At 68.0% G+C, this 55,639-nt stretch carries 51 protein-coding genes (1 of these 51 cut by a window edge); 27 read left to right on the forward strand and 24 right to left on the reverse strand.

The annotated features are described in order from the left end of the window. From IHD13_RS04545 to IHD13_RS04560, 4 genes are all read left to right on the forward strand, one after another. On the forward strand, positions 1–1,233 hold a 1,233-nt coding region (locus tag IHD13_RS04545; protein ID WP_195859852.1), incomplete at its 5' end, for a type VI secretion system Vgr family protein. Then, on the forward strand, positions 1,230–2,096 hold the full coding sequence (locus IHD13_RS04550; RefSeq protein WP_195859853.1) for a DUF4123 domain-containing protein: 867 nt from the start codon (positions 1,230–1,232) through the stop codon (positions 2,094–2,096). The genes IHD13_RS04545 and IHD13_RS04550, both read left to right, overlap by 4 nt. Next, complete coding sequence (locus IHD13_RS04555; protein WP_195859854.1) at positions 2,093–5,713, forward strand: toxin VasX; 3,621 nt, start codon at positions 2,093–2,095, stop codon at positions 5,711–5,713. Before IHD13_RS04550 ends, IHD13_RS04555 begins: the two co-directional genes overlap by 4 nt. Beyond that, the gene (locus tag IHD13_RS04560) at positions 5,706–6,722 is read left to right on the forward strand and encodes a hypothetical protein (RefSeq protein ID WP_195859855.1); all 1,017 of its coding nucleotides are present in this window, start codon (positions 5,706–5,708) and stop codon (positions 6,720–6,722) included. Before IHD13_RS04555 ends, IHD13_RS04560 begins: the two co-directional genes overlap by 8 nt. Positions 6,723–6,872: 150 nt before the next feature. On the opposite strand, the gene malT is transcribed toward IHD13_RS04560, so the two are convergent. From malT to tdh, 3 genes are all read right to left on the reverse strand, one after another. Then, positions 6,873–9,569 (reverse strand): HTH-type transcriptional regulator MalT, encoded by a 2,697-nt coding sequence (gene malT / locus IHD13_RS04565; RefSeq protein WP_195859856.1) that lies wholly within the window; start codon positions 9,567–9,569, stop codon positions 6,873–6,875. Positions 9,570–9,738: 169 nt separating this feature from the next. Then, positions 9,739–10,929 (reverse strand): glycine C-acetyltransferase, encoded by a 1,191-nt coding sequence (gene kbl, locus IHD13_RS04570; protein ID WP_195859857.1) that lies wholly within the window; start codon positions 10,927–10,929, stop codon positions 9,739–9,741. An 11-nt stretch (positions 10,930–10,940) separates the two neighbouring features. Further along, a complete protein-coding gene (tdh, locus tag IHD13_RS04575; protein ID WP_195859858.1) occupies positions 10,941–11,966 on the reverse strand; it encodes an L-threonine 3-dehydrogenase in 1,026 nt (341 codons plus the stop codon). A 145-nt stretch (positions 11,967–12,111) separates the two neighbouring features. On the opposite strand from tdh, the gene IHD13_RS04580 reads away from it, so the two are divergent. From IHD13_RS04580 to IHD13_RS04595, 4 genes are all read left to right on the forward strand, one after another. Beyond that, entirely contained in the window at positions 12,112–12,714 is a 603-nt protein-coding gene (locus IHD13_RS04580) for a helix-turn-helix domain-containing protein (protein ID WP_326838313.1), read from the forward strand. A gap of 27 nt (positions 12,715–12,741) precedes the next feature. Continuing rightward, positions 12,742–13,479: a trimeric intracellular cation channel family protein gene (locus IHD13_RS04585; protein ID WP_195859859.1), complete on the forward strand. Its 738-nt coding sequence runs from the start codon at positions 12,742–12,744 to the stop codon at positions 13,477–13,479. 199 nt (positions 13,480–13,678) lie between these two features. Continuing rightward, complete coding sequence (locus IHD13_RS04590; RefSeq protein WP_195859860.1) at positions 13,679–14,392, forward strand: DUF3581 domain-containing protein; 714 nt, start codon at positions 13,679–13,681, stop codon at positions 14,390–14,392. A 139-nt stretch (positions 14,393–14,531) separates the two neighbouring features. After that, on the forward strand, positions 14,532–16,244 hold the full coding sequence (locus tag IHD13_RS04595) for a formate--tetrahydrofolate ligase (RefSeq protein WP_195859861.1): 1,713 nt from the start codon (positions 14,532–14,534) through the stop codon (positions 16,242–16,244). Here IHD13_RS04595 and IHD13_RS04600 read toward each other — a convergent pair. From IHD13_RS04600 to IHD13_RS04615, 4 genes are all read right to left on the reverse strand, one after another. After that, entirely contained in the window at positions 16,241–17,155 is a 915-nt protein-coding gene (locus IHD13_RS04600; RefSeq protein ID WP_195859862.1) for a universal stress protein, read from the reverse strand. The two genes, IHD13_RS04595 and IHD13_RS04600, sit on opposite strands and share 4 nt — an antisense overlap. A 136-nt stretch (positions 17,156–17,291) precedes the next feature. Next, on the reverse strand, positions 17,292–18,473 hold the full coding sequence (gene chrA, locus IHD13_RS04605) for a chromate efflux transporter (RefSeq protein WP_195859863.1): 1,182 nt from the start codon (positions 18,471–18,473) through the stop codon (positions 17,292–17,294). Positions 18,474–18,589: 116 nt separating this feature from the next. Beyond that, complete coding sequence (locus IHD13_RS04610) at positions 18,590–20,026, reverse strand: aspartate ammonia-lyase (protein WP_195859864.1); 1,437 nt, start codon at positions 20,024–20,026, stop codon at positions 18,590–18,592. Between the two features lie 134 nt (positions 20,027–20,160). Further along, positions 20,161–21,330, reverse strand: a complete 1,170-nt coding sequence (locus IHD13_RS04615; RefSeq protein ID WP_195859865.1) for an MFS transporter — start codon at positions 21,328–21,330, stop codon at positions 20,161–20,163. Between the two features lie 154 nt (positions 21,331–21,484). Between IHD13_RS04615 and IHD13_RS04620 the strand changes: the two genes are divergently transcribed. Beyond that, positions 21,485–22,456: a magnesium transporter CorA family protein gene (locus IHD13_RS04620; RefSeq protein ID WP_195859866.1), complete on the forward strand. Its 972-nt coding sequence runs from the start codon at positions 21,485–21,487 to the stop codon at positions 22,454–22,456. A 65-nt stretch (positions 22,457–22,521) separates the two neighbouring features. Then, the gene (locus IHD13_RS04625; protein ID WP_195859867.1) at positions 22,522–22,965 is read left to right on the forward strand and encodes a hypothetical protein; all 444 of its coding nucleotides are present in this window, start codon (positions 22,522–22,524) and stop codon (positions 22,963–22,965) included. Between the two features lie 50 nt (positions 22,966–23,015). Here the strand turns inward: IHD13_RS04625 and IHD13_RS04630 are convergent, their stop codons facing one another. Then, positions 23,016–23,447, reverse strand: coding sequence for a YybH family protein (locus IHD13_RS04630; RefSeq protein ID WP_195859868.1), 432 nt, complete (start codon positions 23,445–23,447; stop codon positions 23,016–23,018). A gap of 245 nt (positions 23,448–23,692) precedes the next feature. On the opposite strand from IHD13_RS04630, the gene IHD13_RS04635 reads away from it, so the two are divergent. Beyond that, entirely contained in the window at positions 23,693–24,277 is a 585-nt protein-coding gene (locus IHD13_RS04635) for an NnrU family protein (protein ID WP_195859869.1), read from the forward strand. Here IHD13_RS04635 and IHD13_RS04640 read toward each other — a convergent pair. The 5 genes from IHD13_RS04640 to IHD13_RS04660 form a co-directional block, all read right to left on the reverse strand. Next, positions 24,274–24,462: a DUF1289 domain-containing protein gene (locus tag IHD13_RS04640; RefSeq protein WP_195859870.1), complete on the reverse strand. Its 189-nt coding sequence runs from the start codon at positions 24,460–24,462 to the stop codon at positions 24,274–24,276. The genes IHD13_RS04635 and IHD13_RS04640 overlap by 4 nt on opposite strands. Then, positions 24,459–24,872 (reverse strand): alternative ribosome rescue aminoacyl-tRNA hydrolase ArfB, encoded by a 414-nt coding sequence (arfB, locus tag IHD13_RS04645; protein ID WP_195859871.1) that lies wholly within the window; start codon positions 24,870–24,872, stop codon positions 24,459–24,461. The genes IHD13_RS04640 and arfB overlap by 4 nt, the downstream gene beginning before the upstream one ends. Positions 24,873–24,879: 7 nt before the next feature. Beyond that, positions 24,880–25,095, reverse strand: coding sequence for a DUF3820 family protein (locus IHD13_RS04650; protein ID WP_146801484.1), 216 nt, complete (start codon positions 25,093–25,095; stop codon positions 24,880–24,882). Between the two features lie 77 nt (positions 25,096–25,172). Further along, positions 25,173–25,940 carry a DUF1499 domain-containing protein gene (locus IHD13_RS04655; RefSeq protein ID WP_195859872.1) on the reverse strand — a complete coding sequence of 256 codons (768 nt, stop codon included), beginning with the start codon at positions 25,938–25,940 and terminating at the stop codon, positions 25,173–25,175. Between the two features lie 189 nt (positions 25,941–26,129). Beyond that, positions 26,130–26,933, reverse strand: a complete 804-nt coding sequence (locus IHD13_RS04660; RefSeq protein WP_195859873.1) for an EAL domain-containing protein — start codon at positions 26,931–26,933, stop codon at positions 26,130–26,132. Positions 26,934–27,153: 220 nt separating this feature from the next. Here IHD13_RS04660 and IHD13_RS04665 point away from each other — a divergent pair, with 220 nt between their 5' ends. The 4 genes from IHD13_RS04665 to IHD13_RS04680 all read left to right on the forward strand — a co-directional run bounded on the left by IHD13_RS04665 (position 27,154) and on the right by IHD13_RS04680 (position 29,137). Continuing rightward, the gene (locus IHD13_RS04665) at positions 27,154–27,492 is read left to right on the forward strand and encodes a hypothetical protein (RefSeq protein WP_195859874.1); all 339 of its coding nucleotides are present in this window, start codon (positions 27,154–27,156) and stop codon (positions 27,490–27,492) included. 101 nt (positions 27,493–27,593) lie between these two features. Beyond that, positions 27,594–28,325, forward strand: coding sequence for an oxygen-insensitive NADPH nitroreductase (gene nfsA, locus IHD13_RS04670; RefSeq protein ID WP_195859875.1), 732 nt, complete (start codon positions 27,594–27,596; stop codon positions 28,323–28,325). Positions 28,326–28,490: 165 nt separating this feature from the next. Beyond that, on the forward strand, positions 28,491–28,781 hold the full coding sequence (locus IHD13_RS04675) for a nucleotidyltransferase family protein (RefSeq protein ID WP_195859876.1): 291 nt from the start codon (positions 28,491–28,493) through the stop codon (positions 28,779–28,781). A gap of 62 nt (positions 28,782–28,843) precedes the next feature. Continuing rightward, positions 28,844–29,137 carry a HepT-like ribonuclease domain-containing protein gene (locus IHD13_RS04680; protein WP_326838314.1) on the forward strand — a complete coding sequence of 98 codons (294 nt, stop codon included), beginning with the start codon at positions 28,844–28,846 and terminating at the stop codon, positions 29,135–29,137. Between the two features lie 4 nt (positions 29,138–29,141). Here the strand turns inward: IHD13_RS04680 and IHD13_RS04685 are convergent, their stop codons facing one another. After that, positions 29,142–29,663: a YgjV family protein gene (locus IHD13_RS04685; protein WP_195859877.1), complete on the reverse strand. Its 522-nt coding sequence runs from the start codon at positions 29,661–29,663 to the stop codon at positions 29,142–29,144. 152 nt (positions 29,664–29,815) lie between these two features. On the opposite strand from IHD13_RS04685, the gene IHD13_RS04690 reads away from it, so the two are divergent. The 5 genes from IHD13_RS04690 to IHD13_RS04710 all read left to right on the forward strand — a co-directional run bounded on the left by IHD13_RS04690 (position 29,816) and on the right by IHD13_RS04710 (position 34,346). Further along, a complete protein-coding gene (locus tag IHD13_RS04690; protein WP_195859878.1) occupies positions 29,816–30,382 on the forward strand; it encodes a nucleoside deaminase in 567 nt (188 codons plus the stop codon). Positions 30,383–30,607: 225 nt separating this feature from the next. Continuing rightward, entirely contained in the window at positions 30,608–31,819 is a 1,212-nt protein-coding gene (locus IHD13_RS04695) for a DUF1835 domain-containing protein (protein WP_195859879.1), read from the forward strand. Positions 31,820–31,962: 143 nt separating this feature from the next. Then, entirely contained in the window at positions 31,963–32,796 is an 834-nt protein-coding gene (locus IHD13_RS04700) for an AraC family transcriptional regulator (protein ID WP_195859880.1), read from the forward strand. Between the two features lie 15 nt (positions 32,797–32,811). Then, complete coding sequence (locus tag IHD13_RS04705) at positions 32,812–33,426, forward strand: LysE family translocator (RefSeq protein WP_195859881.1); 615 nt, start codon at positions 32,812–32,814, stop codon at positions 33,424–33,426. Between the two features lie 287 nt (positions 33,427–33,713). Beyond that, positions 33,714–34,346, forward strand: a complete 633-nt coding sequence (locus IHD13_RS04710; protein ID WP_195859882.1) for an SDR family oxidoreductase — start codon at positions 33,714–33,716, stop codon at positions 34,344–34,346. Positions 34,347–34,367: 21 nt separating this feature from the next. Here IHD13_RS04710 and IHD13_RS04715 read toward each other — a convergent pair whose 3' ends face one another. The 3 genes from IHD13_RS04715 to IHD13_RS04725 all read right to left on the reverse strand — a co-directional run bounded on the left by IHD13_RS04715 (position 34,368) and on the right by IHD13_RS04725 (position 36,951). Beyond that, positions 34,368–34,985 (reverse strand): hypothetical protein, encoded by a 618-nt coding sequence (locus IHD13_RS04715; protein WP_195859883.1) that lies wholly within the window; start codon positions 34,983–34,985, stop codon positions 34,368–34,370. 203 nt (positions 34,986–35,188) lie between these two features. Beyond that, entirely contained in the window at positions 35,189–36,388 is a 1,200-nt protein-coding gene (locus IHD13_RS04720) for an MFS transporter (RefSeq protein WP_195859884.1), read from the reverse strand. Next, positions 36,385–36,951 (reverse strand): TetR/AcrR family transcriptional regulator, encoded by a 567-nt coding sequence (locus tag IHD13_RS04725; RefSeq protein WP_195859885.1) that lies wholly within the window; start codon positions 36,949–36,951, stop codon positions 36,385–36,387. Before IHD13_RS04725 ends, IHD13_RS04720 begins: the two co-directional genes overlap by 4 nt. A gap of 274 nt (positions 36,952–37,225) precedes the next feature. Between IHD13_RS04725 and IHD13_RS04730 the strand changes: the two genes are divergently transcribed. Next, positions 37,226–38,509 carry an MFS transporter gene (locus IHD13_RS04730; protein WP_195859886.1) on the forward strand — a complete coding sequence of 428 codons (1,284 nt, stop codon included), beginning with the start codon at positions 37,226–37,228 and terminating at the stop codon, positions 38,507–38,509. A gap of 68 nt (positions 38,510–38,577) precedes the next feature. Here IHD13_RS04730 and IHD13_RS04735 read toward each other — a convergent pair whose 3' ends face one another. Next, positions 38,578–38,790: a hypothetical protein gene (locus tag IHD13_RS04735; protein ID WP_195859887.1), complete on the reverse strand. Its 213-nt coding sequence runs from the start codon at positions 38,788–38,790 to the stop codon at positions 38,578–38,580. A gap of 308 nt (positions 38,791–39,098) precedes the next feature. On the opposite strand from IHD13_RS04735, the gene IHD13_RS04740 reads away from it, so the two are divergent. The 4 genes from IHD13_RS04740 (at position 39,099) to IHD13_RS04755 (ending at position 41,595) form a co-directional block, all read left to right on the forward strand. Next, on the forward strand, positions 39,099–39,431 hold the full coding sequence (locus IHD13_RS04740) for a DUF427 domain-containing protein (protein WP_230086143.1): 333 nt from the start codon (positions 39,099–39,101) through the stop codon (positions 39,429–39,431). Positions 39,432–39,665: 234 nt separating this feature from the next. Continuing rightward, a complete protein-coding gene (locus tag IHD13_RS04745; protein ID WP_195859888.1) occupies positions 39,666–40,544 on the forward strand; it encodes a hypothetical protein in 879 nt (292 codons plus the stop codon). Positions 40,545–40,797: 253 nt separating this feature from the next. Then, positions 40,798–41,115 carry an antibiotic biosynthesis monooxygenase family protein gene (locus IHD13_RS04750; protein ID WP_195859889.1) on the forward strand — a complete coding sequence of 106 codons (318 nt, stop codon included), beginning with the start codon at positions 40,798–40,800 and terminating at the stop codon, positions 41,113–41,115. A 33-nt stretch (positions 41,116–41,148) separates the two neighbouring features. Continuing rightward, complete coding sequence (locus IHD13_RS04755) at positions 41,149–41,595, forward strand: hypothetical protein (protein WP_195859890.1); 447 nt, start codon at positions 41,149–41,151, stop codon at positions 41,593–41,595. A 139-nt stretch (positions 41,596–41,734) separates the two neighbouring features. On the opposite strand, the gene recD is transcribed toward IHD13_RS04755, so the two are convergent. From recD to IHD13_RS04785, 6 genes are all read right to left on the reverse strand, one after another. Then, positions 41,735–44,080, reverse strand: coding sequence for an exodeoxyribonuclease V subunit alpha (gene recD, locus IHD13_RS04760; protein ID WP_195859891.1), 2,346 nt, complete (start codon positions 44,078–44,080; stop codon positions 41,735–41,737). Then, positions 44,077–47,877: an exodeoxyribonuclease V subunit beta gene (recB, locus tag IHD13_RS04765; protein WP_195859892.1), complete on the reverse strand. Its 3,801-nt coding sequence runs from the start codon at positions 47,875–47,877 to the stop codon at positions 44,077–44,079. The genes recD and recB overlap by 4 nt, the downstream gene beginning before the upstream one ends. Next, positions 47,874–51,509, reverse strand: coding sequence for an exodeoxyribonuclease V subunit gamma (gene recC, locus IHD13_RS04770; RefSeq protein WP_195859893.1), 3,636 nt, complete (start codon positions 51,507–51,509; stop codon positions 47,874–47,876). Before recC ends, recB begins: the two co-directional genes overlap by 4 nt. Before the next feature lie 83 nt (positions 51,510–51,592). After that, complete coding sequence (locus IHD13_RS04775; RefSeq protein ID WP_195859894.1) at positions 51,593–52,540, reverse strand: D-2-hydroxyacid dehydrogenase family protein; 948 nt, start codon at positions 52,538–52,540, stop codon at positions 51,593–51,595. A gap of 75 nt (positions 52,541–52,615) precedes the next feature. After that, on the reverse strand, positions 52,616–53,122 hold the full coding sequence (locus IHD13_RS04780; RefSeq protein ID WP_195859895.1) for a methylated-DNA--[protein]-cysteine S-methyltransferase: 507 nt from the start codon (positions 53,120–53,122) through the stop codon (positions 52,616–52,618). Next, the gene (locus IHD13_RS04785; protein WP_195859896.1) at positions 53,112–54,497 is read right to left on the reverse strand and encodes a DNA-3-methyladenine glycosylase 2 family protein; all 1,386 of its coding nucleotides are present in this window, start codon (positions 54,495–54,497) and stop codon (positions 53,112–53,114) included. The genes IHD13_RS04780 and IHD13_RS04785 overlap by 11 nt, the downstream gene beginning before the upstream one ends. A gap of 146 nt (positions 54,498–54,643) precedes the next feature. Between IHD13_RS04785 and IHD13_RS04790 the strand changes: the two genes are divergently transcribed. Then, complete coding sequence (locus IHD13_RS04790; RefSeq protein WP_195859897.1) at positions 54,644–55,627, forward strand: TRAP transporter substrate-binding protein; 984 nt, start codon at positions 54,644–54,646, stop codon at positions 55,625–55,627. 9 nt (positions 55,628–55,636) lie between these two features. Continuing rightward, positions 55,637–55,639: the beginning of a TRAP transporter small permease gene (locus IHD13_RS04795; RefSeq protein ID WP_195859898.1), read on the forward strand. The gene runs 528 nt beyond the window's last position; 3 of the gene's 531 nt are visible here — the first part of the coding sequence; its start codon is at positions 55,637–55,639; the stop codon falls past the right edge of the window.

Genomic DNA, 55,639 nt, shown 5'->3' on the forward strand with positions numbered 1-55,639 from the left:
GCCGAGGCCGAGAGCGACCTGCCGGAGCTGGCCCCCGGCACCCGCTTCACCCTCGAGGGCCACGACCTCGAGGAGACCAACCGCGACTGGCAGGTGGTGGCGGCGGTTCACAGCGGCACCCAGCCCCAGGCCCTGGAGGAGGAGGCCGCCCAGGCCGATGGCCTGACCACCCTCGCCAACACCCTGGTGCTGGCCCCCGCCGACCGCGCCTGGCGTCCCGAACCGCCCGTCCGGCCCCGGGTCGACGGCCCCCAGGTGGCCTTCGTGGTCGGCCCCGAGGGCGAGGAGATCCACTGCGACGAACACGGCCGGGTCAAGGTGCAGTTCCCCTGGGACCGCTATGCGGCCCCGGACGACACCGCCAGTTGCTGGCTGCGCGTGGCCCAGGGCTGGGCCGGCGGCGGCTACGGCGCCATGGCCATCCCGCGCATCGGCCACGAGGTGATCGTCTCCTTCCTGGAGGGGGATCCCGACCAGCCGCTGATCACCGGGCGCACCTACCACGCGGTCAACACCCCGCCCTACGCGCTGCCCGAGCACAAGACCCGCACCGTGCTGCGCACCCAGAGCCACCAGGGCGAGGGCTTCAACGAGCTGCGCTTCGAGGACCAGGCCGACCAGGAGCAGATCTGGCTGCACGCCCAGAAGGACCTGGAGCTACTCACCAATAACGACCGCACCGAGGCGATCGGCCACGACAGCTTCCTGCGGGTCGCGAACGACCGACTCGCCGAAATCGATAACGACGAGCACCACCGTGTCCACGGCAACCGCCATGAGCAGAGCGACGGCAACCAGCACCTGATCGTCCAGGGCAGCCTGCACGTCCGGGCCGGCCAGGCCTGGCTCAGCGAGTGTGGCCGCGAGCTGCATATCAAGGCCGGCCATCAGGTCGTACTGGAGGCCGGCAGCGAGCTGACCCTGAACGCCGGCGGCAGCTTCCTCAAGCTCGACGGCGGCGGCGTGACCCTCGCCGGCCCCAGCGTCAAGATCAATGCCGGCGGCAGCCCCGGCTCGGGCAGCGGCCAGGCCGCCGAGGCCCCGCTGCTGCCGGGCCATGCCGTGGCGGAGAGCCATGAGGATATGACCCTGGGGCCGATCTTCGGCCATCGTCTGGAACAGGCCATGATCGCCCACGCCCCCCTGGTGGAACCTTGCCAGAAGCCCGCCGATGGAGGCCCTTGTCCGCTGGGTGAGGACTGCCCCTGTGACGAGAGAGGCCAGGCGGTATGAGCCATCTCGTCAGTGCTGCGCAGATCGCGGAGCTGCTGCCCGATGAGCGGGGGAGCTGGCTGGTCCTCGAACGCCATCCGCAAACCTTCGAGCGGCTCTACGCGCTGGAGTCGGCGCCCGACATCGCGTGGTTGTTCCATGACACGCGTTATGCGGCGCTGGCCGATCAGAGCCCGCTGGTCGTGCGTGTCTCACCCGGCAGTGCGTTGCTGGAGGCATTCGCCACCGGCCATGGCGCCCCGTCGCTGGAGGGTATCCTGGTAAACAGCACGGCCACACCGGCCCGGGTACTGGCCCAGCTGCGCAAGCGCCTGGACATACGCTTCTATGGCAAGCGGCAGGCCTTGTTGCGTTATTACGACCCTTGGGTCGCGGCCGCATTCTTCAGTGCGGATGAGGCGCTGGACACCTGGCTTGGGCCGCTCGAGCGCGTGATCTGGTTCGGCGGGACCTTCGCGCAACGCGCCCAACGGGGGGCTTGCTGGTACGCCTGCAGCGCCACCTCCGAGGCGACGGCAGTCGTCGAGTCCGACGATGTGCCGGAGCTGACGCACGCCCAGGAGGGCGAGCTGGAGGACTTGCTCGACCACTACCCGCTATGGCGCCACTTGGTCGAGCGAGCCGCGCTCGATGAGGCCAGCGCAGAGCACGCCAAGCGCTTCCTATCGGCACTGGGCGACGCCGCACGCCTATCGATTCCCCAGCAGGACCTGGCCGACTTTCTGGTCCTGCGCATCGCGCATCACCAGGCAGCGCTGCCCGAGACATGGGTGGCACAGCCAGCCGATAAGCGGTTGGCGATGCTGAAGCAGCATTTCGACACCCAGGAAGACAAGACGACCACCGGGAGAGACTGGGCATGAGCAGAGGCAATCTGGGTAATCTCGCCTGCGAGAGCGAGAAGCTCTTTATCCAGGTCATGGGCAAGGATCACCCCGCCGGACACGAGATCGTGATCGTCGACGCTCACTCGGGGGAGCGCCTCGAGGCCTTCGGCGAGGCTGACACCGAAGCACTGCCCAACCCGGTCAGCGTATTGCACCAGTGGTGCTGGCAAGGTTACCAGCGTGTCGATGCCCAGTTGCATATTGCCAGCGAAAACGGCGATCCCATTCGGTTGCCACTGCTGGAGAGGCTCTTCAAGAGCCCCCGCAAGCCTCGCCTGCAGGACAACGTTATCCAGCCCGTGCTGCCGATGGCGCTCTGGCAAGGGCTGGAGCGGAACGCACGGCATGCGCTGCCGCTGCGCCCCGGCTATGTGTATGTCTTTTACGGCGACAAGCTGTGGCGGGAGATCGAGGCCTCCGCCAATGCCGAATCGGGGCAGATGGAATTTCGCGATATTGATCTGGCCGCCCATCGCGATGGAGATGAGCGCTATCGGGACGATCGCCGACCTGCCGTCGGGGTCGCGCTCGAAGAGGTCTGGCTGCCCTGCCGAGCCAATGAACGCCATATCGATGGCGGCGTGCGTCTCGCCTATTCCGAGGTGCAGTGGTCGGCCGCCCGGATCAACTATCTACTGGCGGACAGCCACGCCCAGCGCACACGCTGCCATGCCGTCAACCTGTCGAGCACCAACGACTTCGCTTTGCCCGGTCAGTTGTACTCGCTCTCCAATGACGAGCCTCAGCGCCTGCGCATCGGCTTGGCAGAGCAGCATACCGCCACGCCGAATGCCTTGACCCAAGACCTGATCGGCGACTACCTGTCACGGTTGCGTGACCAGGCCACGGAGGAGCTCACTCGCTTCGATGCAGGGGACTCGGCCCGTGCCGCCGCCGATGAAGGCATGCGTTCCGGTAATGGCTATGGCGAGCCGGCGGGGCCCCTCTATCTGCAGGCCTCCGCCCGTTGTCAGGTGCTGAAAGCGCGCATGGCCCAGGACGGCGACGATTCGGATGCCGTCAATGCCATCTGGGATGGGCTGGGCGAAGCCCAGGATTGTCTCGTTGACGCGCGGGAGCGTGAAATTCCCGGGCTGGTACTGGTGGATACCCTGTTCGAGCTACGCCACAGCCTGCATGGCTGTCGAGCCGCCCTCGAGTATCTGCAGCAGATTCCTGCATTGGCCGCCCAGGACGAGTTCTACGAGTGCGCCGCGCTGGTCAACCAGACCATTCTCAAACGCCACGACAAGGCCGGCCAGGCGAATGCGCTGCGCCGCTTTGCCGACAAGGCCGACCTGAGCGACTCCGGTGAGCTCCAGCGCATCCTGCGCCATGCCCAGAGAGAGCTGGCTCGCGGCCAGCTCGAAGTCTATCAGGCGCGGCTGCATGGCCTACTGCTCAGCCGCGAGGGCAATGCGCTACTGGCCGACCTGTTCAGCCTGGAGGGTCACGACTACCTTGGTGCCTATGCGCTGGTAGCCGACCTGCTGGAAGCGTTGCGTGATTCGCCGGGCGATGCCGATCCCCTGAATGACGACCCGCCCACGTCACCGACTCGGCCACAGCGTTTCCTGGTCGATGTGTTGCGAGACGGCAGCCGCTACACCTTGCATGCCATGCTATTCCCCAGCAATGAGGAGACGCCACTCGAGGTACCGCTGGTGCTGCCCGAGGAGGAGGAGAACCCGGGCGACGGCCGCGTGCGCCTCAAGGCACTAGCACAACAGGCGGAGCAGGAATTTCCCACCGCGGAGGATGATCTTCAGCTCCAGGAGACGGCGTATCTTGCGGCAATAAGCCGTGCCGAGGGCTTCACCCCCAGTGCCGAGCTAAAGCGCTGGGGCGGTGCGGTGGATCTCGTGTTCGGCCGCCTCGCCGAGCATGCCAACGTGCTGTTCGACGAGAGCGCACGGCAGGCCATCGCCCTGCCGGCCGCACGCCTGGCGAGGGTGGGTTTCTCGGAGCTGTTCGGGTCGATTACCGGTACCGCGCGTGGCAACGTGCGTGAGGATCTGGTTATCCTCGGTGTTCGCGACTCACGCGGCCAACTCTACAACGGCCTCACCGAGCAGGAGCGCAGCGCCAGCCGCCAGGGCGCCCAGGGCCAGGCACGCCAGAGTTTCGAGGGGGCGGTGCGCCAGGCCTCGGGAAGGACCCTGACGCCCAGCCAGGCGAGAAGCATGGCGGCCCTGTCCGCGACGGCCAACGAGCCGCATCTGATCGTACTGGTGGCCGAGGCCGACTCCGAAGCGGCCCGGCTGTCGCGCCGGGCGCGAATGCAGGTAGGCGTCGCGGGCGTCACCGATAGGGTACGATTGCCATATATTATTACGGTATTTGAATTATTTAACCTGCGACAAGAGTGGCAGAGGCTCATGAGCCGCCTTTCAGGGAGAAATTTCGCTGGAATTTCAAGTGCAGCCTTCGATGTGACTATCGCTTCCTTAAAAGCTCTTGAGTTTTATGGCAAGCGACACGATAGCCTTAACCAGCTTCGCTCCAGTGTTATTAGCCGGCATCTCCCCTTGGGAAATGCCTTGATGCGTTCACAATCTACCTTGTTAATAAGGGTTGGAAGTCGACTCAAGGGAACGATTACCGTCGTCAACCTAGCGGGCTCGCTAGCCGGCGTGGTTAGCGCCGCCTTGCTGGCTTGGGATGCCTGGACACGTTTCCAGCATGGCAATATCGGGGCGGGTATCGCGCTTAGTATCGCCTCGGTCAGCACCCTGGTGGTGGCCGGCTCGGGGCTGGTCAAGACCAGCCCGCTCTGGCTCGGCCTGGGGCCGGTGGGCTGGATCGCCCTCGGCCTGTCCATCGCCGCGGTCGCGTTATCGATCTGGCTGACCGACAACGAGATCGAGGAGTGGCTGCGCCTCGGGCCCTTCGGCAGCAACGAACGCTATGCATGGCGTAACGATCCCGCCGAGGCCTTCGATCGTCTGGTCAGCCTGTTTGCCAATATCCGTATTCGTATCGAGCCGATCGGTCGGGCCACCGCCGAGTCCGTCGTCGAGGATTCCGAACGGCGCCCCGCCATTGGCCTGCTTAGCCCCAGCCACCCCATGGCCTATACGGATCGCCTGATGGCCCAGCAGGCGCTGGTCCAATCCTCGGGCCCTTCCGCCAATACCCGGGTGGTGATCAACAGCAACCTGCCCGGGCTGGCGCCGAGTTGGGAGCAGGTCGCCCTGTTTCGCTGCCGTGTCGTCACCGAGCGCAAGCACGAGTTTCGCAAGGACGGCTACTCCCGGTGGCTCGAGGAGCAAAGCGAGGTGGGCGAGCCGATCACTCCACTCTTCGAGCGCGCCACCACCGATGGCAGGGAGCATTATCTCTGGGTGCCGGAACCGGAAACGCAGCCGGGCAATCTCTGGCGCCCGGAACGCCGCACGACCCATCAGCTAAGGGTAAGGGCTCAATGGCGCAAGGAGCCCGCCAACAGCGTTATGCTGCCGCGTGTCTTGCCGGCACCGGCACCGACCAAGACGGGAAATGGTAACCCGCTCGTTCCCGACTTCGAGCGCACCGACCAGCCCTACTGGGCCGACGAAACGACGCATCAAGATAACGAGGACACCGATGGCTGATATGACGCCCATCACCTATGGCACCGATGCCCATACCGCGGAGCGCATGGATACCCCGCGACAAGACGAGAGTGAGCACTCGAGGCGCTTTCGTCTATCCGCCGCCAGCGGCCAGCGCCTGCCCCATCGTTGCCCGACGGTGGATCTGTTTCCGATGCGTGAACTACAAGATATGAAACCGGCAAAACTGCGCGAGATCGAGCAGATGCCGGGGCATACGCCACGCCCCACAGATCGTCCCGAACATCCCTTACGCTGGGACGAAGAGTGCCTGCGCTATACCAGCCAGACCAAGCGCAATTTTATCATTGGGGTGATACGTGCCCTAGGTATGGTTGGTTTTTTTTTCGCACTCTTTATTTTTCCTGTAAGTACAATATTGACATATTTTGCCTCGATATCTCAGCAAAGCACTTTCTATTTTAGCGAGGCGCTTCCGACGATTATTAAATTTTATTCTTTGCTGTTTTCAGTTTTATTGTCCATGTGGGGGGGGGCGAATTTGCTTTACCGGCTATTCCCAAACTTTGCCGCCGGCTATCAGCCTGGCCCCATGTGGGAGCTTAATCGGCGTACCGGCATGGTCACGGTCTTCGCCAACCCGGCGAAAAAGAGTACCGCCTGGCAGGTGGCCCATCGACTCCCCTTCCATGAGTTCGACTGCTACCTGCAGAGCACGCCCAGCCACCAGGGGTTGCCGCAGTTCAACCTGAGCCTGGTCCACTACCGCCAGGAAGCCTATGTGGCCCTGGTCGGCATGTTCGGTGCCTCCAGCACCCATGAAGAGCAGCGCGCCGCCTGGGACATGGTGCAGCGTTATATGGACACCTCCCAGCCGCTGCCCGATACGCCTCTATGGGAGGAGTTCCGTCCGCTCGACCCCACGACACGGGAACACGACCGGCGCACCGGCCGCCCGCCCCGCTACTGGCGCGATATGGACGACGAGACCTACCAGCAGCAGGTCCGCGCGCATCAGGAAAAGCTCGATGCATTCTATCGACGCTAAGGAGGGCTTGGACACCGATGGCTGAGGTAACGCTGGCAAGCCCCCGTCGTCAGTAGCGGAAGACGCGCGGGCCTGGGCGGTGGCGACTGGCCTGAAGGTGGATGAGGGGACCTGTCGGCTCCCGAACTTCTTCGACCTAGCGCATTGGTCCTACTCCCCCTGGATCCGCGCCAGGAGGTCGCCGGCCAGGGCGATGGCCTCCTCGCGGCGGCGGATGTCCTGCTTCTGGTAGAGGCTGCGGATATGGGTCTTGACGGTGGTGGGGGCCACGCCGAGCTGTTCGGCGATCTGCTCGTTGGAGAGACCGGCATGGATCAGGCCGAGGATCTGCCACTCGCGGCGGGTCAGCGGCGAGGTGCGGATCAGCTCCGGCACATCGGGGCGCGAGACGATGTCCTCGATCACGGCGTCGTCGAGCATCAGGCGTACTGCCTGGCCGAAGTCGCGCTGGCGTCCGGCCAGGCTCAGCAGCCGCTCGGCGCGCTCCCGGTCGAGGCGTTCCAGCCCACCCTCGGCCAGCAACGCCTGGAGCATCTCCGGTAGCGTTCGGCCCAGGCGCAGGAAGCTGCCGGTGAGGCCGGTGCGACCGGCCAGGGTCAGGGCCTGGCGCAGGTGCTCCAGGGCCGCTTCCTGGCATCCCCGCTGCCAGTCCAGGGCCGCCAGGCAGAGGCGGTTGCGGTTGGCGTCGGTGACCAGGCCGAGGCGGGCGGTGTGCTCCTCCAGGGCCTCGAGCAGCGCCTCGGCCTCGTCGAAGCGTTCCAGCAGGGTCAGGGCCCGGGCATGGTTGCGCACATTGCACTGCACGAAGTGGTTGCTGGCCACCGCCGGCTGGGGCGGCGGCGCCTCCTGCAGCCAGCGCGCCACGGCGTCGCGATCATCGTTGGCCTGCCACCAGCCGAGCAGGGTGGCGTGGGCATTGGCCAGCCAGTCGATATGGTAGTCGCCCTCGGCGAGGACCTTGCGCAGGCGGCGGATCTGGTCGGCGGCCTGGGCCTGGTCGCCCCGGGAGAGGGCCACCTTGGCCAGGCCGATATGGCACTGCAGCCCCCAGCGCTCGCCCTGGTTGTCGAGCACGGCGATGCCCTGCAGCGCGGCCTGCTCCGACTCCTCCAGGCGGTGCCACTCCCACAGCAGCTGGCTGCGGATGCGGTAGAGGAATTCGCTGATCGGCAGCCGCTCCAGGCCGCTGCGCTCCACCAGGGCCAGGGCCCGCTCCTGGACGTCGTAGGCGGCCTGCAGGCGGCCCTGGGCCACCAGGGTCTCGGAGTGGTGGCAGTGGGCCCACAGCAGCAACTGGTCGTCATGGATGCGGGCGGCTTCGCGCTCCACCTCCTGGATGCGACGCAGCGATTCCTCCAGGTGGCCCAGCACGAAGCGCGACTCGGCGAGGATCGCCGCCGCCGAGACCGGGGTGGCGGCCAGGTAGCGGGCCGGCAGGGCCAGGGCCGACTCGGCCAGGGGGGCGGCCCGCTCGGCATCGCCCTGGTTGATGGCCAACTGGGCGCGCAGGGTGGCGAACTCGGCGGCCAGGGCCTGCCACTCCGGGGCCTCCAGCTGCGCCTCGATCCAGTCGATGGCCTGGCGGGTGCGGCCGAACTGGTACTGGGCATGGCTGACCCAGCCGTGAATCAGGGTCAGTCGCGGCGAGGTGACCAGCCGGGTATCGCCCAGGGTGTCCAGGCCCCGGGCCAGCAGGGCGAAGTGGCCGTTGGCCAGCAGCGTCGGGCCCTGGGTCTCGATCAGCTCGGCCAGGGGGGCCGGCTCCTCCGCCTCGATGGCCTGGGCCAGGGCCAGGGCGGGGTCGCCGAGGGCCAGCCAGGCCTGGCTGGCGCGGCGGTGCAGCTGGCGCTGGGTCTCGAGGCTCAGCTCGTGGCGGCGATGGTGCAGGTAGCCGGCGAACAGCGGATGGAAGCGACACCACTGCTCATGGGGCGCCAGGCGCTGGATAAACAGACCGGCGCGAATCAGGTCGTCGAGGCGCTGGGAGAGGCGATGCCCCTCCAGCAGGCGTGCTACCAGTGGCGGCGAGAAGCGCTCCAGGACCCCGAGCTGTAGTAGCAGCCGGCGATCCGCCTCGTCGAGAGCCTCGCCCAGCAGGTCGTCGAACCAGGCCACGAAGTCCGGGTGGCTGCCCTGCAGGCGATCCACCAGGGCGTCGAAGCCGGCCCGGGTGGTGGTGCGCTCCACCAGCCAGTTGAGGGCCATGGCCCAGCCCTCGGTGCGGCGCAGGGCGCGTTCCAGGCTGACCCGGGTGGGCGGGAAGCTGAGCTGTTCGGCGCACAGGGTCTGGGCCTCCTCCAGGTCGAAGGCCAGGGCGGTGGCATCCACCTCCTCCAGCTCGCCACGCAGGCGCAGGGCGGCCAGGCCCAGGGGTGGGACGGTGCGGCCGATCAGGCTCAGGGTCAGCCAGGGGGGCTGATGGCGCAGCCACAGGCCGAGGCCCTCGAGGAGCTCGGGGTCGCGGATATGCTCGAACTCGTCCAGCACCAAGCGGCAGGGCGAGTGACTGGCCGGCAGGGCCGCCAGCCAGGCGGCCACGCTGTCGCCGAAGGCGGCCTGGGGCTCGGCCAGCTCGGCCTCGGGCAGCAGGCCGGCCAGGGCGGCGCGGAAGTAGGCGGCGAAGCGTGCCGGGGTATCGTCCTGGGCATCCAGGCGCAGCCAGGCCGCCTCCTGTTCCAGGGCCGGCAGGCGCTCGGCCAGCAGGGTGCTCTTGCCGTAGCCCGCCGGGGCCTGCACCACCTGCAGGCGCACCCGCTCGTCGAGCACGAAGTGGGCATTGAGACGTTCCCGGGCCACCACCCAGGGCGGCAGCGGCGGCGGCGAGAGCTTGCTGGGGATCAGGGACATGGCGGCATCGGGGAGCTGAATCGTTATAGTTTGCCCAGTATGCCTGCCGGGAGGGCGGGAGTGGGGCGACTACGACCAAGGTGGTAGTCGCCCGTGCTTCTAGCGTCGCCGTCGTGTGGCCTTGCCCTGGCCGCATAGTCGTCGCCTGGGCGGCCGTGCCGCTGATTGGCTAGAGTCCCAGCCGTTCTTTGACTCGGCCGAAGGCCGCCAGGGCGAACTCCAGGTCGTCCCGGGAGAGGGCGGCGGAGACCTGGGTGCGGATGCGCGCCTTGCCCTGGGGCACCACCGGGTAGGAGAAGGCCACCACATAGATGCCCTCTTCGAGCATCGCCTCGGCGAAGCGCGCCGCCAGGGCGGCGTCGTGGAGCATCACCGGCACGATGGGGTGCTCGCCGGGCAGCAGCTCGAAGCCGAGGGCCTCGAGGCCGGCGCGGAAGAGGTGGGTGTTCTCCGCCAGGCGATCCCGCAGCTCGCTGGACTCGCTGACCAGCGCCAGGGCCTCGAGGGCCCCGGCCACCACCGGCGGCGCCACGGTATTGGAGAAGAGGTAGGGACGCGAGCGCTGGCGCAGCAGTTCCACCACCTCCCGGCGGCCGCTGGTGTAGCCGCCGCTGGCGCCGCCCAGGGCCTTGCCCAGGGTGCCGGTGATGATGTCGACCCGATCCATGCAGCCCCGGTACTCGTGGGTGCCGCGGCCGCCGGCGCCGAGGAAGCCGGTGGCGTGACAGTCGTCGAAGTGGACCAGGGCGCCGTAGCGTTCGGCCAGGTCGCAGATCTCGTCGAGGCGGGCGATATAGCCGTCCATGGAGAAGACGCCGTCGGTGGTGATCAGCTTGAAGCGGGCGCCGCGGCGGTCGGCCTCCTGAAGCTGGGCCTCCAGGTCGGCCATGTCGTTGTTGCGGTAGCGGTAGCGGCTCGCCTTGCACAGGCGGATGCCGTCGATGATGCTGGCGTGATTGAGCTCATCGGAGATCACCGCGTCCTCGGGGCCCAGCAGGGTCTCGAAGAGGCCGCCGTTGGCGTCGAAGCAGGAGGGGTAGAGGATGGTGTCCTCGGTGCCCAGGAAGTCGCTGAGCTTCTGCTCCAGCCGCTTGTGCAGGCTCTGGGTGCCGCAGATAAAACGCACCGAGGCGAGGCCATAGCCCCAGGTATCGAGGCCGGCCCGGGCGGCGGCGGTGACCGCCGGGTGCTGGGCCAGGCCCAGGTAGTTGTTGGCGCAGAGGTTGAGCACCTCGCGACCCGAGTCGAGGCCCACGTGGGCGCCCTGAGGGGTGGTGATCAGGCGTTCGTGCTTGGTCAGGCCGGCGGCCTCGATGGCCTCGAGCTCCTGGCGCAGGTGCTGGCGGAAATCGCCGTACATCGCTTTTCTCCCTATTCCCAGTTCAGTACCACCTTGCCCGCGGAGCCGTCGAGCATGGCGTCGAAGCCCTGCTGGAACTCCCGGTAGGGCAGGCGATGGGTGATCACCGGGGAGATATCCAGCCCCGACTCGATCATCACCGACATCTTGTACCAGGTCTCGTACATCTCCCGGCCATAGATGCCCTTGATGGTCAGCATATTGAAGATCACGGTGTTCCAGTCGATGGCGGTCTCCTCGCTGGGGATGCCCAGCATGGCCACCTTGCCGCCATGACAGAGGTTGGCCAGCAGGTCGCGGAAGGCCTCGGGGCTGCCGCTCATCTCCAGGCCCACGTCGAAGCCCTCGGCCATGCCCAGGTCGCGCTGCACCTCGGCGAGGGTCTCGTGGCGCACGTCCACGGTGCGGGTGGCACCGAGCCGCCGGGCCAGGGCCAGGCGCTCCGGGTTGAGGTCGGTGACCACCACATGGCGGGCCCCTGCGTGGCGACACACCGCCGCGGCCATGGCGCCGATGGGCCCGGCCCCGGTGATCAGCACGTCCTCGCCCAGCAGCTCGAACTGCAGGGCGGTATGCACGGCGTTGCCGAAGGGGTCGAAGAGCGCCGCCACGTCCAGGTCGATGCCCGGGCGATGCTCCCAGACATTGGACATGGGCAGGGCCAGGTACTCGGCGAAGGCGCCGGGGCGATTGACGCCGATGCCGCTGGTATGGGCGCACAGGTGGCGGCGCCCGGCCAGGCAGTTGCGGCAGCGCCCGCACACCACATGGCCCTCGCCGGAGACCAGCTGGCCCGGCTTGAAGTCGTTGACGTTGGAGCCCACCTCGACGATCTCGCCGACGAACTCATGGCCCACCACCATGGGGGTGGGAATGGTCTGCTGGGCCCAGGCGTCCCAGTTGTAGATATGCATGTCGGTGCCGCAGATGGCGGTGCGCTTGACGCGGATCAGCACGTCATTGATGCCCACCTGGGGCTCGGGAACCTCTTCCAGCCAGAGGCCGGGTGCGGCCTCACGCTTGACCAATGCCTTCATGGTGTCTCCTTGGGCAGGTGATTTCCCTGGCATTCCCGATCAGGGGGTTTAAGATACGGGAATAAATTCCAGTATCGCAGACAAGTTCCATGATGCAAGAAATTATTCCTGTATTTTGGAAAATGCACTCCATGGAGGAAGTCCCGTGACGGCAACGTCGCCCCCCACCCCCATCCCGGGCGAGCGCACCGGCGACCTGGGCAGCCAGGTGCTCTCGGGCCGGGTAATCGAGCTGCGCAAGAAGCGCGGCCTGACCCTGGACCAACTGGCGGCGGCCTCCGGGGTCAGCCGCTCCATGCTCAGCCAGATCGAGCGCGGCCGCGCCAACCCCACCCTGGCGGTGACCCTGCGCATCGCCCAGGCCTTCGGCCTGAGCATCGGCGAGCTGGTCGACCAGCCCTGGACCGCCTCGCGCATCGAGGTGGTGCGCAGCGACGATGCCAACCAGCTGTTCCGCGACGACCGGGAATGCCGCATCCGCACCCTCTCGCCGCTGCACATGGAGAAGTCGGTGGAGTTCTACGAGATCCGCCTCTCGCCGGGGGCCCGGCTGCCCAGTGCGCCCCACTTCGAGGGCACCCGGGAACTGCTCACCGTGACCCAGGGGCGGGCGCGGATCCAGGCCGGCGACAACGTCAGCCTGCTGGGCCCCGGCGACTCGGCCCACTATCACGCCGACCTCGACCACACTATCGAGAATAGCGGAGACCAGGAGCTGGTGTGCTTCCTGGTGGTGACCTATCAGTAGGCGTCGCACGCATGGGAGGAGGGCAGGGTGACCGGTTGGATCTATTGGCTGGACATGGCCGGGGTGATCGTCTTCGCCCTGACCGGGGTGATCATTGCCTGTCGCTCGCGGATGGACCCCTTCGGCATGCTGGTGCTGGCGGCGGTGACCGGCATCGGCGGCGGCACCCTGCGCGACCTGGTGCTGGGAGTGCGGCCGGTGTTCTGGGTGGAGGATCCCACCTACCTGTGGGTGATTCTCGCCACGGTGGCCCTGTCGATCCTCGGCTTTCGCTATATCCACCGCCTGACCCGCACCTTCCTGCCGGTCACCGACGCCTTCGGCCTGGCGCTGTTCACGGTGCTGGGGGCCCACAAGGCGCTGATCCTGGAAGCGCCGGGCATCGTGGCGGTGCTGATGGGGATGATGACCGGGGTGGCCGGGGGAATGATCCGCGACGTCCTGGCGCGGCGGGTGCCCATGGTGCTGCGCCAGGAGATCTATGCCACCGCGGCGATCCTCGGCGGCAGCGCCTATGTGCTGCTCCACGGCCTGGGGGTGGCCCAGTGGCTCGGCGTGAGCCTGGCCATCGCCCTGACCCTGGGGCTGCGTCTGGCGGCCATCTACTGGCGGCTGTCGCTGCCGACCTTCGCCTGGGTGGTCACCGAGCCCAATCCGCCACCTTCCGACGAGACCCTGCCCCCCGGCGAGGCGCCGCCGCGCAAGCGCGCCAAGGCCCGGGTCAAGCTGATCCGGCCCGAGCAGTCGCGGCGCGGTCGCCGCTGACCCCGCTTCTCCAACGGGCCGGGGCCAAGCTGGCTTAACCGGTTCGGCCCGGAGCAGTCGCGACGCGGGCGTCGCTGAGCGAACGCGACGGCATCGGGAGGTCGCGTCTGGTCGATGCAGGCCGCGTCGGGGTATGGTAAAAGGGCACGCTTGGGGCGCGCCATGGCGCCACCGATTCACCGCGCAGGGCAGGACAGCGATGTTTCTCGATGATTACCACTCGGCCAGGGATGGCCGGATCTGCATTTCCGCCGACCAGGCGAGCCACTTCGCCAAGGGCGTGGCCGGGGACTACAACCCGATTCACAACCCGGACGCGCGGCGTTTCTGCGTGCCGGGCGACCTGCTCTTCGCCCTGGTGCTGATGCGCTTCGGCCTCTCCCAGCGGATGGTTTTCCATTTCCGCAGCATGGTGGGCGCCGAGGTGCCCCTGGCCCTGCACCTCGACGAGGATGGCCTGATCCGCGTCACCGACGAGGCGGGCAAGCTCTACCTGGAGGTGGAGCGCAGTGGCGAGATCACCCATGACGAGGCGGTGATCGAGGCCTTTACCCGCCGCTACGTGGCCTTCTCCGGCAAGAACTTCCCCCACTACCTGAAGCCGCTGATGGAGGCCCAGGGAGTGATGTTCAATCCCCAGCGGCCGCTGGTGATCTACGACAGCATGGGCTTCGAGCTGGAGCGCCTGGACGTGCGCGAGCCGGCCCTCGAGCTCTCCGACTCGGCCCTGGAAGTCAGCGGCAAGCGCGGCGACGTGCGCCTGGAGTTCGCCCTGAGCGGTGCCGGTGCGCCCCTGGGCAAGGGCTCCAAGAAACTGGTGGTCAGCGGCCTGCGCGACTACGACGCCGAGGCCATGGAGGCCATCGTGGCGGAGTTCTACCGCCTGAAGGGCGCCTATGAAGGGGTGGCCTGACCCCATTTCCCCCTCCGACGTCGCCCTCGGATAGTTCGCTGTCGTGACGGTGCAGGCGCCGCGTCGCTGGCTGACACAGGCTTAGGGAAATGCCCGCGATGGGCATGGCGCCCATCGCCCGGAATCAGGAGTGGCGATGATGAATACCTCCCTCGGGCTGGCTTCCTCGGCGGCCCCGGACAGCAGCGACCTGGCCATCGCCCGGGCCGCGCCCCTGCGGCCCATCCTGCCCCTGGCCGAGCAGCGCCTGGGGCTCGCCGCCGAGGCCCTGATTCCCTATGGCCATCAGATCGCCAAGTTGACCCATGCCACCCTGGCGAGCCTTGCCGAGCGTCCTCGTGGGCGCCTGGTGCTGGTCAGTGCCATGAGCCCCACCCCCGCCGGCGAGGGCAAGACCACCACCAGCGTGGGCCTATGCGATGCCCTCAATCGGCGTGGCGTCGAGGCCTCGGTCTGCCTGCGCGAGCCCTCCCAGGGGCCCTGCTTCGGCCTCAAGGGGGGCGCCGCCGGCGGCGGGCACGCCCAGGTGGGCCCCATGGAGGCGATCAACCTGCACTTCACCGGCGATTTCCACGCCATTACCGCCGCCCACAACCTCCTCGCCGCCCTGCTCGACAACCACCTCTATTGGGGCAATGCCCTGGCCATCGACCCCGAACGGGTGGTGTGGAAGCGCGTACTGGACACCAATGACCGCGCCCTGCGCCAGATCGAGATCGGCCGCGGCGAGGATCCCCGAGCGGTGCCCCGGGAGAGCGGTTTCGAGATCACCGCCGCCTCGGAGGTGATGGCGATCCTCTGCCTGGCGGAGGACCTCGACGACCTGGAGCGGCGCCTGGGGCGCATCGTGGTGGCCTGGCGAAGCGACGACACCCCGATCACCGCCGCCGATCTGGAGGCCCAGGGGGCCATGGCGGTGCTGCTCAAGGACGCCTTCCAGCCCAACCTGGTGCAGACCCTGGAGCACAACCCGGCCTTCGTCCACGGTGGCCCCTTCGGCAATATCGCCCACGGCTGCAACTCCCTGGCGGCTACCCGGGCGGCCCTGGCGCTCTCCGAGGTGGTGGTTACCGAAGCGGGGTTCGGCACCGACCTGGGGGCCGAGAAGTTCATCGATATCAAGGGGCGCCAGGCGGGGCTCTACCCGGATGCCGCCGTGCTGGTGGCCACCCTGCGGGCGCTGAAGTATCACGGCGGCGCCCCCCGGGAGGGCCTGGGCGAGCCCGATCCCGCGGCCCTGGAGGCGGGCCTGGCCAACCTCGACCGTCACCTGGGCATTCTGCGCCGCTTCGGCCTGGAGGCGGTGGTGGCGTTGAACGTCTTCGCCGGCGACAGCGTCGAGGAGCTGGCCCGGGTGGAGGCCCATGGTCGTCGCCTGGGGGTCACGGTGGTGCCCTGTCGCCACTGGGCCGAAGGCGGGGCCGGCGCCGAGGACCTGGCGAGCGAAGTGATCGCTCGGCTGCAGGGCGAGGCGCCGAGGGTCGCGCCCCTCTACGACGATGCCCTGCCTCTGGCCGAGAAGCTCGAATGCATCGCCCGGGAGCTCTATGGCGCCGTGGGGATCGAGCTCGCGCCGGCGGCCCGGGAGCAACTGGCGCGTTTCGAGGCGGCGGGTTATGGGCACCTGCCGGTGTGCATTGCCAAGACCCCCTTCAGCTTCAGCGACGACCCCCAGCGCCTGGGGGCCCCCGAGGGGCATCGGCTGCACATCCGCGAGGCACGACTCAGTGCCGGCGCCGGCTTCGTGGTGGCGCTATGTGGTGCCATCATGACCCTGCCCGGGCTGCCCCGGGAGCCGGCTGCCCAGGGCATGGGGCTGGATGAACGGGGCGAGATCGAGGGCCTGTTCTAACCCTTGCTGGTGATTACCGCCACCGGACAGGGCGAGCGATCCACCACCTTGAGGCTGACGCCGCCCAGCAGGTGTTCCCGCCACTGACTCAGGCCGCGGCGCCCCATCACCAGGAAGGGGTGGCCCGGGGTCTGGGCGGCGTGTTGCAGGATCGCCTCCGCCGGCGAGCGTCCCACCAGGCGGTGATCGTTGATCTCCGTGACTCCCTCCAGGTGCTTGCGGGCATGGGCGAAGATCCAGTCGCACTCCCGGCGCTCCGCCAGGCGGCGAGCTTCCGGCGTGGCCGGGTCGTCCGGGTCCCGGGGCACGCAGTAGAGCAGCTCCACCGGCAGGTCACCGGCCCGGGCCAGGCCGGCGGCCAGGCGGGTCCCCGCATCGCTGTGGGAGGAGCCATCCACCGGCAGCAGGATGCGATCGATCTCGCCGCCACCGCGGCCCGGCATGTCCGCATGCACCACGCTGACCGGGAAGCGCGCCTTGTGGATGATGGTGTTGCTGAGGTTGCCGCGCAGCAGCTTGCCCAGGGTATCCAGGCCCTGGGCGCCCATCACCAGCAGGCTGTCGGGATGTTCGTTGACATGGGCGATGATGGCCCGGGCCAGGTGGCGCACGAAGTCGTGCTCGTGGAGGGTGACCTCCTCCACATGCTGGTCGAAGTCGGGACCGAGGGCCTTGTGGGCCCGGGCGAAGGCCTGGGAGACCGAGGACTGCAACACCTCGTGGTCGTGATCCACCTCGTGGAGGCGGTTGGCGGGAATGTCGCTGAGCTCGGCGGGAAACAGCGGCTGCACATGCAGCAGCTGCAGGGGCACCCGCCATAACTGCGCCAACTGGCCGGCATGTTGCACCGCGGCGATGGAGGCCTGGGAGCCGTCCACGGGAACCACCACCAGCGAGATCTGCATGCTCATTCACCCACTCCTGTTGTTATCGATTCGCCCGCGCTTGCCCGTAGCCTAGACCAGCACCAGGCCGGGGGCGCGTCTTCCCCATGATCAGCGGGAATGCATATAGAAACAAGCCGTGGCGGCTTAACGCTGGGAGCGCTTAGAGCCCCAGCAGCACCGCCCCCAGCGGGCACACCAGCACCACCACCCAGGGCGGCAGCCGCCATACCGCCAGCAGCACGAAGCCCAGCAGCGCCAGGGCGAAGGCCGTCGGGCCGATCACCCCGGCGGTGAACACCGGCTGGTAGAGGGCCGCCCCCAGCAGGCCCACCACGGCGGCGTTGGTGCCGCGCAGGGCCGCCTGCATGGTCGGGCGGGCGCGCAGCTCGCCCCAGTAGGGCAGCGCCGCCAGCAGCAACAGCATCCCCGGCACGAAGAGCGCCACCAGGGCCAGCAGGGCGGTCGCGACGCCGCCCCCCTGGGTCACCATGCCCAGGTAGGCGGCGAAGGTGAACAGCGGGCCGGGCACCGCCTGGGCGGCGCCATAGCCGGCCAGGAAGTCGTCGGCGCTGACCCGGCCGGCCTGCACCATCTCCGCCTCCAGCAGCGGCAAGACCACATGGCCGCCGCCGAACACCAGGGCCCCGGCCCGGTAGAAGGCGTCCACCAGCCCCAGGGCCGAGGCGCCCAGCCAGACCAGCAGTGGCAGGCCCAGCAGCAGGGCGACGAAGAGCCCCAGGCAGCGGCGGGCGGTGCGCCGCGAGAGGGGCAGGGCCAGCGCCTCGCCGGCGCCGCCCTGACCGTCGCGACATAGCCACAGCCCCGCCAGGCCGCCCAGCAGGATGGCCCCCACCTGACCGCCGGCGCCGCCCACCAGGGCCACCACCAGTACCGCCGCCACCGCGATGCCGGCCCGGGGCCGGTCGGGGCAGAGGGTCTGGGCCATGCCCCAGACCGCATGGGCGACGATGGCCACGGCGACGATCTTCAGGCCCTGGATCAGGCTCGCGGCCAGGGGGCCGTCGAAGGCCGCCGCGCCCAGGGCGAAGGCCATCAGCAGCAGCGCCGAAGGCAGGGTAAAGGCGGCCCAGGCGGCGAGGGCCCCCCAGGGGCCGGCCCGCAGCAGGCCCAGGGCGAAGCCCACCTGGCTGCTGGCCGGCCCGGGCAGGAACTGGCAGAGCGCGACCAGGTCGGCGTAGGCACGCTCGTCGAGCCAGCGGCGCCGGGCGACGAACTCGTTGCGAAAGTAACCGAGGTGGGCGATGGGGCCACCGAAGGAGGTCAATCCCAGGGCCAGGAAGGCGCGAAACACCTCCCCGACCCCTCCCTTGGGTTCTGGCATGACGCAGACTCCTGCTGCCGTGAAATCGGCCCCGCAGTCTAGCCCGTCCCGGGACCGCGCCCCACCCCTGTCACGGAAGTTTCATCTCGGTCTGGCCGGGATCAGCCCAGCGGCACTTATCCCAGGGGCACCAGGCGCGGGGCGATCATATGCTCCGGGCGCAGGATATCGTCCAGGGTGGCGTCGTCGAGCAGCTGCTCCTCGCGCACCAGCTCCAGCACCCCACGGCCGGAGGCCAGGGCCTCCCGGGCGATGCGGGTGGCGTTCTCGTAGCCGATATAGGGGTTCAGGGCGGTGACCAGGCCGATGGAGTTCTCCACCAGCTCCCGGCAGCGCGCCTCGTTGGCGGTGATGCCCACCACGCAGTGCTCGCGCAGCATGTCCATGGCCCGGGTCAGCAGGCGGATGGAGTCGAAGATCTTGTAGGCGATCAGCGGCTCCATGACGTTGAGCTGCAGCTGGCCGCCCTCCGCCGCCATGGTCAGCGCCAGGTCGTTGCCGATCACCTCGAAGGCCACCTGGTTGACGGCCTCGGGAATCACCGGGTTGACCTTGCCCGGCATGATCGAGCTGCCCGGCTGGCGCGGCGGCAGGTTGATCTCGTTGAAGCCGGTGCGCGGGCCGCTGGAGAGCAGGCGCAGGTCGTTGCAGATCTTCGACAGCTTCACTGCCAGGCGCTTGAGCATGCCGGAGAAGAGCACGAAGGCGCCCATGTCGGAGGTGGCCTCGATCAGGTCCTGGGCCGGCACCAGGGGGTGGCCGCTGATCGCCGCCAGGCGCTCCACCGCCAGGCGCTGGTAGCGCGGGTCGGCGTTGATGCCGGTGCCGATGGCGGTGCCTCCCAGGTTGACCTCGCAGAGCAGTGCCGGCACCTGCTTGGTCAGGTGGCCCAGGTCCTCGCCCAGGGTATTGGCATAGGCGTGGAACTCCTGTCCCAGGGTCATGGGCACCGCGTCCTGGAGCTGGGTGCGGCCCATCTTCAGCACCTCGGCGAACGCCTCGCCCTTGGCGGAGAAGGCCAGGCAGAGCTTCTCCAGGCTGGCCAGCAGGGAGTCGTGGCCGAGCAGCAGGCCCAGGCGGATCGCCGTGGGGTAGGCGTCGTTGGTGGACTGGGCCATGTTGACGTCGTTGTTGGGGTGCAGGTGGCGATACTCCCCCTTGGCGTGACCGAGGAATTCCAGGCCCAGGTTGGCGATCACCTCGTTGGCGTTCATGTTGGTGGAGGTGCCGGCGCCGCCCTGGATCATGTCCACCACGAACTGGTCATGGTGCTCGCCGTCGATCACCCGCTGGCAGGCGTGGCCGATGGCTCGGAAGCGCTCGCTGTCCAGGTGCCCCAGGCGGTGGTTGGCGCCGGCGGCGGCCTGCTTGACCATGGCCAGGGCGATCACCAGCTTGGGGTAATGAGAGAGCGGCACGCCGCTGAGGTGAAAGTTGTTCACCGCGCGCAGGGTCTGGATGCCGTAATAGGCCTCGGCCGGGACCTCCAGGGTACCCAGCAGGTCGCGCTCTTCGCGGGTGGCGGGGGAAACGGCGGGGGCGACGTCACTCATCTTCGACTCTCGGCAAGGTCAGGGGGTTGAATGGCGCTCACGCTACCGAGTCGCCCGGTCGCTGACCAATGCCGTTGTCTTGGGCGTCATGCCGTCCCGGAATCATGTCGACCGGGCATGGGGCATGCCGCCGCTCAACGCCCCCGGGCGAGGCGCCAGAGCAGGGCCACGCCCAGCAGCAAGAGCCCCATCAGTGCCGCCAGCAGCCAGGGGAAGGCCTGGGCGCCGGCGCTGTCCAGCAGGGGGCCGGTCAGCGAGGGTACCAGCATGGCGCCCAGGCCGCTGGCCAGGAACACCAGGCCGGTGCGCTTGCCGCTCATGCTCATCAGCCGGTTGCACAGGCTGAACAGGGTGGGAAAGATCGCCGAGGCGGCCAGGCCATAGCCCAGGGCGATCAGCCACAGGGGCAGCCAGGGCATGGCCAGGGCGCTGGCCAGGCCCAGTCCCAGGCAGCCCAGCAGCAGCCACCAGGGCGAGATCAGGCGCAGCAGCGGGATCGCCAGCAGGCGTCCCGCCGACAGCGCCAGCCAGAATAGGGTGACCAGCAGGGCGGCGCCCTCCCCGGGCTCGCCCTGGAGGACCGCATAGGCGGTAATCCAGCCGGCGAAGGTGATCTCGGCGCCCACATAGAGGGAAAACAGCAGCATCAGGGTGCCCAGCAGGCGCGTATCGCCGCGGCCTGGCGAGGGCGTCGCCCGCTCCCCGCCCGCCGCGTCGCTCCTGTCGGCCTCGGGAGGGCGCGGGCCGGGATCGCGGCGCAGCCAGAACAGCAGGCTCAGGCCATAGAGCCCCACCAGCCAGAAGGCCCACTGGAACTGGCCGGTCCAGTGAATGGCCGCCACCACCGCCAGGGGGGCGAGCATATTGCCCAGGGCGAAACAGAAGTGCAGGGCGCTGATGTAGGGGCCCGCCGCCTGGCGGTGGGTCCATAGCAGCAGGGTATTGCTGCCGGCGTTGATCGACACTTCGGCGAAGCCCATCACGAAGATCACCCCGATCAGCAGGCCCAGGGAGGGGCTCAGGGGGGCCAGGCCCAGCCCCAGGGCCATGATCACCACCATGGCCATCAGCACCGGGTGGCCGGGCAGGCGATCCACCAGCACGCCGACGCTCACCGAGCCGAGCATGTTGCCCAGGGCGCGGGCGGTGAACAGCAGGGCGATCTGGCTCATGCTGGCGCCGGTCATCTCGGCCAGGTGTGGCAGGGCGGGGCCCAGCAGGCCGCCGGTCAGGCCGATGGCGACGAAGGCCAGGAAGTAGGTGAGAGTGACGCGGCGGTGGTAGGCGGACTGGAATAGCGGCATGGACCTTCCCTGAGACATACGCGAGGCAAAGCGCCCCATGCTGCCGCAAGCCCGGGGAAAAGTCCTCCGCCCCCCGGCAAAAACTCGCGGCGGAGGGTGCAAGGCGCAGCGGCATCGCCTATCGTCGGGACAACGCTCAGCGCAGGGAGGCCCCATGATTCGAGGCATGTTGATTACCGGTGAGGGAGAGGCGGTCCGCGGCGGCGAAGCATTGATCGACCGCTGGCGGGAGGATCCCGACAGTCGGCTGTGGCTCGACCTGGAGGGGGAGGCGCCGGCTCGGGAGCGGGCCCTGCTGGAGGCTTTCGGCTGCCACCCCATGGCCATCGACGATGCCCACCGCGAACGCCACCCACCCAAGGTCGAGGAGTTCGAGACCCATGCCCTGATCCTCTACCGGGGGATCGCCTCCTTCGATGCCGAGCTCAATTTCGTGCCCCAACAGGTGGCCTACTTCATCGGCGAGCGCTACCTGATCAGCCTGCACCCGGGCACCGCCCACAGCATCGAGGGGTTGCTCGATAACGGCGAGGGCGAGCGCCTGCTGGGGCACTCCCCGGAGTTCGTGGCCCTCAAGGCGATGTATCTTTCGGCGGGCTTCTACCTGGATAGCCTGCTGGAGTTCGAGGAGGTGCTCAGCGACCTGGAGGATAGCCTGCTGGAAGGGGGCAGCGATGCCTTGATGCGCCGCATCGTGGCCTACAAGTCACGGCTGGTGAAGATGCGTCGGGTCTTCAACTACCACGTCGGCATTACCCAGGAGCTCACCGCCTACGACTACAGCCACCTGCCCCGGGAGGCGGACGAGACCCTGCATGCCATCAAGGATGTCCACGAGCGCTTCGAGCGCCTCTACAGCCTGAGCCAGATGTACTACGACATCTGTGGCGACCTGGTGGATGGCTACCTCTCGCTCTCTTCCCACCGCCTCAACAACACCATGCGCATCCTGACGGTGATCACCGCCATCTTCGTGCCGCTGACCTTCCTGGCCGGGGTCTACGGCATGAACTTCGAGCATATGCCGGAGCTGGCCTACCGCCATGCCTACTTCGTGGTCTTGGGGGTCATGGCGACCATCGGCCTGGGGCTGCTGTGGCTGTTTCGGCGCTGGCGCTGGATATAACGGCGCCGGGAACGCTGGCGCACTATGCTGGGGGAGCGACCCTGTACAGCCAAGGGAGGTCTGTCATGTCGATCACAACCCTGTCCCGAGGGGCGCTGCTCGGCGCCCTGTTACTGCCCGCCGCGGCCCTGGCCGCCGAGGGCCACGACCTGGTCTTCCAGGGCGACGCCAGTTTCCAGGGGCCCCATGGCGGCCAGGCCATCGCCGTGGCCCTGGTGGAGGCCGAGAGCGGCGAAGTGGTGGCGCGCCAGGAGGGCAGCGTCGCCGGCGAGGGCGAGATGGCCTTCGCCTTCGAGTTCCCCGGTGCCCTGATGGCCGGAACCGCCTATGAGGTCCACTACTGGATCGACTCCAACTTCGGTGGTGGCAGCGAGGGTGTCTGCGATGCCATGAGCCATGATCACCAGTGGCGGGTGGCCCTGGACGCGGTGGAAGATGACCTGACCCATACCGAGGATCATGCCCCCGGGCGCATGGACGAGGTGTGCGGGACCTTTATGCCGGAGTGATGCCGGGAGGCAGGAGGCGGCCCCGGGCCCTGGCCCGGGGCCGAGTCGTGTCAGGGGGCAAGGTCGAAGAGGGCACGGCCGTTCTGGGGATCGAAGGGCGCCGAATGGTGCTCGTGCACCAGCTTCCAGTGGCCCTCGATGCGCCTCAATCCGGCGCTCATGCGCAGCCAGCCGGCGTCCGCTTCATTGCCGCCGCAGCGTACCAGGGCGTGACAGAAGGCGAGATTACCCTCGGCATAGATGATCTCCTCGTGCAGCTCGAAGGTCATCGCTCCCGGGCACTGGGCCAGGCAGGCTTCCCAGTGCTGGCGGTAGGCTTCCCGTCCCTTGAACTGCAGCTGGGCGATGGCATCGAAGGCGACGATCTCGGCGGCGTAATGGGCGGTAATGGCATCGATGTCCTTGGCGCGTACCGCTGCCGCCCAGTCGTCCAGCAACTCCATGACCGCGGCTTCGGCGGACAGGCCGGTATGTGTGTTCATGGGGACTCTCCTCGGGATGATGGATTCCTAGTGTGGCACTCGTGTATCGAGCCCGGGGCCATCAGATCGACATCGGGCCGTCATCCCGCGGCAGGCGGTAACGGCGGGGCGGGCGTCGTGGCGAGGGATCTGGCATGCTGGGGCACCGGACGGGTCAGGACACAGGGCCCGCCGTCGACACGTCGTGCGACACTTCGTGCGACACTTCGTGCGACCCTATCGTGACCTGGCAAGGAGCTCCCCCCATGACCGTGATGATTCTCGGCCTCGTGATTTTCCTCGGCATGCATTCCGTGCGCATCGTCGCCGACGATTGGCGACGCGACCAGATCGCCCGCCTCGGTGAGTGGTCCTGGAAGGGGGTCTATTCGTTGGTCTCGGTGGTGGGCCTGGCGCTGGCCATCTGGGGGTTCGGCCAGATGCGCCTCGATCCGACCTTCGTCTGGTTCCCGCCCATGGGGCTGCGCCATGGGGTGGCACTGCTGATGCTTCCCGCCTTTATCCTGCTGGTGGCGGCCTATGTGCCGGGCAATGCCATCCGTGCCCGGCTCGGCCACCCCATGCTGCTGGCGGTGAAGCTGTGGGCCTTCGCCCACCTGCTGGCCAACGGGCGCCTGGGGGATATCGTCTTCTTCGGCGCCTTCCTGGCCTGGGCCATCGTCGCCTTCGCCGCGGCCCGACGCCGTGACCGGGCCGCCGGCCTGGTGGCACCGGCCGGGCGGTGGCCGGCGACCCTGGCGACCCTGGTGATCGGCCTGGTCGCCTATTGGCTCTTCGCCATGCACCTGCACGTCTGGGTCACCGGCGTGCCGGCCATCGCCATGGGCTAATCGGTAGCGTCCCGGGCCCCGGCTTCCAGGCGTCGCCAGACCGCCGCCTTTTCGGCCTCCGTCATGCCGCCCCAGCGGACGATCTCGTCGAGGGTGCGGCGGCAGCCGCGGCAGCACTGGGTCGCCTCGTCGAGTTGGCAGGCCCGAATGCAGGGGGAAACGGGGCGCGTGGCCGTCGGGGTCATAGCTTGACCTTGCCGCGCAGCGCCTTGGTCTTGCCCTTCTGGGTCTTCTTGTCGACCCGGCGACGCTGGGACCCCTTGGTGGGGCGGGTGGCCTTGCGGCTCTTCTGGGTCTTCACCGCCTCGAGAATCAGCGCCCGGAGGCGGCGCAGGGCGTCTTCCTTGTTGAGCTCCAGGGTGCGATGGCTCTGGGCCTTGATGACGATCACCCCCTCCTTGCTGATGCGCTGGTCGGAGAGCGCCATCAGCCGCTCCTTGTAGAAGGGCGGCAGGCTGGAGCGGGGGATATCGAAGCGCAGGTGCACCGCCGAGGCCACCTTGTTGACGTTCTGGCCACCGGCGCCCTGGGCGCGGATCTGGGTGATCTCGATCTCCCAGTCGGCCAGGGAGACGTTATTGGAGAGTCGCAGCATGTTCGCCTCAGTGCCCCCGGCGCAGGGGCGCCAGCAGGTCGTTCAGGCCGTTGTGATCGATCTCGTGCATCAGCTGCAACAGGCGCCCCAGCTCGCTCTTGGGGAAGCCCTCCCGGGCGAACCAGGCCAGGTAGGGGCCGGGCAGGTCGGCGATCACCCGTCCGGCATACTTGCCGAAGGGCATCTTCAGGGTGACCAGCCGCTCCAGGTCTTGCGGATTCACGGCAGACTCCTCTCGAGGATGGGCGGCCTACTCTACGGCTTCCCGGCGAGTTCGGCCAGGGCGCCATCCGGCAGCCACTAGCCGTTTCTGAGTAGCTGACGCTCGAGGGCGTCGAGGAACTCCTGGATGCGCAGGGCGTTGGTGCCCAGGTCGCTGCGCCCCAGTCGCGAGGCGGAGCGCATGTCCACGCGCACGCCCGCATCGCTCTCGGTGAGGCGCAGCACCACATCGTCCTTGAAGCCGAACCAGGTGGTGGACGCGGTGGCCTCCAGGGTGGTGTCGTCGACCCGGGCGATCTCCCAGCCCCGCTCGCGCATCATGGTCTCGGCGGTCAGCAGGATCCGCGGCTTGGGGGCATCCACTATCCGCGGGGCCAGGTCGGGATAGGCCCGGCGCTGCTGGGCGGCGAAGGCGCGGGGATAGCCGACGGCATTGGGGGCCGCTTCGCGGGGCGCCACCAGGGCGATAAAGGCCGGTGGGTCGTCCAGGTCGGTGGTGATATCGTGGATCGGCGGTACCGCCTGAGCGCGTTGCAGGTGCTGCAGTGGTACCACCAGCAGGGTGGCCACCATCACCAGTACCAGGCCGCCGATCAGGGCGGGACGCGGGCGTCGATACCAGGCCGCCACGCACAAGGCCAGCACCGCCGTTCCCGCGGCGGCGATCGCCACATAGGCGCCCTGGCGCAGCAGGCCGAGGGCCTGGCCCAGGTCGAGGAGGTCGAGGCGATAGGCCGGCCCCGCGCCGCCCATCAACAGCGCGGCCAGGCCCAGCAGCAGCACACTCAGCGCTGCCAGGCCGGCCGGCCAGCGGCCGCCCCGGGCATAGGGCTCGAGAATCACCATCTCATGCCTCCGTGCGTGAGAAAGTCTCAGGTTACCAAGGCCAGATTACGCCCTTCCGCCTTGGCGCGATAGAGGGCCTTGTCGGCGCGCTCGAGGCACACCTCCCACTCCTGGCGATACTCCTGCTCGGCTTCGCCGCCGATGGGGCAGCGCGAATGATGCGGGGCAGGTTGTCCTGGGGAGACAGTGTCAGCGGCATGCCGAGACTCCTCTCAAGCGAGGCGGGGCGAAGCCTGCCTCCAGCCGTGCTTCCAGGCCATCGGCCAGGGCATCCAGGGCGGGGCGCGCGAAATGGTAGCCCTGCTGCAGGGCGATGCCCGCCTCGAACAGCCAGCAGGCCTCTCCGGCCTCTTCCACGCCCTCGGCGATCAGGGTCAAGTCCAGTTCCCGGGCCAGGGACACCAGGGCACGAATCAGGGTCTGGCGACGCGGATCCCGGTGGCAGCCCATGATCAACTGGCGGTCGAGCTTGAGCTTGTCCGGGTACAGCTCGGTCAGCAGGTCCAGATTGGCATGGCCGGTGCCGAAGTCGTCCAGGGCGACTCGGAAGCCCATGCGGCGATAGGCATCGATGATGCCGCGTACATGGGGGCGGTCCTGGATGCGCTCCGACTCGACGATCTCGAAGATCAACCGCTCCTTGGGCCAGCCGACCCGTTCGGAGACCGCCAGGGTCGCCTGGATGCAGGCCTCCGGCTCATAGACGGCATTGGGCAGGAAGTTGATCGACAGGGACTCCCGCATGCCCAGGCGGCTGGCCTGCTCGATCGCCTTGACCCGGCAGGCCTGGTCGAAGCGGTAGAGCAGGTCGTCGGTGACCTGGGCCAGTACCTGGCCCGCCGGCTCTCCCCGGGGGCCGCGCACCAGGGCCTCGTAGGCATGGATGCATCGCCGCTGCAGGTCGACGATGGGCTGAAAGGCCATGGTGAAGTCGAAGGGAAGGGCCCCTTCGCAGCGCTTACATCGGCCATTGAATCGTGCGCAGTGTCCCATGGATGCCTCCTCGATATGCCCAGGGGTGTCGCATCCGGGCAGCGGAGACCCAACGGCTGGATGCTCTAATATGTGTTTCCAATGTTAGCTGTGTATCATATTTGTACAAGTATTATTTGCCATAACGCGCTAATGGTCTCCCGTCACAGCGCATACCGCGGGCGTTATCGGCAGACGGGCTGATACCCTGGGCGCTGAATTTCCACCGCACGAGAATGCCATGGCCCCTTCGACCCTCGAGCCCGACGCCCTGCGTCGGCTACTGTGCTCGCTGCCCGACGCGCAATTGCCGCTGACCTACCAGCAGGCGGCGGAGGCCCTGGGCCTGACACCACCTCGCACCATTCAGCGGGTCGCCCTGGCCCTGGAGGTGCTGATGCGCGAGGACGTGGCCGCCGGCCGCCCGCTGATCGCCGCCCTGGTGGTCAGTCGCCGCGGCGGCCAGCCGGCCCGGGGCTTCTTCGACCTGGCCGTGGCGCTGGGGCGCTTCCCGGCCGATCCGGCCCATCATGCCGAGGCCTATCGGCAAGAGCTGGCACGGGCCCTGGCCGAGCGGTGATCTTTGCGAAATAATAAGCAAGATAACTAAGTCCGTCGGGTGACGCGGCCGTCGAACGGCATGGCGTCGCCCCACGTCAGGCGAACGACTCACGAGGTCCCATGAATCCCACCATCGAACTGCTGAAGTCCCACCGCTCGATCCGCAAGTTCACCGAGCAGAAGATTCCCCACGAGCTGCTGGTGGAGTTGATTCGCGCCGGTCAGGGCGCCGCCACTTCCAGTCATGTGCAGGCCTATAGCGTTATCCATGTGACCCAGCCCGAGAACCGCGAGACGCTCGCCGAGCTGGCCGGTGGCCAGGGCTACGTGGCCGGTGCCTCCGACTTCCTGGTGTTCTGCGCCGACATGAAGCGCCCCACCGAGGCCGCCGAGCGCACCGGCGCCAAGGTCGTGCGCGGCATGACCGAGCAGTTGCTGGTGGCCAGCGTCGACGTGGCACTGATGGCTCAGAACGTGGCCATCGCCGCGGAATCCGAAGGGCTCGGCATCTGCTATATCGGCGGCATCCGCAACAACCCCGCCGCCGTCAGCGACCTGCTGCGCCTGCCCAAGCATGTCTACCCGGTGTTCGGCATGTGCCTGGGCTACCCGGCTCACCAGCCGGACATCAAGCCGCGCCTGCCGGTGGAGGCGATCCTCAAGGAGGATTATTACCGCGATGACCGCGAGCAGGTGGAGGCCTTCGACGAGACCATGCACGCCTACTACCAGGCGCGAAAGGGCGGCAACAAGGACAGCAACTGGTCGCAGAACCTCACCCCCCTGTTCGACAGCAAGCTGCGCGCCCATATGCGCGACTTCCTGATCGAGCGCGGCTTCGAGATGAAGTAAAGCGCCGCGGCCCGCCGCCATGATGGCGGTGGGCCGGGCGTCAAGGCAGGACCGGCCGGCTGAATAGGGCACCGTATTCGTCTCTGGGTATCACCATGGCCCCATGCTAGGCTGACTCAGGTGAACTAGCCGGTTCCGTGCATGCCGGTAAGGAGGTGCCATCCGATGAACCGAGCGAGAACCCTGCAGCTGTTGCGGGAACATATGCCGACCCTGGCCGAGGACTATGCCGTCAGGTCCCTGGCCCTCTTCGGTTCCATGTCTCGCGATGAGGCCCGAGCCGATAGCGATATCGATATCCTGGTGAGCTTCGATGGACCGGCGACCTCGGCTCGTTACTTCGGGGTGCAGTTCTACCTGGAAGACCTGCTTGGCCACCCGGTGGACCTGGTGACCGACAAGGCACTGCGTCCCGAACTCCAGCCCTATGTCGAGCGCGAGGCGCTGCGTGTCTGAGTCCCGCCTCCAGCGCGAATGGCGCTTCTATGTTGACGACATGATTGGATTCGCCGAGTAAAGTGCTTTCCTATACGGACGGCCTGGCTCAGGACGACTTTATTGCCCACGACCTGACCTATGATGCCACGCTGCGTAACCTCGAACTGATCGGCGAGACGGCGACGCGTATCCCCGAGACGGTTCGCCAGCGTTACTCGCATATTCCCTGGCGGATGATCGTGGCCACACGCAATCGCCTGATCCATGCCTATCTGGGGATCGATGACGATACGGTGTGGAGCATTATCCAGGACAATATTCCCGAGCTGCTTGAGCAGTTACGAGATATCCAGCGCCAGAATCCATCGAAGTGAATCGTCAAGGCAGGACCGGCCGGCCGTCGCGTCTCAGGCGCAGGATGGTGACGACGTTGGTGATGAAGATCAGCGATTCGGCCAGGGTGCCGCCGATGGAGCCCGCCAGTAGGTTGCTGAGTACCCAGCAGAAGGCCGCCACCGCCAGGGTCACCCGCATGGCGATGCCGCGCAGCATGAACATGCCCCAGGTGCCCAGCAGGCCCGCCGCCAGGGCCGGCAGGTCCCGCGGCCCGCTCCAGGTCAGCGCCGCCACCGCCAGGGTGGCGAGCAGCATCCCCACCATCAGCCCCCGGTGACGGGGAAAGCGGCGCACCAGGGCGATGCGCACCACGATCAGCGCCGAGATCCCCGCCGCCACCCAGCTCTCGAGCAGGGCGAACTGGGTGGCAAAGGCCACATTGGCGAACAGCAGCAGTACGAACAGCTTGTCATCGCGCTTGCTGGCGAAGGCGATCACGCACAGCGCCAGGGCCACCAGGCTGACGCCCTGGCCCGCCAGCCACCTCAGGCTGAGTTCTTCCATGCGTGCCGCTCCCCCGCAACGCTTCCATCGACCGCCCTAGCCTGGCGGTTTCCCCCGGCCCTGCCAAGCCTCTCGGTGCCTTGTCGCTTTCACCGCCGATACCGCTAAGATGGGGGGACTTGCCCCAAGACCCCGGATCGAACGGAGACGAGATGGAACCGCTACTTCATGCCGGCACGCCGGTCACCGAGGCCGCCCTGGCCGCCATCGCCCATATGCCCACCGCCAGCCTGCCGATGCTGATGGATGACGACTTCGCCCGACGCTTGAGCGATGCCGAGCTGATGCGCATTGCCGTGCTGCTGGCCGAGAAGAGCCGCGCCGAGGGCGGCTGCCCGATCGGCGCGGTGATCATCGACAATGCCACCCGGCGCATCGTCGGCAAGGGGCACAACACCCTGGTCCAGGAAGATCATCCCTACAACCATGGCGAGACCGCCGCCATCCGCGATGCCGGACGCCTCGACTTCAGCCAGACCACCCTCTTCACCTCCCTGAGCCCCTGCGATATCTGCGCGACCCTGCTCTACATGCGTGGCTTCGCCCGGGTGGTGGTGGGCGACATCACCAATGCCTCGGGCAACGAGGGCCTGCTGCGCAGCAAGGGCCTGCGGGTCGATATCCTCGAGGACGCCCGTGGTGTCGAGGGCTACGCCCGCTTCCGCGCCGAGCAGCCACAACTGGACCTCGAAGACTGGAAAGGCAGGAGTGCCCTATGACGACCCTGGTAATCGGCGCCAATGGCCAGATCAGTCGCCAGGGCTGGGCCCTGCCGTGAAGCCGGCGCCTCCTCCGGTTGACTCCTCTCCGCGTTCGGGCGAGGCTAAGGGCCGCGCCGTCTAGGCGTCCCCGTCCGCGGAAAGGGCTGCGCCCATCGCTTTCAATCGACTTCCCCATACGACTCCCGGCCTGTCCGGCGGACGCAGGCATATGGAGGGATTCGTATGACCACGCTTCCCCGGCCGGATGCCAGGTCTCATGGCCGCTTCAATCTCGAGCAGCAGCGCAAGCGCGCCAAGGAACTGCTCAAGGCGGTGCGGGCCGACGACCCGGACGCCCTGGCACGCATCCTGTGCCAACTCCCGCCCCGCGAGACGCCGCTGCGGCTCGCCGATGCCCAGTTCGTGATCGCTCGGGAATGCGGCTTTGCCAGCTGGCCCAGGCTCAAGGCCCATACCGAAGCGCTCGATACGTCACGGCGGCTGGTCGCCGAGCGCGGCGACCAGGAGCAGACCACCCTGCATATCCGCTGCGGCTCGGACATTGAACCCGGTCTGCGCACCGCCGGCTTCCGCGGCGATTTCCTCGAGTTCTCCGACCCCTTCTGCCTGGGGCCGCTGCGCGACCTGCCCCCCAAGGAACTGATGCGGTTGCGAGCGCATTACCTGGCGGAGGTCTCCGGCATGGCCGAGCGTGATGCCCTGGCCCGCCTGCGCAGGAGCTACGAGGCACTGGACGACCTGGCTCGCTTTGAACGGGTGGTGCTGTGGTTCGAGCACGACAGCTACGACCAGTTGATCCTCGCTTACCTGCTGCACCGCCTGCATCTGGCTCCGCCCAGGGCACGGATCGAGCTGATCGCCGTAGAAAGCGTCCCCGGCGTCGAGCGCTTTATCGGCATCGGCCAGCTCGCCCCGGACCTGCTGGCCTGGCTATGGCGGCAGCGCCGCCCCGTCGAGGCGCCGCTGCTCGAACTGGGCAGCCGGGCCTGGGCGGCGCTGACCGCCGATCGCTCCGAGCCTCTGGAAACCCTGATCGCCACCGGCACGCCGGCCCTGCCGATGCTGGGCAAGGCACTCGCGCGCCATCTGCAGGAGTTGCCGGACGCGGCGTCCGGTCTGGGTTTCACCGAGCGCCTTACCCTGGCGATCGTCCGCGACCGGGGCCCGCTGCCGGTGGGTCAGGCCTTCTCGTTGCTGATGCGCGACTACGAGCCGCTGCCCTACCTGGGCGACCTGATGTTCTGGTGGCTGCTCCAGCCGTTGATCACGGCGCCCCGGCCGGCACTGGCGATTACCGAGCCCCACCGGGACTGGCCCCATCGCCGCCTCGCCCTGACCGAGCTCGGCCGTGACCTTCTCGAAGGGGAGCGACACTGGCTCGATCAGGCCCCCGGCGAGCGCTGGGTAGGCGGAATACGTATTTCACCACGCTAGTCATGGGGCCAGCCCCGACCTGTCGGGGGCCCAGATGGCGGGGGGGCTTGGGCGGATTGCCGGGCAGTGGCGCAATATTGTCCAAGCCCGCGGTGTCGCCTTGGGCCTAAGCTATGCCTGAGTGGCGTTCTGGGAGGCATGGCATGACGCAGCAATCCAGCCGGTTCGATTATTTCAAGAGCCGGCATAACCCCGAGCTAACGGTGCTCCGGGCGGCGATGAGCGACTTCAGCTACGACCGCCATGCCCATGAGGAGTATGCCTTCGGCGTTACCCTCACCGGGCGCCAGGACTTCTTCAGCGGCGGGCAGTTTCACCGCAGCCCGCCCGGCAACACCATCCATTTCGCTCCCGAGCAGGCCCACGACGGGCACCCGGGCGACGACAGCCGGCTGGGCTATGTGATGGTCTATGTGCCTCCCGCCCAGCTCGAGGCCTCGTTCGCCGACGCGGCGGGCGGCGAGTGGGCCGCCCGCTTCCGCAGCGGCGAGACCCTGATGGCGGATGCCGAGCTGCGGGGCGCCATCCTCGAGCTGGCGCAGCTGGTGACCCGGCGGGTCGGCACGCGTATCGACCAGGAACACGCCCTGCATTGCATGGCGACACGCCTGGTGCAGCGGGCCGGCAAGTTCCAGCCCGGCGGCACGGTGAGCCGGCCCGATGCGCTGCTGCTGCGCGCCAAGGAGTACATCCTCGCGCACCTGGAGGCGGACCCGTCGCTGGACGAGATCAGCCGGGCCGCGCACCTCTCCAAGTACCACTTCCTGCGCCTGTTCCGTCAGCAGTTCGGCATCACGCCGCACCAGTACGTGCTCAGTTGCCGGGTCAATGCCGCGCGCCACGCCCTGGAGGCCGGTGTGACGCCCAATGAGGCGGCCTTCCGCTACGGCTTTACCGACCTCAGCCACTTCAACCGCCGCTTCAAGCGCATCTACGGCAAGACGCCCTACCAGTACCAGCGCAGCATCGCCCAGTAACCCGAGGTATTCCCCATGTTGGAGATCGTCGCCTATGCCCTGGGCGTCATGTACACGCCTGGGCCTGTGAACCTGCTCGGCCTGAATGCGGGCCTCAACGGCCAGGGCCGTACCTCCCTCGGCTTCTTCGTCGGGGTGGGCGCGGCCATGCTGACGCTGTTCCTGATCTTCGGCTGGGTCGGGGCGGCCTGGGTGCGCGGCGACCTGCTCGCCGTGGTGGGTGCCCTGGGCTGCGGCTATATCCTCTACCTGGCCATCAAGATCGCCCGCTCGACCATCGACCCCGGCGCCGTGCGGCAGGCGCCGCGGGTGCTGCAGTTTCGCGATGGCCTGATCATGCAGCTCTGCAACCCCAAGGCGCTGGTCGCGACCCTGCCGATCGTCACCATCCAGTTCCCCGCCGCCGGCATCCAGGGCGTGGCCTTGCTGCCCTGGTCGCTGGGACTGGCGATCCTCGCCTTCGGCGCCCCCGGCAGCTATGCGCTGATGGGCACCGTGGTCGGGCAGCGTCTCGACGACCCGCGGCTGCTTAAGGGCTTTAGCCTGGCGATGGCGGCCCTGCTGCTGGGCGTCGCGTTTTCCATCGGCTATGAGAACGTCTGGTTACCTGTGTTATCCGGCGTCAGTTGATGGATCGCCCTTCACGCCAGCCCCGTCTCGGGTCCATATTCGTCACCCTCGCGAGAGGCTGTTATCGTCACGGGCAGGCCGGCTCGGCGGCTCTCGGCCTGGGGCTGATCGGCGCCGCCGTGCTCGGCACGACGCTGTATTTCGTGCTGATACGCGGCATTGGCCGAGGCGGATGGTGACGCTCGCGGGTGAGTGCCGAATGAAGCGGCTCGACGTGGCCCTCGGGGTATCGCGACACCATGCAAGCCGCAACGGGATCTCGACGACTGGAAAGGAAGGAGTGCCCTATGACGACCCTGGTGATCGGCGCCAACGGCCAGATCGGCCGCCAGTTCTGCGCCCTGGCCGCGGAGGCCGGCGAGCCGATTCGCGCCATGCTGCGCTCGGCGGAGCAGCGGCCCTGGTTCGAGGAGCGTGGCATCGATACCGTGATCGCCGACCTGGAAGGCGACTTCGCTCACGCCCTCGATGGCTGCGACCAACTGCTCTTCACCGCCGGCTCCGGCCCCCACACCGGCGCCGACAAGACCCTGTTGATCGACCTCTATGGCGCCATCCGCAGCATCGAGGCGGCCCGTGAGCGGGGCCTCTCCCGCTACCTGATGGTCAGCGCCATGCGCGCCGATGACCCCCAGGCCGCTCCCGAGGCGCTGCGCCCCTATATGGCCGCCAAGTTCGCCGCCGACGCCTACCTGCGTGCCTCCGGCCTGCCCCATGTGATCCTCAAGCCGGGGCGCCTCACCGACGAACCTGCCACCCAGCGGGTCGCTGCCTCCCTGGAGGAGACCGGCGGCGAGAACACCATCTCCCGGGCCAACGTGGCCCATGCCCTGCTGCATCTGGTCAAGGCGCGGCAACGGGTCGACCGCGAGTTCGTGCTGCTCGACGGCCGGCGCTCCCTCGCCGAGGTGCTGGCCTGAGTGCCATCCCCGCCGCGGGCCTCAGTGCGGGTGATGCGCGCAGGTCACCCTGGGGTTGAAGGGCTCGAGGTTGCCGTTGGGGTTGTCGCGGAACCACAGGTGCTGATCGAAATGGGCCGTGAAACCGTGGGCCTCGTCGACCGCGGTGGCCGGGTCGTTGACCATGAAGTCCCAGGTGCGCCCGGCCAGCGTCGGCGGCCCCTCGTGGCCCGCGGCCTCCCAGGCCGCCTGGAACACCAGGTTCTCGACCCCGACCAGCACCATTGAGCCGTCTTCCTGGGGTTCGTAGAGCAGGATGGCGGGGTTCATGAAGTCGGTATGGGTGCCGGTGCCATCGACCCGCGGCGCCGTCGCGGTGATACCGAGCAGGTCGGGACGAAAGTAGTGGATGCCCATGTCCCCCAGTTCGGCGGGCATGCCATGGGCTGCCGCCGTCGCGCACTCCCCGGAGGGATCCGGGATATAGCCCTCCGCCAGGGCCACCTCGACGTCCTCGAAGCGTAGGGTGGCGGCGCGCACCGACTCGATCAGCGCCGTCACCTCCGCACTCTGAACATTGCCCGTCGGCGCATACGCCGCCACCAGGGGCGCCGCCGCCAGCCCCACCATCAACATGCCTCCCCACAGGACTGCACGCATTGATTGCTCCTCCCGGCCTCGCCGGGCCGGCCGCACCGGGCAGGACGCCCGCCAGCGTTACCCCCGGGCCCCCTCGCGGCCGAGAAGAGGGCGGCCCGAAACGCCATTGTCATCCCTGTCACTATAGTGGAGCCGAGGCTGGGGCGGGGAGGCCTGAGGGCCGGAATAAGGTCGCCGCGGGCCTGGTTCCCGGAACCATACACCTAGGCTTGCGGCTGCATGCCCATCGGCGCACTAGGCCGGTCGCCCACCTCCCGTAGCAGCCAGACCCCCAGGGCGGCGATGGCCAGCCCCAGGAGGGCGAAGAGCATAAAGGTGGTGACATGGCCTTCGGCGCCGACCAGCCAGCCGGCCAGCGGCGAGCCGGCGACCTGGCCCACCGAGGTGGCCAGCAGCGGCAGCACCGGGGCGAAGGCGGGGGCCTCGGTCATGATCTGGGTGCTCCTGACCAGGTAGAAGCCGCTGAGGGTCATGTAGCCGGCACCGAACAGCGCCGCGGAAACCAGGGCGTAGCCGAAGTGGCCGGGATCGATCACCAGCAGCGCCAGGCCGGCGGACATCACGGTGAGGGCGATGGCATGGCTCGTGGCCGGGCCGCAGCGGGTGATCAGGTCGCCGGCGCTGGCCCCGGAGAGCCCGCCCAGGCCCACCGCCAGCCACATCCAGGCGGTCTGGCTCGCGGCAAGCCCGCCGGCGTTGACCACCGCATCGGGGGCGAATACCCAGTAGGCCGCGCTGACGACCCCCACACCGACGGCCAGGCCACTCAGCCGGGCGATGCCCAGCCACTGGGCCCGACTGACCGGCGCGGCCAGCAGGCGGGGGCGCGAGAGTGAGGTGTGCCGTTCATCCCGAGGCAGGTAGTAGAGGGCCGCCAGGGCGCCGATGGCCGCCAGGGCGGCGAAGCCGGTATAGGCGCTGCGCCAGGCCTCGGCCCAGAGCAGCACCGCCGGCATGGCAAGCGCGATCCCCAGGCTGGTGCCCGCATTGATGGTGGCATTGACTCGCCCGCGCAGGTCGGCCGGTACCACCCGATAAACCGCCTGCGCCATCACCGGTGACGATAGCCCGGTGCTGATCCCGCAGGTCAGCACGCCGGCGGCCAGCAGCAGCGAGGACGGCGCCTGGGCGATCATGATCAGGCCGACGCCGGCCAGGCCGGCGGCCGCGACCCCGGTGCGGCGCACGCCGAGGCGCCGCGTCACCAGCGGGGCGACGAGGATCGTGAAGACGAAGCTCAGGAAGGGCAGGGCGCCGATCACCCCCGCCATGGTGGCGGTGATTGTCAGCTCGTCGCGCATCGCCGGCAGGAAGAGTCCGAACACGAAGCGTGCCAGGCCGTAGGTGATGGCGATGATCCCGCTGCCGAGGGCCGCCATGCCGAGAGGAGAGAGGGGCCTCATTGGGCATCGCTCCGCGCCATCGCGATCAGGGTCTCGGCCAGGGCCCGGGTATCGGCCAGGGCCGTGGCGGTATCCAGCAGGGCCACCGCCGTATTGCTGCCCTCCAGCACCATAAAGAGGCGCCGCGCCAGGCCGGGGTGGTGGTCCAGCCCGTCGCGGGCCACCGCGGCCTCCAGGCGAGCCAGCAGGTCGTTCTTGGCGGTCGCCGCCAGGGCATGAAGCTCGGCATTGTGCTCGGCGAACTCGCCCATCGCCTTGGCCATGATGCAGCCGTGCTGGCTGTGGTGCTCAAGCCAGTCACCGTGGGCATCGATCAACGCCAGGGTCTCCTGTCCCGGCGCCGCCGCGGCCATGGCCGCCTCCAGGCTGGCGATAAAGCGCTCGTGCCGGGCCGTCAGCACCGCCGCCACCAGGGCCTCCTTGGAAGCGAAGTGGTTGTAGAGCGTCATGCGCACCACCCCGGCCGCCGCCACGATGCGGTCGATGCCCGTGGCGTGGAAGCCCTGCTCATAGAAGAGCCGTTCGGCGGTGGCGAGCAGTTGGTCGCGTTTCGAGGCAGGCATCGGCGGTCGCTCCTGTATAGACCGATCTATCTAAATGCGCGACCATAAAAGTACAGTGCTCCCGGGGCCGTCAATCACTGTTTCGGCGTGTCCGCCACGCGGTCGTTTCGGGTAGGGATCGACGTCGTTCTCGGCAATAAGCCGACACTTCGCCCCCGAAAGGCAGGCCAGGGTGGGGCCGATGGTGGGGCTCTCGGGTGGACCTGTCGACTCGCGCCTTTGGCGTGGCGCATGACGACCATCAACTTCGTAGCGGGACCGAGGGGGGAGCACAATGAGGCTGTCGAGCACAGGGTTCGCGATTTTCGGGGCCGCGCTGATCGCGATCAGTTACGGGCTGGCCCGCTTCGCCTTCGGGCTCTTCGTGCCGCCGATCCGCGAGGAGCTGGGCCTCACCTCCTCCATGATCGGCATCATCGGGGCGCTACCCTTGATCAGCTTCCTGCTAGCCACGGTGGTGGCGCCGCTGATCACCGACATCCTGGGGGCCCGCTACGCGGCGGTGCTCTCCGGTGCCTTCGGCGTCGCCGGGCTGGCGCTGATCAGCCAGGCCAGCGGCCCGCTGATGCTGGGGGCGGGGGTGTTCGCCTGCGGGGTCTGCACCGGCCTGATGATGCCCGCGCTGACGGCGGCCATGCAGGCGATCGTGAAACGCTCGCTGCATGGGCGGGTCAGCTCGGTGATGAACGCGGGGACCAGCATCGGCGTGATGGTGGCGGTGCCCACGGTGCTCTTCATGGTCGGCGCCTGGCGCCTCGCCTATGTCTCCTTCGCCGTCCTGGCCGCCCTCGGGGTGATCGCCGCCTGGCTCTTCCTGCCGTCGGTCTCGCGGATCGTGCCGGCGAACGCCGCGCCGCCGCCGCCGATCAGCGAGCTGCCCTGGTCGCGTCTGATCAGGCTCTCGCTGTTCGCCTACCTGATGGGGCTCGTCTCCTCCGCCTACTGGATCTTCGCCCCCGACCTGGTGGTCAGTCTCGGTGGCCTGCCCGCCAGTGCCACCGCCTGGCTCTGGCTCGCGGTGGGCGTCGCCGGCCTGGGCGGTGCCGTGGTCGCCGACCTGGCCGATCGCAACAACCCGCCCATTACCCAGGCCCTGATGTTGATGATGCTCTCCGCCAGCCTGGCCCTGCTCGCGGCGAGCCCCGCCCAACCGCTGCTGACGGCCTTCTCCGCGCTGGTCTTCGGCCTGGCGTACATGAGCCTGACGGGGCTCTACCTGATGACCGGCATTCGCCTCCTGCCCGGCCGGCTGTCGGCGGGACCGGTGCTGCCCTTTATGGCGGTCTCGTTGGGGCAGGCGACCGGCTCGCCCTTGGTCGGTGGGCTGGTGGAAGGCTTCGGCTATGCCGATGCCTTCGCCATGTTCGCCGCGCTGGGCATCCTGGTGGCCGTGCTCTCGCCCTTTTACCCGGGCGCCATCGCCCAGGCGGACGAGGAAGAGGTCGAGGAGGAGAGCGGTCTCCAGGCGGCCTATGACCACCAGCTCCAGAACGAGGAGGGCGAACCGCTGGAGGATCCCCTCGAGGAGGAAGACGAGGCGCCTACCGCCACGTCATGAGGGGAGCGGGCAGCCGGCCACCCAGGGCCAGGCTGCCCTCGCGTCCCTGCCGACGCCTTGCCCGGTGGTCACTCGGGGTGCCCGTCGAAGACGGCGATGGCCTCGTCCAGGCTGGTGGCCACGGCGTTCCACGGCAGCGGCGATCCGGCGAAGTGGCAGTGGTAGAGCGCCTCGTCGTCGATCTCGACACGATGGATGCGGTTGCCTCGATCGTCCTGCCAGCAGTCGGCATGGACCTGCTGCCAGTGGGGGGCGAGCGGGGCGAAGATGGCGATGTTCATGATGGCTTCCCTCCTCCAGTCGCTCGAGTCTGGCGTCGGCTCAGGGCGCTTTTGGTTGCCTATGACTTAGACACTATCAGGGCGACGATCCTTTCAGGGCTTGCCTGGACAGGCGAAACCGAGATGCCTCGTATCGCTCCTACCCTCGGTTGCGCGACCCGGTTTCTCCAGTGTAGGACAGAATGGAAACAGTAGGTAACATTTAATTACATCTCCGCGTTGTTTCCCTGCCTGGGACTCAGCATCCTTCGGTGCTAGTCTGGGACGGACACCGATAACGACACCGCCACTACGCAAGGGATGCCCCTATGGCGATGGATTCCACCGAACCCCGTATCACCCTGCACCCGCACTCCCGCCGGGTGCGCGTGGTGATCGACGGCACCCTGATCGCCGATACCACCCGCGCCATCGAGCTCCGCGAACGCGGCTACCCGCCGCGCCAGTACCTCCCCCGCGACGATGTGCGGATGGAGCTGCTGACCCCCTCCGAGACGGTGACCCACTGCCCCTTCAAGGGCGATGCGACCTACTTCTCGTTTGGTGAGCACCAGGACGCGGCCTGGAGTTATCAACAACCGTTGGAGGGGATGGAGGCGATTGACGGACGGGTGGTGTTTTATAAGGGCGTGAGCGAATGACGGTTATCGGCCTGAAGTGGCCTTGTCGGCAAAGGCAGCAGGCACGTTCATTGGGGGGATGCAGCATTCACGGTGATTGGTGTTATTTTTCCGAGTTATACTTAATTTTCAGGATTTTCAACAAGATAAAATGTGCTCGATGTTCAGCATAATATTGTTGAACGCGCATGCGCACTCAAGTGGAGTATCAAGCATGCTATACAATATAACTGTTAGCGATACCAAAAGGACCATATGACAGATAAGAAGCTACAGGGGCTAATGAAGGACTCCGTTCGTGAAGCAAGAAACGCTTTGCGGAGCTTGGACCGTTTGATGCATGGCGTGGCCATGATTATCGTCCTCATAGGTATAGTTTTCATTCTTGCTAGTGCAGTTTCAACAACGATTCTAACCGCCGTTTCAATGGTGATTGTTTTCTCCGTGTCGCTGGCTGTTTATATCAGTACACAAAGCTTCGGAGAGGGCGCCTTGGCGTTAATTTTTGGTTTGGTGGGTATATTTTCGGTTGAATGGACAACTGGCGGGTTAGTGGCATTCAACTTTGCATGGGTAGCATTTTCCGGCCTGGCCTTCATAATTGCAGGAATTCGGTCTGCAGGAGATCTTCAGGTTATTATGCGAGATGCTGCACAGAGACTAGCTGAATGCCCTAGAGACGTTGCGAATAAGGAAAAGAAGATCGATGACTTGGTTTATAAACACCAAATTGGATCGATAGGAGCTGAAGGAGTGGCCAAGATCATTCGCCTGCTTGCCTATCGTGGCGTTTCAGAGGATCTATTTAGCCCTGTTATTGAAGAAACTGGGAGGTTGGTAAAGTTTACCAGAATCTCATACGACAAGCTGAGTGCTTTTCTTATTGACTTGATTCGGCGATTTGAGGTCGGCACAGTCTCCGAATTTGTAGCGATCGCACAAGAGGTTCGTCAGATTCTTGATTCTGTGAAAGCGACTCCGGAGGAGTTCTTTGCTAGTTATGAGGAGAGTCGCAGCCTCCTCTTGGGGGACAGAGTAGATCACCACCGATTCTTTGTGGCATTGGGGCAAGCCATAGATGAGGGTGTCCAAATTCAGCATGTTCATGCTCGCGTCTCAGAGTTGCTGGGCTAACAACAGCGTCAACGCGGACCGACTTCTCCGCTGACGCTCCAAAGCCGTCCGGTTACGCTGGGCGTAAGGCTGTAGAAAAAGTCCAGGTGCTTCGAGGTGGGTGCGCTCGTTAACAAAGTATAATTAGATGTTATGATGAGAGCTGGTCTGGATTATATGAGAGAGTGTGGAAATTAGTGGAAAAATTAACTAAACAGGGGGTTGAAAGGCTCGTGCCTTTTTCTACAGCCTCGTTAAGTGACTAGAGGGAATTATGTCAGAGATTTCCAAAACCCCTGAGCCTCCATACTACGCGGTGATTTTCAGTAGTCATCGCACGGAGGGTGACAATGGGTACACTGCAATGGCTGAACGAATGGTGGAGTTGGCATCAGAGCAACCAGGTTTTCTGGGTGTTGAGTCTGCTAGAGAGAATGTGGGTATCACTGTGTCGTACTGGGAAAATCTTGAGGCAATCATCAACTGGAAGAGAAATATTGAGCATCGCGAAGCCCAGCGGCTCGGCCATCAGCAATGGTATTCCACTTTTCGGGTTCGGGTGGCAAAGGTTGAGCGTGAGTATGGGGTTTAACCTTGTCTTTATATTCCAATAAGAGAGTGTTTTATGTCTTTTGTTGTTTTTTTCTTGGTTGTCATGGGTTTGTTTTTTCTTAGTTTTCTGTTGGAGTTTTTTAGGTTTGAGCATGGTGTTCCAATTGCTTTAGTGGATTTGATGTTTTTCCCGCTAACGATGGTGTTGTGTTTTTTGGGTTTGAAGGCGGTGTTTGAGATGGGGAGGAAAGGGGGGCGCGTTGCTGAACTCGAAATAAGTAATCCGTTGTCTACCTTCGCGTGGATTTCAATCATGGCTATCCCGTTTTCAGTTTGGGTCGCTTGGAATGTTAGAGAAGGGAGTATATCCCCTTTTGGACCTTTTTCTTTGGGAAGGGGTGGGGTGGTTCATGGATATACCATAATGTCTTTTGGCGCTTCTCTCGTAATTATGTGGATTTTTATTTTTTTGAAAGTGGCTTTAAAGGTGGTTAGGGGGAAGGGGGGTAGTCGTCTTTAGGCGTGTTTTGATGTTTTGTTGCTAAGATTTCGTTATTTGCTGGTCGATATGTTGCATAATTATTCGCCTGAGAGAGTCGTAAATAGCGATAGAAACTGGCAAAAACCCGATATCACCAATACTAGTGATATCGGGTTTTCTACACCCTCCCCAACCCACTCACTCGCATCACCTCCCTCGTCACCGCTTCATCCAGCATCCCGCGGCCGGTTTCCACCAGCGTTAGCCAGTGCTTGGCGCGGGTGATGCCGGTGTATACCAGCTCCCGGGTGAGGATGGGGTTGGGGGCGTCGGGGAGCAGCAGGGCGGTGTGGGTGAATTCCGAGCCCTGGGACTTGTGTACCGTCATGGCGAAGACGGTTTCCACCGCCTGGAGGCGGCTGGGCAGTACCCACTTGATCTTGCCGCTGCCGTCGCTGGACGGGAAGGCGACCCGCAGCAGAGTTCTGCCGGGCGCCCGGGCATCGGGGAGCGCCAGGGTGATGCCGATATCGCCGTTCATCAGCCCCAGGCCGTAGTCGTTGCGGGTGACCAGTACCGGGCGGCCTTCGAACCAGCCCCGGTCGAGCTCCATATCGCTGGCATGGAGCCAGCCGGCACGGCGCAGGGCGCGGCCGATGCGCGGGTTGAGGCCCTCGATGCCCCAGGGGCCCTTGCGCAGGGCGCAGAGCAGTTGGAACTGGCCATGGGCCTCGAGCACGGCGCGGGCCCAGGCGTCGAAGGGCTGGCGCGCTTCGTCGTCGCCGAAAGCGGTCTCGGTCGGACGCCGGTCGCGCAGTACCGCCAGGTAGTGGCGGTAGCCCAGCGGCGGGGCGACGGGCTCGCCGCGCCGGTCGTGGCGACCCTGGCCGCGGTTGGGGAAACCGGCGGGATTACCCTCCACCACCAGCCTGTCGAGACCCGCGTCCTCGGGGTCACCGAGATGCAGCCGGGCCAGGTCACGATAGGCGGCCTTTCCTTCTTCACCGAACACCTCGCGCACGGCGCGGCGCTTCTCCTTGGCCAGACGCTTGTCGGGCAGCGGGCGATTGACCGCCTCGGCGAGCCGGCCGATGCCGCTGGCGGCGTCGAAGCGGTGGCTGACCCGCAGCATGGCGATGGCCTGGTCCAGGGGCTGGCCCTGGGCATCTCTATATCGTTCGGGTAGCGGGGTGCCGGTGGCGGCCTCCAGCCAGTCGGCGGTCTCGGCGGTGTAGTGGCCGCCCTCGGCGCGCTGGCAGAGATCGCCCAGCACGGCGCCGGCCTCCACGGAGGCGAGCTGGTCCTTGTCGCCGAGCAGCACCAGCCGCGCCCGGGCGGGCAGGGCGGTCAGCACCGCGGCCATCATCTCGACATCCACCATGGAGGCTTCGTCGATCACTAGCACGTCCAGGGCCAGGGGGTTGCCGGCGTGGTGGCGGAAGTGGCGGGTATCGGGACGGGAGCCCAGCAGGCGGTGCAGGGTCGTCACCTCGGTGGGGATGGCCTCGCGCAGGGTCGAGATATCCACACCCTGTTGGCCTACGGCGCCGGCCAGCTCGGCCAGTGACAGCTTCTTGACCTGGCCGGCGATGGATTCGTTGAGGCGCGCGGCGGCCTTGCCGGTGGGGGCGGCGAGGCGGATACGCAGCGGGCGGGCGGCGTCCGGCTCGGGGCGGCCCAGGGCCATGGCCTGGAGCAGGGCGAGCAGCTTGACCACGGTGGTGGTCTTGCCGGTGCCGGGGCCGCCGGTGATCACCGCGAAGGGGGAGCGGGCGGCCAGGGAGCAGGCGGCCTTCTGCCAGTCGAGGTCGCCGCTGGTGGGGAAGAGGGCGTCCAGGGCGGTGGAGAGGGTTGCGGTGTTGGTGGGGGCTTCGGGGCCGGTGGCCGCTTCCGGGCGCCTATCGGCGCCATCGCTCGGGGAACCCGAGCTCCCACGGGGGGCCTGATCGGGTGCTGCGGTGTCTTCGGGGCGCCTATCGGCGCCAATCGCCCGATGAATCGGGCTCCTACAGGTGGTGGTGGTGAGTCGGGCGGCGATCTGTTGGCGGATCTGTTGTTCGTATTGCCAGTAGCGGCGCAGGTAGAGGCGCGGGCCGCGGGGACCGGGGGCGTGGACCAGGGGCGTGCTGCCCGGTGCGTCGTGGGCGACCAGGCCGGGGTTGGCGAGGGCTCGCTGCCAGTCATCGAGGGTCAGGCCGTCGAGCACCTCGCTGGGCAGGGGCGGTGGTTCGCTGAGGTCGTCGCCTTCCGGCGGCAGCGACAGGGCCAGGTCCGGGGCCTCCAGGGTGGCGGCCAGGTCGAGGCAGACATGGCCGCGGCCCAGTTGGTGGCTGGCCAGGGCCGCGGCCAGCAGCAGCGGCGCCGGGGCCTCGGGCACCTCGCGGTGCAGGAAGCGCGCCAGGGCCCGGTCCAGGGCACGCAGCCAGCCGCGCTCCACCCAGCGCGCCAGCAGCGCCATCAGCGCCGGCGTCTCGTCCAGGGCCGGGTGCCGGGCCTCGGGCAGGTCGTCGAACAGATCCTTCATGCGGAGGCCTCCGTGGCGTGAGTGGGCGCCGGCTCACCGCGAAACAGGGCGTCCAGGCCGTCGATCAGGGCCCGGGGCGGGCGCTCGGCGTAGATGCCGCGGCCCTCCGTGGCGGTGGCGGGGCCGATGCCGCGCAGGAAGACGGTCAGCGAGCCGCCGATATGGCGGTCGTAGTCGTAGTCCGGCAGGCGCGACTTGAGCAGCCGGTGCAGGGCCAGCAGGTAGAGGGCGGCCTGCAGGTCGTAGCGCTTGTCGGCCATGGCGTCGCGCATGGCCGCCTGGGTGTAGGCGTCGTCGTCCGGCCCCAGGTGGTTGGACTTCCAGTCCAGCACGTAATAGCGCCCGTCGCGCTCGAACACCAGGTCGATAAAGCCCTTGAGCATGCCGTTGAGGGTGTCGGCGTCCAGTGCCGGGCGCGGGGCCCCGGCCAGGGTGTAAGCGCTGACCTGGCGGTCCAGGGCCGGGGTGGCGACCCGGTGGGCGGCGAACCAGAACTCCATCTCCACCTGGTAGCTGGCCAGTTCCTCGAGGCGCAGCGGCGACGCCTCGGGCAGCGGCAGCGGCGTGGTCAGGAGCTCGCCCAGCCAGCCGTTGAGCGGGGCCAGCCAGGCGCCCCAGCCGCGTAGCTGGGTGCGCCGGGCCAGCATGTCCTCGCGCAGGGCGGCGTCCCGGGCGGCGCGGCCGAAGCCCTGCTCGCCGGCCCACTCCAGCAGGCCATGCAGGAAGGTGCCGGGGCCGGGACCGCGGGGAAAACGGTGCAGGCGATGGGCCTGGGGGGGCTGCGTCGCGGCGCTGTCGCGGGGCTCGTCCATCACCTCGAAGGCGGTGGCCTCCAGGGGGGTGGTGGGCTCGGGCAAAGGCGCCGTTTCATCTGTCTTGGGCGGTAAGTCAGTGCTGACTGGGGCGCCTGCCTGCGCCGCGGCGGGGCCGGGCTCGAGGATGGCGCCGCCGGTGCGCAGCGCCGAGTAGCTGGCGATCCACCAGTGCTCCCGGGCCGGGCGCGTGGGCACCCGTGCCTCGCCCAGTTCGCCTTCGCCCTGGGCCGGGGTAACGCACTCGGCGGTGGCGGGGGGCGCCGGTTCGATGACGATGGCCTCCTCCTCGCCCTTGAGGGCGGCCAGGGCCGCGCCGAGGTTCTCCGGCGTGATCGGCTCGCCATTGGTGAGCAGCTGGCCCAGGGCGCTGGCCTCCAGCCCCTTGAGGGGGGCGACCCCCAGCCAGGTGGCGTGGCGGGCGCGGGTCAGGGCCACATAGAGCTTGCGCAGGTCCTCGCCCAGGCGCTCCCGGTCGGCGATGGCCAGGGTCGCCTCGTCGGCGGTGAGGCTGAGGCGCAGCCGGCCCTCGGCATCGTGCCAGCGCAGCGGCGAGTCGTCGGCCTTGGTGGCGCGGTGGTTGCCGATAAAGGGAAGGAACACCAGCGGGTACTCCAGCCCCTTGGACTTGTGGATGGTGATCACCTGCACCAGGTCGGCGTCGCTCTCCAGGCGCAGCTTATGGGCCTCGCCCTGGTCGTCCGGCTCGGCGATGGCCTCGGCCAGGAAGCGAATCAGCGCATGCTCGCCGTCCAGCTCCTGGCTGGCGTGCTGTAATAATTCGCCCAGATGCAGGAGGTCGGTAAGCCAGCGCTCACCTTCGCTGGAAGGTCCACCGGCCAGCAGCCGGCCGGGCACCTCGAAGTCGTTCATCAGCCGGCGCAGCAGCGGCAGCACCCCCTGGCGCTGCCACAGGCGGCGGTAGTCGCGGAACTGCAGCACCCGGGCCTCCCAGGCCAGCTCATCCTGCTGCAAGCGGTCGAGGGCGGCGAGGTCCAGGCCCAGGCCGGGGGTGGCCAGGGCGGCGCGCAGCAGGCGCTCATCGTCCGGGTCGGCGCAGGCGCGCAGCCAGGCCTCGAGCTCGACGGCCATGGGCGAGGCGAACACCTTGTCCTTGTCGGAGAGGTAGACGCTCTTGACCCCGCGGCGAGCCAGGGCACGGCGGATCTCCCGGGCCTCATTGATGCCGTTGACCAGCACCGCCATGTCCGAGGGGGCCAGCGGCGTGACGCTCTCGCCATTAGCGAAGCCCGCCGCGCCGCGCCGGCCCCGCTCCAGCAGGGCGACCATCTGGGAGGCGCAGCGCTCGGCCATCTCGCCCAGATAGGCGCCCCTGCCGAGGGGCTCGTCACTGTCCAGTTGCCAGAGGGTCATGGCCGGCTGTGGCTGGCCGTCGACGGTGAGTGAGTCCTTGCGGCCCTTCGCCTTGACCGGGGTGAAGGGCACCGGGTTGACGCTCGCCTCCTTGAACAGGAAGGCCCCGGCGGGGTGGGCCTCGGCGAATTCGAAGCAGCGGTTCACCGCGGCCACCATGGCGGCGCCGGAGCGGTAGTTGGTGCCCAGGGTAATGTGGCGGCCGGCGGTGTCGCGGCGGGCCTGGAGGTAGGTGTAGATATCGGCGCCGCGGAAGGCGTAGATCGCCTGCTTGGGGTCGCCGATCAGGAAGACGCCGGTCTCCGGCGCATTGTCGGCCAGGTGGTAGACCCGGTCGAAGATGCGGTACTGCACCGGGTCGGTGTCCTGGAACTCGTCCACCAGGGCCACCGGGAACTGCTGGCGAATACGCTCGGCCAAGGCGTCGGCACTGGGGCTGGCCAGCGCCCGGTCGAGATGCGTCAGCAGGTCGTTGGGGCCCATCTCAGCGCGGCGCTCCTGCTCGCGGGCCAGCCGCGCCCGGCACCACCGCACGGCATGAATCAGCAGGTCGGCATGGGGCTCGGGCAGGGCATCCAGGGCCGCGGGCAGCTCGGCCAGGGCCTCCCAGGCCGCCGGCACCGGGGGCGTGCCCTCCTTCCAGATCTCCGCCATGCCCTCCGGGGTCAGGCGTTTCCAGGCGTTGGCGGTCAGCGCCGGGCGGCTCGCCTCGCCCTCGCACCAGTCGCGCAGGGCCCCCAGCCAGTTGGCGCGGCTCTTGGCATTGAAGCTCTGTCCCTTGAAGGCCTTGCGCTTGGCGGCCTCCTCCAGGGCCGGGCCCAGCTCGTCCAGCCAGGCGGCCCAGGGCGCCTTGAGCTCGGCGAGGCGCGCCTCGCGCTCCGCCCGGGCCGCGGCCAGGGTCTCGGCGGGGGGCGGGGCCCGGTGGTCCAGGGCGTCGCTTTCGGGGAGCAGCGGGCGCACGGCGGCGTAGAGGGAGGCGCGGCCCTCGGTGGGGGCCTCCCAGTAGCGGGTGATCTCGGCCAGGGCCTCGGCGTCCAGCGGGTAGTAGAAGCTGCGCCAGTAGTCGCGCACCACCTCCTGCTCGAGCTCGCCCTGGTCGGTGGTCAGCTCCAGGGAGAAGAGGCTGCCGCTGTCGAAGGCGTGCTCCCGCAGCATGCGGTAGCACCAGCTATGGATGGTGGAGACGGCGGCCTCGTCCATCCACTCGGCGGCCAGCTGCAGGCGCCGGGCGCAGGCGGGCCAGGCCGCCGGGTCGTACTGGTCGCGCAGGGCCAGCAGCAGCGGATCGAATGGGGGACAGACCCCCATTTCCGGCGCCGTGGACTCCGCCGGGGTCTGACCCCGAAAAACCTCGGCGGCTTCCACCAGGCGGGCGCGAATCCGCTCGCGCAGTTCCTGGGTGGCGGCGTTGGTAAAGGTCACCACCAGGATCTCCGGCGGGGTCAGGGCGCGGGGGAAGGCGGCTTCGTCCTCGGCATGGCGGGCGCCCAGCACCAGGCGCACATAGAGCAGGGCGATGGTAAAGGTCTTGCCGGTGCCGGCGCTGGCCTCGATCAGGCGGCTGCCGTGCAAGGGAAACGTCAAGGGGTCGAGCTGGGTGACATCACTCATTTGCCGTCTCCCCCATTTTTCTCCCCTTTTACTGCGAGATAGAGCGGCGCCAGCAGCCGCTCGGCCAGTGTTGGAAAATCCAGCCTGGCGACGCCAAGCCGTTTCTCCTTATCGGCCGGGGCGGTGGCCATCAGGGCGGCGAAGTCGGGCCAGCGGTGGGCGAGGTAGGCGTTGCGGTCCACCTCGCCGCCGCTGAAGGCGTCGCCCTCGTAGGCCTTTCTCGCCTGCTGCCAGGCATCGCTGTCGGGGCCGTTGTTCTCCTTCGAGCCGTCGTGCCGGTCGACCTTGGCCAGCCAGGCGAAGGCGGTATCGCAGGCCAGCGGCAGGGGCTCGCGCATCCCCGCCTGCCAGGCGTCGATCAGCTCGCCGAGGCGTTGCCGGGCGGCCGTGGCCTCCACGGGGGGCAGGGTCACGCTGCCGGCCTTGGAGAGCAGCCGGGTGGTCAGGGGCGCCTCCAGGTTGCCGGCCAGATGGGCCACCCAGGGGCGCACCAGTTGGGCCCAGCGGTACTTCTTCTGCTTGATCAGGCTGCTGCTGGTCAGCAGCAGGCGACAGCGCTCGCCTGCGTCGTTCGTGCGCAGCTGATCGAGCCAGTCCTCCAGGGGCGGGGTGGTGCGGGTGGGCAGTGCCAGGCGCACCGGCTCGGGCTCTTCCACCGCATGGGGCCAGGCGTCGATCAGCTCGGCGTACTCGGCGAACAGCGCCTCCATGGGCTCGGTGAGGCTCTCGCGCATGCGTTCGGCGAAGGCGCCCATGGCCAGCACCCCCTGGCCCTCCAGGCGCTGCAGGGCCTCGTCCAGCGCCGCGATCCGCGGCTGGCCGGCATCCACGGCGCGGCGCTGGGCCTGGATCAGGGCGTCCTGCAGTTGCCAGTGGGTCAGGCCGTCGAGGGCGAAGGGCTCCTGGTCGAGGCGGGTCAGTTCCTCCCGCTCCAGGAAGACCCGTAGGCGGGTATTGAAGAAGGCCTTGGCCGGGTCGCGCAGAAAGCTTCCGAGCTGATGCAGCGTGAGCGGGTTTTCCTGCGCGAAATCACCCAGGGCCTGGGCGTCCGCCGTGGGAATCGCCTCGTTATGCACGTCCCGCCACTCATGGGCATAGGTAAAACGGCGCCGGGCCGAGGTGTCCCGGACCGCCTGCTGCGCCGGGGTGGGGAAGTAGTCGCGGCTGAAGGGCTGCAACGGATGCTCGGTGGTCAGGGCGGCGAGCAGGTCGTCGCCATGCGCTGTCTGCCAGCCGGCGGCCAAGTGGTCGCGCAGCTGGCCCACCAGCACCGAGGGGGGCTTCTCGGCGTTGTCGACGATGCTGCGCCCCACCCAGCTGATATAGAGCTGGCGCCGCGCCGAGAGCAGCGCCTCCAGGAAGAGGTAGCGGTCGTCCTCGCGGCGCGAGCGGTCGCCGGGGCGGTAGTCGCCGTGCATCAGGTCGATATCCAGCGGCGGCTGGCTGCGCGGGTAGTCGCCGTCGTTCATGCCCAAGAGACACACCCGCTGGAAGGGGATAGCGCGCATCGGCATCAGGGTGGCGAAGTTGACCGCCCCGGCCAGGAAGCGCTGGGAGAGGCTGTGCTCGTCGATCTGCCCCAGCCAGTGCTCGCGCACCACCGAGAGCGGAAGCTCCCGGGTCAGCCCCGCCTCCCGGGCGCTCTCCTGGAAGGTCTGCAGGCCCTGTTCCAGGCGCGCCAGCATCAGGCTGTCGGCGGGCTCCTCCGCGCTGAAACAGGCCTCCAGCAGCTCGCGCAGCACCGCCACCCAGGCGTCCGCGTCCTGGGCTTGGCGCAGCCGCTGCCACTGGGCCTCCAGGGTCTCCAGTAGCTGCGCCAGGGGGCCGGCCAGGCCCGCCTCCAGGCCGCCGATATCGTCGTAGGGCTCGATGCCCTGCCAGGCGCCGCCGCCGTTGCCCACCGCATAGCCGAGCAGCAGCCGGCGCAGGCCGAAGGCCCAGGTGTTCTGGGTCAGGCCCTCGGGCAGGTCGAGGCTGCCGCGCTGGCGGGCGTCGAGTCCCCAGCGGATGCCGGCGCCCTCGATCCAGCGGGCGAGCGTCGGCAGGTCCGCCTCGTCGAGGCCGAAGCGGGCCCGCAGCGCCGGCACCTCCAGCAGGTCGAGCAGGTCGCTCACCGAGAAGCGCAGCTCCGGCAGGCGCAGCAGCTTCTCGAGGGCCACCATCAGCGGCAGCCGGTGGCGGTCGGCCTGGTCGGAGAGGGTGAAGGGGATATGCCGTGGGTCATCCGGCGGGTATTGGCCGAAGACCGCCTGGATATGCGGGGCGTAGTGATCGATCTCCGGCACCATCACGATGATATCCCGGGGCCTGAGCTCGGGGTCGGCGGCGAAGGCGGCCAGCAACTGGTCGTGGAGGACTTCCACCTCCCGCTGGGGGCCGTGGGCGACGTGGAAGACCAGGGAGTCGTCCTCGGCCGGGTCCAGCGCCGGCCAGGTGTCGCGGCTCTCGGCCAGCGGGCGCAGGGCGCGGATATCGTCCTGCAGCTGTTGCAGCAGCAGGCCAGGCGAATCGTCCGGCACGCAGGGCTCGAAGAGATCGATGCGCAGCGCCTCACCTTCGAAGAGCCCTTGATAGCTGCCGGCGTCGTCGTGTTCGTCGAGCAGGCGCAGGTAGTCGCGGCCCTGCTTGCCCCAGGCCGCCAGCAGCGGCTGGGCGTGTAGGTGCAGGGCGGCCTCGCCGTCGCCATCGCCGAGCACGTCGAGGCGCTCCGGCATGCCCGGCTTGCGGGCTTGCCGCCTTCGCGCCGCCCGCAGCAGCTCCTTATGCTCGATGATATCGGCCCAGTAGTGCTCGCAGGGGTTGTGCACGCAGAGCAGCACCTGGCTGACCCGGGCGATGGCGGCCAGGGCCTCCAGGGTCTGCTGGGGCAAGGAGGAGATGCCGAAGACCACCACCCGGCGCGGCAGCCCGGGAGGCCGGTGGCTGGGAGTCAGCGACTCGGCGGCGGCGAGAAAGCGCCGGTGCACCCGGGCGCGGCTGGAGTCGATACCGGCGCTGCCATGGGCGGCCTCCACGTCGGCGCATAGCGCCCGCCACAGCTCCGGCTGCCAGCGTTGGGCCTCCTCCAGGGGGCGCGCCTCGCCGCGGGCGGAGATGCGCACGTCCTGCCCCGCCGCCCAGGCGTCCAGCCAGTCGGCCCGGTAGACCTGGTACTGGTCGAAGAGGTCGGCCAGCCGTTCGGCCAACTGGTGGTGCTTGCGCAGGTCGGCATCGTCGGCCAGGAAGCGCGCCAGGGGCGCGAAGCTGGGCCGGTCCAGCAGCCCCGGCAAGAGGCGCAGCAGCCGCCACACCAGCCGCGACTTGTCCAGGGGCGAGGTGGCGGGCACCGCGTTCTCGTCGCCGCTGACATGGTTCAGCACGCTGCGATAGGCCTGCCACAAGAAGCGCGCCGGCAGGGTCACGTCGAGTGCGGCGGCGATGCCGGCGCCGCCCTGGGGGGCGTCCTCGGCCAAGGCCAGCTTGAGCCACTGGCCGATGCCGTTGCTCTGTACCAGGATGGTCTCGTTCTCCAGCGGGCCGAGGGGATGGCGGGTCATCCACTCCACCGCCAGGTGGCGCAGGGCCTCCAGGCGGTTGCCGTGGATCACCATGAAACCGGGGGAGAGGGCGGTCGTGGCGACGGCCAGGGACATGGGCGCTTCCTTCGCGATGGGCCGGGGTGACTTATGGTGCCATAGCAAAAAGGCGGGGGTTAGCCCGCAGGAAAAGGCGAAGCCTAGCCCGCCAGGTTGGTCACCGGTCTGCCGTCGATAAAGGCCAGCAGGTTGTCGAAGGCGTCGCCGAAGTAGCGCTCGTAGCTCTCCCTCTCCACATAGCCCAGGTGGGGGGTGGCCAGCAGGTTGGGGAGGGCGAGCAGGGGGTGAGCGGTCACCGGTTCCTCCTCGAAGACATCGATGGCCGCCTGGCCGGGGCGTCCGGCCACGAGGGCCGCCTCCAGGGCGCCGGGGGCGATCAGCTGGGCGCGGCTGGTATTGACCAGCAGGGCATCGGGCTTCATGCGCGCCAGGTGCTCGGCGCCGACGATGCCGCGGGTGCCCTCGTTGAGGCGCAGGTGCAGGCTCAGCACGTCGGCGCGGGCGAAGAGGTCATCCTGGCCGGCGGCGATGGCCAGGCCGTCCTCGGTGGCGCGGCGACGGCTGCCGTCGCGGCCCCAGACCAGCACCTTCATGCCGAAGGCTTGGCCGTAGCGGGCCACCAGGCGGCCGATGCGGCCATAACCGAAGATCCCCAGGGTGTGGCCGTGCAGGCCGCTGCCCAGGGTGCGTTGCCACCCCCCGGCCTTGAGGTGGGTGGCCTCCTCGACGAGATGACGCCGCGCCGCCAGCACCAGGGCCCAGGTCAGTTCCGCCGGGGCCTGGGGCGAGCCGGTACCGGTCATCACGGTGACGCCGTGCTTGCGGCAGGCGGCCAGGTCCACATGGCCGGCACCGCCGCCGGTCTGGCTGATCACCCGGAGCCGGGGCAGGCGCGCGAGCAGCTCGGCGGTGATCGGCGTGCGTTCGCGGATCAGCACCAGGGCCTCGGCGTCTCGGAAGCGCTCGGCGAGGGCCTCGATATCGCTGAGAGTGTCGTTGAATATCGCCACCTCATGGCCCGCCAGCCGGGCGAAGGCGTCGAGGCGGCGGACGCAGTCCTGGTAATCGTCGGGGATCATGATCTTCATCGCTCGGCTCCTTGCCGGACACACCAGTGCCTAGCTTCGCCGGAATCGCCGGGCGAGTCGACTCTTGCCGAGGGGTCACTCGAGCAGGAAGGGCAGCTCGCCGGCCTCGTGGGCCAGCAGCCATTGCTTGCGGCCGAGGCCGCCGGCATAGCCGGTGAGGCGTCCGTCGCTGCCGATCACCCGGTGGCAGGGCACCACGATGGCGATGGGGTTCCGGCCATTGGCGGCGCCCACGGCGCGCTGGCCGCCCTTGCAGCGCAGCTGCTCGGCGATCTCCGCGTAACAGCGGGTTTCGCCGAAGGGAATGGTAGCCAGCGCCGCCCAGACCCGGCGCTGGAAGTCGGTGCCGACGGGGGCCAGCGGCAGGTCGAAGGCCCGGCGGGTGCCGGCGAAGTACTCGGCGAGCTGGGCCTTGGCCCGCTCGGTCAGCGCACCGGGGCAGGGCGGGGCGTCCTCGTCCAGGGTAAAACCGATCTCGGTGATGCCGGTGGCATCGGCGCGGATGCGGATCAGCCCCAGGGCATCGGCGGCGGGGGGACGGTAGTAGTCCAGGGCGGTGGCGAGAGAGGCCTTAGCGGTCATGGGCTGGGCTCCGTGGGTCGTGATGCCAGAGTTGCAGGGTCAGGTAGCTGCGCCAGGGGGCGGCGGCGGCCGGATCGGCCCCCTCCAGGCGTGGCAGGGCGCGACGCACCCCGGCGTCGCCCTCCAGCCAGATATCCGGGTGGCCGGTGCCGCGCAGGGCCGCGTAGCGGGCCGTCCAGGGGCCGATGCCCTTGAGTGACGTCCACGCCAGGGGCTCGTCGCCCGCCTCGCCGCCAGCATAGCAGGCCGCGAAGCGGCGCAGGGTGGCCCGGCGGGATTCCGGCATGCCGAGGAAGGCCAGCGTATCGGCGGCGACGGCCGCCGGGGTGGGGAAGTGGCGCCGCCCGTCGCCGGCCGGCTCGCCCAGGGCGGCCACCAGGGTCGTGACCAGGCGCCGCGCCGCGATGATCGAGACCTGCTGGCCGAGGATGGCGCGTACCCCGGCCTCGAAGGGTCCCCAGGTGCCGGGCAGGCGCAGCCCCTCGACCAGCGGCAGGCCCGGGGCGGCCTCCCGCAGCCGGGCTTCGATACCGGCGCTGTCGGCGTCCAGGTCGAGCAGCCGGCGGATGCGCCGCATCACCGGGGCCAGGGCGCCCAGGTCGTCGAGCACCAGGCGTACCCGGAAAGCGTGGCGTTCGGGGTGGTGCTCGGCGGTGAAGTGACCGCGGGCCTCGCCCCAGGCGAGGGTGCGGCCATAGTGCGTGGCGTCGCCCCACTCCAGGCCCTCGATGGCCCGGCCGGCGAGAAAGTCGCGCAGTTCATGCCAGGCATAGGGTGGCCGATAGGCCAGGGTCAGGGTCAGTGCCTCCTCGGCGTCGCCGGCGCGGCGGCGCAGCTCCCGGGGCGCCAGGCCGATGCGCGCCCGGAAGGCGTCGTTGAAGCGGCGCAGGCTGCGAAAGCCGCTGGCATGGGCCACCTGGGCGATCGGCAGGCGCGTCTGGTGGAGCAACTGCTTGGCGAACAGGCACTGGCGATGCTGGGCATAGGCCTTGGGGGAGACGCCGAGGTTTTCCTGGAAGAGCCGGCGCAAATAGCGTTCGCCGATGCCCAGCCGCATGCAGAGCGCGCCCAGCGAGTCGTTCTCCAGGGCGCCCTCGTCGATCAGACGCAGGGCCCGCTCCAGGGTCGTGGCGGTGCCGCGCCAGGCCGGAGAGTCCGGGGCGCTGTCCGGGCGGCAGCGCAGGCAGGGACGAAAGCCCGCCTCGGCGGCGGCCAGGGCGCTCGGGTAGTAGCGTACATTGGCCTCCCGGGGCGGCGTGGCCGGGCAGATCGGCCGGCAGTAGATGCCGGTGGTCAGCACCGCGGTGACGAAGCGACCGTCGAAGCGGGCATCCCGGGCCAGGCGTGCCTGGCGGCAGAGGGCGGGGTCGAGCATGGTGAAGACCTCGGCGAAACCTGTCCTCAGTGTACGCCCCGCGCCGGGAAAGACTGGCCGGAATCGGCCCTGGAGTGTCTTCAACGCCGCCCTGGGGTAGGCTCTCCCCTTTCGATAATCACTCCAACGACACTTCCGAGGCTTCCATGCGACTCCTCAAGACGCTGACACTGGTCACCGCCGCGGCTTCCCTGGCCCTGGTTTCCCTCCATGCCCAGGCGCGGGACTTCCGCCTGGGCTTGATCACCCCGCCCCAGCACCTGTGGAGCACCGAGGCCGAGGCCTTCGCCGAGAGCCTGCATGAGCGCTCCGGCGGCGAGCATAGCGTCAGCGTTTTCCCCGGCCAGCAGCTCGGCAACGAGGCGCAGATGGTCCAGCAGCTGCAGACCGGGGCGCTCGACATGGCCTTCCTGACCATCGCCGAGATCTCCAACCGGATTCCCGACTTCGGTGCCCTCTACGCCCCCTACCTGGTGGGTGGCGTGGATCACGCCGCGGCCCTGCTGCGTTCCGACACCGCCGCCGAGCTGCTCGAGCTGATGCCCGCCGAAGTGGGCCTGGTGGGGCTGGGCTACGGCATGGTGGGCATGCGTCAGGTGCTCAGCCGCAGTCCCATCGAGAGCCTGGATGACTTCCGCGGCAAGCGCCTGCGCATCACCCCCTTCGAGCCGATCCGCGACTTCTACACCGCCACCGGGGCGGCGCCCGCGCCGATGCCGCTGCTCGAGGTCTATGACGCCCTGGCCAACGGCCAGGTGGATGCCATCGACATGGACTTCGATTCGATCCTGATCCTCAAATTTCACGAGCAGGCCAATCACCTGCTGATCTCCAACCATATGATGTTCCCCATGGTGGGGGTGGTCTCGGGGCGGGTGTGGCGCGAGCTCTCCGCCGAAGACCGCGAGCTGATCGAGACCACCATGGCCGAGCACCTGGAGAACGTGTTGAGCGGCTTCCAGGCGATGGATGCCGCCCAGGAGGCGGAGATCCGCGAGCTGGATATTCGGATCACCGAGGCGGACGCCGATTTCTTCCGTGAGGCCATCACCGAGTGGGAGGCCACCTGGGGAGAGAAGGCGCCCAGCCTCGAGGCGCTGCGCGAAGAAGCCGAGCGCCTGCGGCAGTAAGGCGGCGCCATG

The organism is Halomonas sp. 328 (genome assembly GCF_015645095.1).
Classification (GTDB): domain Bacteria; phylum Pseudomonadota; class Gammaproteobacteria; order Pseudomonadales; family Halomonadaceae; genus Bisbaumannia.

Bases quoted from the DNA above. Each gene is read 5' to 3' on its own strand.
- IHD13_RS04550 (WP_195859853.1), top strand. From the start codon at position 1,230: ATGAGCCATCTCGTCAGTGCTGCGCAGATCGCGGAGCTGCTGCCCGAT.
- IHD13_RS04555 (WP_195859854.1), top strand. From the start codon at position 2,093: ATGAGCAGAGGCAATCTGGGTAATCTCGCCTGCGAGAGCGAGAAGCTC.
- IHD13_RS04560 (WP_195859855.1), top strand. From the start codon at position 5,706: ATGGCTGATATGACGCCCATCACCTATGGCACCGATGCCCATACCGCG.
- malT (WP_195859856.1), bottom strand. From the start codon at position 9,569: ATGTCCCTGATCCCCAGCAAGCTCTCGCCGCCGCCGCTGCCGCCCTGG.
- kbl (WP_195859857.1), bottom strand. From the start codon at position 10,929: ATGTACGGCGATTTCCGCCAGCACCTGCGCCAGGAGCTCGAGGCCATC.
- tdh (WP_195859858.1), bottom strand. From the start codon at position 11,966: ATGAAGGCATTGGTCAAGCGTGAGGCCGCACCCGGCCTCTGGCTGGAA.
- IHD13_RS04590 (WP_195859860.1), top strand. From the start codon at position 13,679: ATGTTTCTCGATGATTACCACTCGGCCAGGGATGGCCGGATCTGCATT.
- IHD13_RS04595 (WP_195859861.1), top strand. From the start codon at position 14,532: ATGAATACCTCCCTCGGGCTGGCTTCCTCGGCGGCCCCGGACAGCAGC.
- IHD13_RS04600 (WP_195859862.1), bottom strand. From the start codon at position 17,155: ATGAGCATGCAGATCTCGCTGGTGGTGGTTCCCGTGGACGGCTCCCAG.
- chrA (WP_195859863.1), bottom strand. From the start codon at position 18,473: ATGCCAGAACCCAAGGGAGGGGTCGGGGAGGTGTTTCGCGCCTTCCTG.
- IHD13_RS04610 (WP_195859864.1), bottom strand. From the start codon at position 20,026: ATGAGTGACGTCGCCCCCGCCGTTTCCCCCGCCACCCGCGAAGAGCGC.
- IHD13_RS04615 (WP_195859865.1), bottom strand. From the start codon at position 21,330: ATGCCGCTATTCCAGTCCGCCTACCACCGCCGCGTCACTCTCACCTAC.
- IHD13_RS04620 (WP_195859866.1), top strand. From the start codon at position 21,485: ATGATTCGAGGCATGTTGATTACCGGTGAGGGAGAGGCGGTCCGCGGC.
- IHD13_RS04625 (WP_195859867.1), top strand. From the start codon at position 22,522: ATGTCGATCACAACCCTGTCCCGAGGGGCGCTGCTCGGCGCCCTGTTA.
- IHD13_RS04630 (WP_195859868.1), bottom strand. From the start codon at position 23,447: ATGAACACACATACCGGCCTGTCCGCCGAAGCCGCGGTCATGGAGTTG.
- IHD13_RS04635 (WP_195859869.1), top strand. From the start codon at position 23,693: ATGACCGTGATGATTCTCGGCCTCGTGATTTTCCTCGGCATGCATTCC.
- IHD13_RS04640 (WP_195859870.1), bottom strand. From the start codon at position 24,462: ATGACCCCGACGGCCACGCGCCCCGTTTCCCCCTGCATTCGGGCCTGC.
- arfB (WP_195859871.1), bottom strand. From the start codon at position 24,872: ATGCTGCGACTCTCCAATAACGTCTCCCTGGCCGACTGGGAGATCGAG.
- IHD13_RS04655 (WP_195859872.1), bottom strand. From the start codon at position 25,940: ATGGTGATTCTCGAGCCCTATGCCCGGGGCGGCCGCTGGCCGGCCGGC.
- IHD13_RS04660 (WP_195859873.1), bottom strand. From the start codon at position 26,933: ATGGGACACTGCGCACGATTCAATGGCCGATGTAAGCGCTGCGAAGGG.
- IHD13_RS04665 (WP_195859874.1), top strand. From the start codon at position 27,154: ATGGCCCCTTCGACCCTCGAGCCCGACGCCCTGCGTCGGCTACTGTGC.
- nfsA (WP_195859875.1), top strand. From the start codon at position 27,594: ATGAATCCCACCATCGAACTGCTGAAGTCCCACCGCTCGATCCGCAAG.
- IHD13_RS04675 (WP_195859876.1), top strand. From the start codon at position 28,491: ATGAACCGAGCGAGAACCCTGCAGCTGTTGCGGGAACATATGCCGACC.
- IHD13_RS04685 (WP_195859877.1), bottom strand. From the start codon at position 29,663: ATGGAAGAACTCAGCCTGAGGTGGCTGGCGGGCCAGGGCGTCAGCCTG.
- IHD13_RS04690 (WP_195859878.1), top strand. From the start codon at position 29,816: ATGGAACCGCTACTTCATGCCGGCACGCCGGTCACCGAGGCCGCCCTG.
- IHD13_RS04695 (WP_195859879.1), top strand. From the start codon at position 30,608: ATGACCACGCTTCCCCGGCCGGATGCCAGGTCTCATGGCCGCTTCAAT.
- IHD13_RS04700 (WP_195859880.1), top strand. From the start codon at position 31,963: ATGACGCAGCAATCCAGCCGGTTCGATTATTTCAAGAGCCGGCATAAC.
- IHD13_RS04705 (WP_195859881.1), top strand. From the start codon at position 32,812: ATGTTGGAGATCGTCGCCTATGCCCTGGGCGTCATGTACACGCCTGGG.
- IHD13_RS04710 (WP_195859882.1), top strand. From the start codon at position 33,714: ATGACGACCCTGGTGATCGGCGCCAACGGCCAGATCGGCCGCCAGTTC.
- IHD13_RS04715 (WP_195859883.1), bottom strand. From the start codon at position 34,985: ATGCGTGCAGTCCTGTGGGGAGGCATGTTGATGGTGGGGCTGGCGGCG.
- IHD13_RS04720 (WP_195859884.1), bottom strand. From the start codon at position 36,388: ATGAGGCCCCTCTCTCCTCTCGGCATGGCGGCCCTCGGCAGCGGGATC.
- IHD13_RS04725 (WP_195859885.1), bottom strand. From the start codon at position 36,951: ATGCCTGCCTCGAAACGCGACCAACTGCTCGCCACCGCCGAACGGCTC.
- IHD13_RS04730 (WP_195859886.1), top strand. From the start codon at position 37,226: ATGAGGCTGTCGAGCACAGGGTTCGCGATTTTCGGGGCCGCGCTGATC.
- IHD13_RS04735 (WP_195859887.1), bottom strand. From the start codon at position 38,790: ATGAACATCGCCATCTTCGCCCCGCTCGCCCCCCACTGGCAGCAGGTC.
- IHD13_RS04740 (WP_230086143.1), top strand. From the start codon at position 39,099: ATGGCGATGGATTCCACCGAACCCCGTATCACCCTGCACCCGCACTCC.
- IHD13_RS04745 (WP_195859888.1), top strand. From the start codon at position 39,666: ATGACAGATAAGAAGCTACAGGGGCTAATGAAGGACTCCGTTCGTGAA.
- IHD13_RS04750 (WP_195859889.1), top strand. From the start codon at position 40,798: ATGTCAGAGATTTCCAAAACCCCTGAGCCTCCATACTACGCGGTGATT.
- IHD13_RS04755 (WP_195859890.1), top strand. From the start codon at position 41,149: ATGTCTTTTGTTGTTTTTTTCTTGGTTGTCATGGGTTTGTTTTTTCTT.
- recD (WP_195859891.1), bottom strand. From the start codon at position 44,080: ATGAAGGATCTGTTCGACGACCTGCCCGAGGCCCGGCACCCGGCCCTG.
- recB (WP_195859892.1), bottom strand. From the start codon at position 47,877: ATGAGTGATGTCACCCAGCTCGACCCCTTGACGTTTCCCTTGCACGGC.
- recC (WP_195859893.1), bottom strand. From the start codon at position 51,509: ATGTCCCTGGCCGTCGCCACGACCGCCCTCTCCCCCGGTTTCATGGTG.
- IHD13_RS04775 (WP_195859894.1), bottom strand. From the start codon at position 52,540: ATGAAGATCATGATCCCCGACGATTACCAGGACTGCGTCCGCCGCCTC.
- IHD13_RS04780 (WP_195859895.1), bottom strand. From the start codon at position 53,122: ATGACCGCTAAGGCCTCTCTCGCCACCGCCCTGGACTACTACCGTCCC.
- IHD13_RS04785 (WP_195859896.1), bottom strand. From the start codon at position 54,497: ATGCTCGACCCCGCCCTCTGCCGCCAGGCACGCCTGGCCCGGGATGCC.
- IHD13_RS04790 (WP_195859897.1), top strand. From the start codon at position 54,644: ATGCGACTCCTCAAGACGCTGACACTGGTCACCGCCGCGGCTTCCCTG.